We start from the raw sequence: 57,671 nt of genomic DNA, 5'->3' as shown, positions 1-57,671 counted from the left end.
TATTTCCTTAGGATCGTTTTTTAACTTGATTTTTAACAAATTATCTTTTTCATGGTCATTCGATCTTGAAGTAGTTCCTTTTATGGGCTGAGAAATTACGATAGAATCATTTTTTTGTATAAATCGCTCAGGAGAGGCAGATAGAATATATTTTGAATGATATTTAAATAGAGATCCAAATGGAACAGGAGAAATATGGGTTAAATCTAAATAAGTATTAATTGGATTTATTGAAACGTCAGTTGCGTAAAATTCTTGGCAAAAGGTTACTTCATAAATATCACCTTTTGCAATATGTTCTTTTAATGATTGAACTTTATTTAAATAGGCTTCTTTAGTGATTTTTGGTTTAATACTTATATTTTGATGGGTGTTTTCTACTGAGGGTTTGAAATTATTTATTTCACTGAACAGGTTGAATGAAGTCTCAGGATTTAAAATAATTTCAATTTGATTGTTTTTACTGGCAATTAAATATTTAGGGATAAAAAAATAACCTAATGGGAATTGTAAATGGTCGGGATTTTCAGAATGAAGATCCTCAATTTGATTTTTTAAATCGTAACTAAAAAACCCAAACATAAATGCTGGGTTTTTTAGTTGAAATTCTTCTAATTCTTTAAAAAAATTATGATCAGCTTGTATTGATTTGTCTTCACCAATAGCTAAAATCCAATCATATCGACCATACTTATCAATATATTTATGGCTATCTAAAAAGCAAAATACTTCAAATTGATTAGCCCAATTAAGGGCTTTTATTTTAAAATCTGAATTCACTTTAGATTAAAATATATTGTTTAAATATCTATTTAATCGATTCTAATTATCCTAATTGAATAGTTTGGTTTCTATCAGGTCCAACAGATAAATATTTTATAGGAACTTGAAGTTCAGTTTCTAAATATTTAACATAGTCGTTAAGTTCTGTTGGTAACTGATCTTTATCAGTAATTTTTGTTAAATCTATATTCCAGCCATTAATCTTTTTAAGTTGAGGAACAGCAGGTTCAGAAATAATGTCATAAGGCATATAATCTATTTCTTCACCTTTATGAATATAAGATGTACATGCGTAGATTTCTTTAAAAGCGTCTAAAACATCAGCTTTCATCATAATTAATTCTGTTACACCGTTAAGCATAATGGCGTATTTAAGTGCAGGTAAATCTATCCAGCCACATCTTCTAGGTCTTCCAGTTGTAGCTCCAAATTCGTGACCTACGCTTCTTAAGGTTTCTCCAGTTTCGTCATTTAATTCGGTTGGAAACGGGCCGCCACCAACTCTAGTACAGTAAGCTTTAAATATTCCGAAAACATTTCCAATTTTATTTGGGGCAATTCCTAAACCTGTACAAGCTCCAGCGGTTGTGGTATTTGATGAGGTTACAAAAGGATAAGAACCAAAATCTACATCTAATAAAGTACCTTGTGCACCTTCTGCTAAAACAGTTTTTCCTTCATTTAAATATGAATTTACAAAGTGTTCGCTATCTACATGAGGAATAGTTTTGATGAACTCTATCGCTTCAAAAAAGGCAGCTTCTTTTTCTTCTAAATTATATTCAAAATCATAGTGCGATAATATTTCTGTATGTTTTTGAACCAATTTATTGTATTTTTCTTTAAAATCGGGAGCAGTAGTATCACCTACGCGCAAACCATTTCTTCCGGTTTTATCCATATAAGTTGGACCAATACCTTTTAATGTTGAGCCAATTTTATCTTTACCCATTTTCTGTTCATTGGCAGCATCAAGTAATTGATGAGTAGGTAAAATTAAATGAGCTTTACGAGCGATAACTAATTTTCCTTTGGCAACTGGATCATGACCAGCAGCTTTAAGATTATCTAATTCTCTTTTTAAAATAATTGGATCTATAACTACTCCGTTTCCAATTAGATTCATGATTTTATCGTTAAAAATTCCTGAAGGAATTGTATTTAAAACGAATTTTAATCCATCAAATTCTAATGTATGGCCAGCATTCGGGCCACCTTGAAACCTTGCTATTAGGTCATATTGCGGGCTTAAAACATCAACAATCTTTCCTTTGCCCTCGTCTCCCCATTGGAGGCCCAGCAATACATCAACTTTAGTCATTTTTTTTATTATAGTACGTGAAGATTAATTTATTACATGTTCAGCTTGTGCTGATTTAACTTTATTTGAAATGGTGCAGTCGGCGCAAAAACCATATAAATTTAAAGAGTGGTGCCTAATGTCGAATTTTAATAAATCGCCAACCATACTTTGTATTTGATGAATTCTTGGATCACAGAATTCTACCACTTTTCCGCATTCAATACAAATAACATGATCGTGTTGATGATAACCATAAGATTTTTCAAATTGCGCCATATTTTTACCAAACTGGTGTTTGGTTACTAAATCGCAACTTACAAGAAGTTCTAAAGTATTGTAAACAGTAGCTCTACTCACACGATACTTTTGATTTTTCATGTGAATATATAATGTTTCAACATCGAAATGGTCATTTCTCGAATAAATTTCTTCGAGTATAGCGAAACGCTCAGGTGTTTTTCGAAGGTTTTTATTCTCAAGGTAAGCTTCAAAAATTTTTCTTACCAACTCATTATTTTTAATTTCCTGCATGATTTTTTACTACTCCCAAAGTTATTATTTTTTTAACAAAAAACCGTTTGTTTTATGCGTCGAATCTTGTAACAGAAGTAACACCTTTTACCTGCATTAAATTTGAAATAAGGTTGTCTAAATGATCCTTGTCGTTTACAAATACCATAATAGACCCATCAAATATTCCATCATTGGTGTCAACGGTTATAGAACGCATATTTACTTTAAAATCGTTTGATATTACCTTGGTTAGATTATTAATCAAACCTACATCATCAATTCCTACAATATGTAATCCGGTTAAGAAGGTTAATTCTTTTTGCCTATTCCATTTAGCTTTAACTATTCTATAGCCATAATTTGCCATAAGTTGTGCGGCATTCGGACAATTGGTTCTATGAATTTTTATACCTTCACTAACCGTTATAAAGCCAAAAACATCATCACCTGGTATTGGATTACAACAATTGGCTAATTTGTAGTCTATCTTTTGTAAATCTTCGCCAATTAATAAAATATCAGATTCTGGTCCTTTTACTTTATTTAATAGATTCTCAATTTGGTTTTCCTCAATTTGTTCTGAAGTACGAGATTCTATTTCTTTCTCACTAGATAGATATTCTTTTAAGTGTTTTAATTCTATCTTGCCCTGAGCCACTGCAATAAATAATTCTTGTGTTGATGGCAGTTTAAAGAAGTAAGATATCTTGTTTAAATTGTCTGTATTATAAGTGATTTTTAAAGATTTAAGTTTTCGCTCTAATAATTCTTTACCTCCTTCAGCAATTTTTCTTTTCTCTTCTTTTAGGGAAGATTTGATTTTTGACTTTGCTTTTGCAGTTACTACAATATTTAACCAATCTTCCTTTGGAGTTTGTTTGCTGGATGTGATAATTTCTACTTGATCTCCATTTTGAAGTTTGTAGGAGAGGGGTACAAGCTTATGGTTTACTTTTGCGCCAATACAGCTAACGCCGATGTCGGTATGAATATCAAAAGCAAAATCTAATGCGGTAGCACCGAGAGGCAATTGAATTAATGAACCTTTTGGTGTGAAAATAAAGATCTCATCAGAAAATAAATTCATTTTAAAATCATCAATGAAATCTAATGCATTAGACTCAGGATTGCTCAACATTTCTCTCACGTTCTGTATCCATTGGTCTAAACCATTATCCTGACTAGATTCTTTATATTTCCAGTGTGCAGCAAATCCTTTTTCTGCGATTTCATTCATCCTCTGTGTTCGGATTTGAACTTCTACCCATTGTCCCTTACTGCCCATTACGGTTGTATGTAAACTTTCGTATCCATTTCCTTTTGGTGATGAAACCCAGTCTCTTAATCGGTCTGGATTAGGGCGGTATAAATCTGTGACAACCGAATAAGCTTTCCAACAATCTGCCTTTTCTTGATCTGGAGAACTATCTAATACAATTCTAATCGCAAATAAATCGTACACTTCATCGAAAGGAATATTTTTCTTCTTCATTTTATTCCAAATCGAATGTATAGATTTCGGTCTACCGTAAATTTCAACTTTCAATCCTTCTTCTTCAAGTCTAGCTTTAATAGGTTCAATAAATTTCTTAATGAACAAATTTCGCTCTGCTTTTTTCTCATTTAAGTTGTTGGCAATAAACTTATATGTGTCTGGCTCTAAATATTTCATAGATAAATCTTCGAGCTCAGATTTCATTGCATATAACCCCAATCTATGTGCTAGTGGAGCATATAAATAGATAGTTTCAGATGCGATTTTTAATTGTTTATGCTGCGGCATAAAATCCATAGTACGCATATTATGAAGTCGATCCGCCAATTTTATAAGTATTACCCTAACATCATCTGCTAAGGTTAATAACATTTTTCTGAAATTTTCTGCTTGTAGTGAACTGTTATAATCAAAAACCCCAGAAATTTTGGTTAAACCATCAATTATTCTGGCAGTTTTTTTTCCAAATTCTCTTTCAATATCTTCTAATGTGATTTCTGTGTCTTCTACCACATCATGAAGTAAAGCGCATACAATAGAAGTGGTTCCTAATCCAATTTCTTCTGCAGCAATTTGGGCCACAGCAATCGGGTGATAAATATATGGCTCTCCAGATTTTCTGCGCATGTCTTTATGACTTTCTAGCGCCATTTCGAATGCTTTGCGAATTTCTTTCTTATCTCCACGCTGTAATGTAGGTTTACATGCACGAAGTAAAGCTCTATACCGTTTTAGTATTTCTTTCTTTTCTTCTTCTAAATCTATGACTAGAGTGTTTTTCATCGGCCTTTTTTGGCAATATATTTATTTTATGTAATAAAAGTAAGCTTTTCGGGTTTTGTTTAAAACTAATAAATAAATAAATTAGCTTTACATTTACAGAAGCTTAAATTTATGAAATTTTTCAATTGTATTTTTCTGTTAATTGTCATGATTTCTCCGTTTTCCCTATTTGGGCAGAGCGATAAGCAATCGGTTATTTTTCCAAAATTAAGCTCAAACGATACGATAAGGGTTGCAGGTTACGTTGATGATGGTATGATGATTCCTTATATCGGTATCCCACAAGTGACGTATATTGGTGTTAGAAAATGGAATTCAGATGCCGAAAGAGTTGCTTTTAATAGGTTAAAATATAATGTTTTAAAGGTGATGCCTTATGCGCTATATGCAAAGCGTAGGTATGCACAATTGGAGTATGAATTGGCATCAATTTCCTCAAATAAGGAACGTAGACAGTTGGTAAAACAATGTGATAAAGAAATTAAGGATTTATTTAATAGGGAAATAAAAGATTTGAGTATTACTCAAGGTAAAATTTTAACCAAATTAATTGATAGGGAAGTTGGTAAATCTACTTATCAAATTGTAAGAGAAACAAGAGGTGGGGTGTCTGCTTTTGTATATCAATCTATAGCAAGAGTAGTTGGACATAATTTAAAAGCCTCATATAATGCCCAAGAAGAAAGAGATATAGAGTCTATTTTATTGAATTCACCATATTATACCAATGGTGTTCAAAATTATTAAACATGAATAAAACAGTCTATCAGTTTAAAGTACGTAAAGGAAATGGGAAGGAAGTTAATCTTTCGGAATTTAATGGAAAAGTACTTATAATAGTTAATACAGCGAGTGGATGTGGATTTACACCTCAGCTTAAAGAATTACAAGCTTTAAAGGATACCATGGGCGAAGGATTTGAGGTGTTGGGTTTTCCTTCTAACGATTTTGGGAAACAGGAACCATTAAGTAATAATGAAATTGGAACATTTTGTGAAGTTAATTATGGTGTTCAATTCCCAGTTTTTGAAAAAATTATGGTAAGAGGCGCTCAGGCTCATCCCTTATTTAAGTTCTTAGCAGATAAAAAATTAAATGGAAATATTAGTGCATTACCAAGATGGAATTTCCATAAATATTTAATCAATAAAAAAGGCGAGGTGGTTGATTATTTTTATCCATTTACAAAGCCTGGATCTAGTAAAGTGAGAAAGAAAATACAAAAATTATTAAATGAAAATATATAATATGAAGCTAGATATTTTAGTTTTTGCGGTTCATCCTGATGATGCTGAATTGGGTTGTTCTGGAACAATTTTAAAACATATAGCTGAAGGTAAAAAGGTAGGGATTGTTGATTTTACAAGAGGTGAATTAGGTACAAGAGGTACTGCCGAAACTAGAGATGCTGAAGCTTTAGAATCAAGTAAAATTTTAGGCTTGTCGGTTCGTGAAAATCTAAAATTTAGAGATGGGTTTTTTAAAAACGACGAACAGCACCAACTCGAAGTAATAAGAATGATTAGACGGTATAGACCAGAAATTATATTGAGTAATGCATTGCACGACAGGCATCCAGATCATGGTAGAGCTGGAGATTTGGTGAATGATGCTGCATTTTTAAGCGGATTAATAAAAATTGAGACCAAAGATAATGGTGAAACTCAAGATGCTTGGAGGCCAAATTTAAATTTACAATATATTCAGGACAGATATATTCAACCTGATATTATTATAGATATTACTGATTTTATGGATACAAAAATTGAAACAATTAAAGCATTTAAAACTCAATTTTATGATCCTGAATTTGATGCGCCAGAAACTTATATTTCTAGTCCAGAATTTTTTGAAACTATTATTGGTAGAAGTAGAGAGTTTGGAAAGTCTATTGGAGCAACCTTTGGAGAAGGTTTTACGAGTAGAAAATTATTAGGAGTAAATTCCTTGTTCAATTTAAGATAATTGAACAAGGAATTTTAAATAAACTACAATGTAACTAGTATTTTATCCATTTTTTCGATTCCTTCATCAATATGTTGTTTTTCAATACATAACGATGGACGGAATCTGATGGTTTGGTTACCACAACCTAAGAACATTACATTCATTTCAAGGCCTTTATTTATAAAAGTATCTCTTTGTGCTTTACTAGGTAAATCAAATGCGCATAAAAGTCCTTTTCCTCTAACATTGCTAATTAAAGCATGTTTTGTAGCAAGTTTATGAAGTTGTTCTTGTAAATAAGCTCCAGTTTCTGCAGCTCTTTCACATAAATTATCTTCTTTAATGATTTTTAAAATCTGAGTAGATCTCACCATATCTACTAAATTACCACCCCAAGTAGAATTTATACGGCTAGGCACTTTAAATACGTTTCCTGGAATTTCATCTACTTTATTTCCTACTAAAATTCCACATACTTGCATTTTTTTACCGAATGCAATAATGTCTGGACGAGCAGCTTCGCTAAAGTGTTGATGACACCAAAATTTACCAGTTAATCCAACTCCAGTTTGTACTTCATCATAAATAAGCATGGCGTCGTTGGCATCTGCAATTTCTCTTAATTGAATTAAAAATTCTTCTCTCAAATGGTTATCACCACCTTCAGATTGAATTGGTTCAATTAAAATGGCACAAATATCATCTTTATTGTCTTCAAAAGCTTTTTTGATTAATTCAATAGAAATATCTTCAGTTTTTTGAGCAGTAGCTAAATTTTCTCCTTCTAATGGGAATTTTACTGTAGGTACAGGAATTCTTGGCCAGTCGAATTTTGCAAACCATTTAGTTTTATCTGGTAATGTGTTTGTTAAACTTAAAGTATAACCAGATCTTCCATGAAAACTCTTTTCGAAGTGTAAAATTTTATATCCTTTTTCTTCAGAGTATCCTTTTTCAAAGTTTTTTTGAACTTTCCAGTCCATCGCAACTTTTAAAGCATTTTCAACCGCTAATGCACCACCGGCAACAAAAAAAGCATGTGGCAAATAATCTGGAATCCCTACTTCACCAAAAGTTTTAACAAATTCTGCGTATTGTTGAGTGTAAACATCAGAATTAGAAGGATTAGATAAGGCAGCAAGTAATAAATTGTCTTTAAAAGCTTGGTCATTTACCATCTTAGGATGGTTATAGCCTAGAGGAACGGAAGCAAAACAAGTAAAGAAGTCTAAAAGTTTTCTATTGTATTTAGAGTCATAAATATATGCTCCTTTACTTTTTTCCATATCATAAGTAATATCATATCCATCAGCAAGAATATGCTTACTTAATTCATTAGTTACTTCTTTAGGTTCTACACTTAATTTATACATATTATAACGGGTTATAGTATTTCAAATTTACTAAAATCACCTTATAAATGGGTGTTTTTCAATGAAAAAAGCAATATTTTTACATAAACGGCATTTTATGCGTTTAATAAATCTAAAGTATGTTTTTGATGATAAATCTGAGTTTAAAAATCAAATTTATTCCTCATACCTAAGCTTCCTAAAGCACCGCCTGTATGAATTGCGACAAAATTTTCATCATATTTTACTTTTTGTTCTTCAATTAAATTGAACATAGCAAAGAACATTTTGCCAGTATAAATGGGATCGATGATTAACCCAGTTGTAGACGTAAATTTTTTTATGAAATTTAATAATTGAGGGGTTGTTTTTGCGTATCCTCCAAAGTGGTAGTCTTCGTGAATTATGTAGTTTTTTGCATCCGGAATTGAATTTAAAATTTGGGTTTCTAGCTTTAAATTCTTTAAAACAGGAATTATATGTAAAATGCTTTCTGGGTATTTACTTTGCAAAGTCTTTAATATTCCAATAGCTGTGGTGCCTGTTCCTGCTGCACAAAATACATTTGAAATAGGAAGGTTTATTTCATGAATTATATCTTCACAACCCTGCTGTCCCAATGCACCAGCTCCACCTTCATCAATGAAATAAGCGCTCGGGTCTTCAGAAAATAATTTTTCAAATAGATTTTCCTTGTCTTTATAGGTAGTTCTATCTACAAAGATTAAATTCATCCCAAATAAAGCACAGAAAAAAAGTATTTCGTTATCAACTTTTTCACCTCTCACTATGGCAGTTGTTTTGAATTTAAATTTTGCACCTGCTGCTGCGGTAGCTAATAAATGATTAGAAAATGCTCCGCCAAATGTTACTATATGATTCTTTTTTAACCTTGTAGCTTCTGCCAATTGATAATTTAATTTTCTCCATTTATTGCCCGATATAAACGGATCAATTAGGTCGTCTCTTTTAACTTTAAATTTATGGTTGTTAAATTGAAATTCTTCAATTGGACTTGGAATTTGCATAGTTATTTAGCGGCAATCAGCGATATTTATTAATTCTTATAAAGGTATAAAAAAAGGGAGTTTGAACATTTCAAACTCCCTTTTTTAGGTCAGAAAATTAAAAATTATTGACCAACGCCAAATGATATACCAGCATTTACAGTATTGTATTTAAATGCGGTATATGAGCTATATAATTTAAAAAATGCTAATTTTAACTGAAAGCCAACTGTGGCTCTCATTCCATTAAAATTATCATCATTTATTGAAATTGGATTTGTATAAACTGGTTTTGCAATGCCATTATCAAATTCATATGTACCTAACGCATTTAATTTTGAGGTTGAAGTTTGATATCCAAGACTCGCAAATGGGGTAAATACAGCTAATTTTTTAGATATAGTTGCATCCATGTTAAAACCAGAAAATTTAGATTCGATTTTTTGATCTTTATATTTTCCATTGTTTACATCTAATGCTAAATCAAAATTAACATGCGAATAGCCAAATCCAAATGAAACGTCAAATGGAGTAACTTTTTCCGCCGTATTACTCATCAATAATGGCAATAATTCTACCTTAGCACCTAATCCAAACATGCCAACTTTACCTTCATCATTAATTTTTATAGAAGGTACATATCTCGCCATCACATCAATATTTTTTGGTAAACCAAATGTTAATTGAATTTGTGGAGTAGGTACGATATTAAATCCTAATCCTTGCGGAAGTCTAAATTTTGTTAGGCTTATGTTATTTGCATGAACTTCAACTTCTGCACCTAATTTATCTTCACCAAATGCAGTAGGGCCAATGCTCACCGAGCTATTTACAGGTCTGATGTTTGTTAAGCCTAATTTGTTTACATCGTAGGTTTGGTCAGATGTTGGAACTAATGCTCCCGCAGCAGAAATTCTTACTTCAAACTTAAAAGTACCTTTAGATTTAGCAGTATGATACCAACCGCTATTTAATCCAGTTCCAATTCCTTTCATTAATGGATTTAAATATGCACCAATTAACTTAGTTGCATCTTGTGGATTAGCTTTAAATAATGCTTCAACATCTTGTTGTGCTACAGACTTTAATGTTAAAGCAAAAACTGCAAATAAAATAAGTGCAATTGCTTTAAATGATTTTAATCTCATGTTGTTTTGGTTTTTTGACACTAAGTTAAATCTTTTTCAATAAATTTTAATTTTTTTTAAAAATCTGATCTATTAAACATACTGCCATTCTTAACTATTGATCAGGAAAGCGTATTTTTGCAGAATGATTAATGTGCAAAATGAATTTGATAACGATGAGCAGGATTTATACGAACATTTTAATATTGTTGTAGATAAGGGTCAATCGCTGTTGCGTATCGATAAATTTTTATTGCATAGAATAGAAAATGCTTCAAGAAACAGAATCCAAAATGCAATTGAAGCAGGAAATGTTAGGGTAAATTCTAATACGGTGAAATCTAGTTATAAGGTAAAACCTTTAGATGAAATTTCAATAGTTTTTGCTCATCCTCCAAGAGATACAGAGGTTTATCCAGAAAATATCCCGCTTGATATTGTTTATGAAGACAATGATTTGTTAATCGTAAACAAAGTTGCAGGAATGGTTGTTCACCCCGGATATAATAATTATACGGGTACTTTAGTTAATGCCTTAACTTATCATATGCAAAAGAATAATAAAAATGATTCTTTGCCAGAGTTGCCCGGAAATAGCGGCAGACCTGGTTTAGTGCATAGAATTGATAAGGATACTTCTGGGTTACTGGTTATAAGTAAGAACGAAATAACCATGACTAAATTAGCAAAGCAATTTTTTGATCATACCATTAATCGTAAATATCTAGCCCTAGTTTGGGGAGACCTACAAGAATCTGGAACCGTGACGGGTTATATCGGTAGAAGCGCCAAAAATAGAATAATAATGGATGTTTACGATGATCCAGAGAAGGGGAAATGGTCGGTTACTCACTATACCGTTATAGAACGTTTGGGCTACCTAACATTGATAGAATGTGTGTTAGAAACAGGAAGAACGCATCAAATAAGAGCCCATATGAAACATATTGGACATCCACTTTTTAATGATGCGAATTATGGTGGGGATAAAATTTTAAAAGGCACTACATTTAATAAATACAAGCAGTTTGTTCAAAATTGTTTTGAAATAATGCCTCGACAAGCACTTCATGCAAAAACATTGGGATTTGAACATCCTACAACAGGAAAGTATATAGAGTTTAATGCTGAGTTGCCTGAGGATTTTGAGTCGGTGTTAAATAAGTGGAAAAATTATGTTCAACAAGCCTAATGAGTTCGATAAATTACTTAACCTATAACGATAATCTGATTTCAGTAACTCAACCAATTTTACTTTCTTCTAATAGAGGGTTGAAATTCGGTGATGGAATTTTTGAAAGTATGAAAATGCAGAATCATGAATTAATGTTTTCTGACTTACATGCTGATAGAATTCAGGCGGCAGCTAAATTTTTGAAATTTGAAAAATATCAGTTGTTAGACAGTTATTTTCTGAAACAAAAAACCACTGAATTATCAAAAAAAAATAAGTTGAATGGAAACAGCAGATTTAGGTTAACTGTTTTTAGGTCAAATGGGGGATTATATACTCCAGATACCAATAGGTATGAATACATCTTAGAGGTAATGCCATCCACTCCAACTTATGAGCTAAATACAAAGGGATTAATCATTGATGTTTATTCAGAATTAACCAAATCTATTAATAAGCTCTCACAGTTTAAGACAACAAATGCTTTGCTATTTGTTATGGCCAGCATTTTTAAAAAGGAACGAAAGCTTGATGATGTGATTCTTTTAAATGATGCTGGTTTTATTTGTGAAAGCGCCAGTTCAAATATTTTTGTTGTTTATAAAAATCAAATTTACACACCGCCATTAAGTGAAGGATGTGTGGGCGGAGTGATGAGAAGTGTTGTGCTTAAATTGGCTAAAGAAAACAATATCGATATAATTGAAGCGCAGATAAATCCTCAAATTTTACTTGAAGCAGAAGAGGTTTTCTTAACCAATGCAGCACTCGGAATTAGATGGGTTATGGGATATGGAAGAAAGAGATATTTTAATGAATATTCCAAATTATTAAGTGCAAAGCTTAATCAATTGTAATAGCTTAATTTATTTTAAATCCTCTTAATAAAGATTCTATATCCATTCTTTTCTTTCCTTCTAGCTGTACATCAATAAGTTCTAAATAGCCATCTGCTGTTTTAAATTTCAAGAAAGTTTTTCCGTCAGATTCAAAAGTTCCAGGTGCAACGTTGTTGTTTACAAGTAGCATTTTAGATGAAAATACTTTCAAATTTTTATCCTTGATGGTTGTAAAAGCTGTAGGATAAGGAGAAAGGCCTCTAATGTGATTATAAACTTCAACTGTAGGTTTATTCCAATTAATTCTACAAAATTCCTTGGTTAATTTAGGAGCGAACTTAATGATTTCATCTTCTCTTTGTGGAATAGAATTGTAGTTATTGTTTTCTATTAATTTAACTGTATTTACTAATACTTCTGCACCTAATTCCATTAATCTATCGTGAAGTTGTCCTGCATTCTCATCATCAGAAATAGATAGACTGGCAGATTGAATTATATCGCCTGTATCAATTTCATGTTGTAAAAAGAAAGTGGTTACTCCAGTTTCTTTTTCACCATTTATAATTACATGATTTATTGGGGCTGCACCTCTATATTGTGGAAGCAGTGATGCGTGTAAGTTGATGGTGCCTTTTACGGGCATATTCCAAATTATTTCTGGAAGCATTCTAAAAGCAACTACCACTTGTAAGTCTGCTTTTAAACTTTTTAATTCGTTTATAAAATCTGGATTTTTTAGTTTTTCTGGTTGAAGTATGGGCAAGTTTTTTGAAAGTGCATATTTTTTCACTTCACTTTCTTGTATTTGTTGTCCTCTTCCTGCTGGTCTATCTGGGGCAGTAACTACACCCACCACGTTAAATCCTGCATTAATTAATGCTGCTAATGAAGGAACTGCAAATCCCGGTGTACCCATGAAGACTATTCTCATATAAAAAATTAGATTTTAGATAACAAATAATTATTGAAGCCGTAAAAATACCGATTCTTAACTATTTAAATACTTAAAATTTAACCTTAATAATTTGAGCAGCAAAAAAAAACCACCTAAATTATTGTTTAGGTGGATTTTTAATTGGGTCGACAGGTTGTTCCTGATTTTCCTTTATTTTGCTAGGATTACTATAACTTGAGTTAGCATCCTTTTTTTTATAAATCTTGTCTTGTGGTTTTTTAACCACTTTATCAAATTCCCTACTGGGTTGATTAAAATTTTCTGGACTAAAATTATTTGTACGCTTCATAATTTAATTTAAAGAGAAACAAATAATAATGCCTCTTGGTTTTATGGATACAATAAGTATTTTTTTCTTATTTCTTTATATTTTGTTAATCCCGGCTCCCAAGTTGCTCTTATTTCTTTTTCACTTTTACCAGCAATAATCATTTCTCTTACTCTTGCATCACCAGTTCTGTAATCAAAATTACCAACTTCTTTGCTTAACTTATAATTGAAGAAATCTTCCTTTTTTGGATAAGCGTTATATAATTCTATTACCCATTGTAAATTAATTTGTTTTGTTTTTCTGATTATGTTTGTGTCATAATTCCTCAAATCTAATCCAAAACATTCTTGATCTTGAAAAAGTGGAGTTTCTGCCATTCCTTTAATACTTTTTGGAGTATAAGAAAAATTATATTTTCCTTTTAAAGCTGGACTTCCAATAATGGTAAAAGGAAACTGAGTACCTCTACCATGATTTAAATATATTCCTTCGAATAAACAGGTAGAAGGGTATAATAAAATAGATTGTTGTGTATTTAAATTTGGTGATGGTTTAATTGGTAAAGTATAAGGCATATCATGATTATAATTTGCCACAGGTACAATTATAATTTCACACTTTTGTTTATTTAATAACCATCCTTCGCCATTTAGCATTTGAGCATATTCTGCCAAAGTTAATCCGTGCACTATTGGGATAGGTTGAATTCCAATTCCAGATTTATATTTTGGATCTAAAATCGGTCCATCAATATAAAATGCATTTGGATTAGGTCTGTCTAAAATTAGGACAGGTTTGTTGTTTGCAGCGCAGGCTTCCATTACAAATTGTAAGGTATTCATATAGGTGTAAAACCTAACGCCAACATCTTGAATATCAAATATTACGATATCAACATCAGAAAGTTCTTCATTAGAAGGTCTATCATGTTTGCCATAAAGAGATATGGCTTTAATTCCAGTTTTTGTATCAACACCATCATCAACTGAAACACCTGCACTTGCATCTCCTCTAAAACCATGTTCTGGACCAAAAATTTTGACAATATTTATTCCTCTAGTGATTAAACTATCTACAAGGGTTTTATTTCCAATAACAGAAGTTTGATTTACAACAACTGCAACTCTCTTACCTTTAAGTAAGTTGATGTATTTTTCAGTTTGATCTGCTCCAGTAATAATGTTTGAATTTTTCTGACTATTAATTTTACTTACAGAAGTATTTCCTGATTGTAATGTTCCAACATTTGCTTGATGGTTGGTTTTACATGCATAAAAAATCACTGATGTGAGTAAAATAAGGCAAAAATTAAATCCTGATAGTTTCATTTATCTATATTTGTTTGTGAATTCGTAAAGATAATTATTTGCCTTTGAATACCTCATATTTTATAGCTAATAGGATTTCTAGAAAATCTAATCGTAGTTTTTCAAAATTGATTATAAGAATAGCGATTGCTGGAATTATGTTGAGTTTGGCAGCTATGATTTTATCCGTCGCTGTAATTAAGGGCTTCAAAACAGAGATTAAAGAAAAGGTTCGTGGATATTTAGGTGATGTTAGAGTTTATAGTCATAACATGAATAACTCTTTTGAGAGTTCGCCTTTTGTTCCAGATAATAAGACTTTAGCTTTAATTAATAACCATCCAAATGTAGAATGGTATCAGAATTTTGCAACTAAACCCGCAATTATTTCAGTAAATGGTGAGGTAGAAGGTATAAATTTTAAAGGTGTTGATTCTACTTTTCATTGGGACTTTATACAAAAGAGTTTAGTTGATGGAAATATCATTAAGCTAAATTCCCAAAATTCATCTAGAGAAATATTACTTTCTCAAAGCACAGCTAATAGATTAAAAGTTAAAGTTGGCGACGAATTTGTGATGCATTTTGTTCAAAACCCTCCTCGTCCCCGTAAATTTAAGGTTGTTGGAATTTATGATATCGGAATTGAAGCAATAGATAAGGGGTTTGCTATTGGGTCTATTGATGTAATTAGAAAGATAAATAATTGGGATGCTCAAACAATTGGTGGGGTAGAAATTAAGCTTAAGAAATTTGAAAGTTTAAATGTTACAACGGGCGAATTACATCAAGTTTTAAATGGGGATTTACAAGCGGAATCTATAGATAATTATTTCCCCAGTATATTTTCTTGGTTAGATATGCTAGATGTTAATACAGAAGTATTATTGTTTTTAATGCTTCTTGTAGGTGTAATTAATATGATAACGGCCTTATTAATTATGATTTTGGAACGCGTAAATATGATAGGGATTTTAAAATCTTTTGGAGCCACTAATTATACAATCGTTAAGATTTTTCTATATAACGCGCTTTATTTAATTTTAATCGGACTGTTTTTAGGGAACTTGTTAGGATTGGGATTAGGCTATCTGCAGTTGGAATTTAAATTATTTAACCTTCAGCAGTCTTCTTATTTTCTAAAATACGTACCTATAGAATTTCATTGGCAAGATGTGGTATTACTTAATCTAGGAACCGTAATTATTTGTATGTTGGTGTTGTTAATTCCTTCTCTATTGGTGAGTAAAATAACAGCATTAAAAGCCATTAGATTTAAATAATTATTTAATTTCTGTCCAGTTTTTTTTACAAAGCAAGGCGTTATATGCGGGCTTAATATCTAAAAAAGGATAAATTACTCTACTTAAGTATAAACCTGTAGGATGCGCAATATCTAAGTCTGCAGGTGTTTCTTTTTTTATTAATAATTGTTCAAATTTATCAATCGATAATTCACTCGTTCCTACTTTGAGGAGTTTGCCAATAATTATTCTAATCATTCTGGTTAAAAATCTATTGGATTTGATTTCAAAATTTAATCTCGTTCCTGAAGAATCTACATACAATTTGGTGTCTGAAACTTTGCAAATCGTATGTTCATATTTATTTGGTGTAGTACAAAAGGCTCTATAATCTTGATAATTTGATAATAATGCAACCGCTTTTTGCATTTTATCATAATTCAAATCTAATTCATATAAGGTGCTTAAGCTATTTAGAAATGGGTTTTTCTGCGTATGAATTAAATAATTATATTGTCGTTGTACAGCATCAAATCTTGCATGTTTATTGTCATCAACAGGAATAATATCTACAACTGTTATGCTAGTGGGTAATGCTTTATTGATTCTAAATTTTAAGTCAAAATCCCATTCCATATCTAAGTCGACATGAAAAAAAAACTGACTTGCATTCACCTTGGCATCGGTTCTTCCGCACCCGTTAATAGGGACAGAGACTTTTAAAATTTTTTCGAGTTGTTGTTCTATTGTTTCTTGAATACTTTTTGCTTTGGGGTGACGTTGCCAACCATTAAAAGAATAACCTAAATAGGCAATATGAAAAAAGTAACGCACGTCTTAAAAGTCTGAAGTAAATAGATGATAATTTGGGCCAATAATTAAAATAAACTTTTTAAGTTATTACAAGCCTGTATTATTTCTGAAAAGTTTTATGGCTATAGCCAATAAAATAATTCCAAATGCTTTACGCATAATATTTAGACCAGTTTTTCCGAAAAGTTTTTCGAGTCTTTTGGTGTTTTTTAATACGATATAAACAAAAATCATATTAACAATTATACCCACAATAATATTTTGGGTTTCGTATTCGGTTTTTAATGAAAGTAGGGTGGTCATAGTTCCTGCACCTGCAATTAGGGGGAAGGCTATTGGAACAATAGATACAGTTTCGGGTTCTTCTTCTTTAAAAATGGTTAATCCCAATACCATTTCCATCGCTATGGCAAAAATCACGAATGAACCTGCAATGGCAAAAGATTGAACATCAATTCCAATAACATGTAATAAAGATTCTCCTAGCATCAAAAATAGTAGCATCAAACCTGTAGCAACCAAACTCGCTTTCTCGGATTGAATATGACCTACTTTTTGTCTTAATGAAACAATGATCGGAATTGCACCTAAAATATCAATGATAGCAAATAAAATCATTGTTGTAGAGAGAATCTGACTAAAATTGAGTTCCATATGATAATTTTTAATCAAAGGTATTTAAAAAGATCCAAAAAAAAAGGGCATAAAAAAACCTCGGTAATTACCGAGGTTTTTTTAAAGATTAGTTTAGTTATTTTTTAAGTGATTCTGCATATTTTCTACGAACAACTGAGTGTTTTTTACCGTAGACAAAGTAAATAATTACACCTAATGCCATCCAAATCACTAAACGACCCCAGCTTTCTGCTGGTAATGAATACATTAAGTATAAACATACTAATATACCCATAATAGGAACGAAAGGAACCCAAGGTGTACGGAATGGACGAGGAGTATCTGGATCTGTTTTTCTTAATACCAAGATACCAATACATACAAGAACAAATGCTAATAAAGTACCAATAGAAACCATATGGCCTAAATCTGATACTGGAACAAAACCAGCAAATGCACTTACGAAAATCATAAAGAAAATATTAGTTTTCCATGGAGTGCTAAATTTAGCGTGGATATTGCTGAAGAATTTAGGCAATAAACCGTCTTTAGACATGGTATAGAAAACTCTTGACTGACCCATAAGCATAACTAGGATTACAGAAGTATAACCTGCTAAGATGGCAACAATTAATGCATCTTGTAAGAAACTATATCCAGTAACTGCAAAAGCTGTAGCAGCTGGTTTAGCATCACCTGCAAATTCTGTATATTTCAATAAGCCTGTCATAACATATGCAAACAATACATATAATATGGTACAAACTATTAATGATCCTAATATACCAATTGGCATACCTTTTTGAGGATTTTTAGCTTCTTGAGCTGCAGTAGAAACGGCATCAAAACCAATAAATGCGAAGAATACAACTCCAGCACCGGCAGCAATACCTGTCCAACCGAAATTCTCATATTTACCTGTATTCTCAGGAATAAAAGGAATATGATTTTCTGGGTTGATGTGTGACCATCCTAAAGCAATGAAAACTAAAACTACGACGATTTTAATTACTACTAAAACATTATTCATAGTTGCAGATTCTTTAGAACCACGAACTAATACAAATGATAGTAAACAAACGATGAATATTGCTGGTAAGTTTATTAAACCTCCATCAATAATGGTTCCATCTCCAAGTTTTACAGTTTCGAAAGGAGAAACAGCTAAGTGATGAGGTATACTTAATCCATGTTTATGGAGGAGTTCGAGTAGATACCTAGACCATGAAACAGCCACTGTAGCAGCGCCCAATGCATATTCTAATACTAAGTCCCAGCCAATAATCCATGCCATAAATTCTCCCATCGTTGCGTATGCATAGGTATATGCACTTCCTGCAACTGGAATCATTGATGCAAATTCTGCATAACATAGACCTGCAAAAGCACAACCAATTGCAGCTAGAATAAATGATAAAACAACAGCAGGTCCAGCGTTTTCTGCCGCAGCAATACCAGTTAAAGAGAATAATCCGGCACCAATAATAGCACCAATACCAAGTGCAACTAAGTTGGCACTTGATAAGGTCCGTTTCAGCGTACCTTCGCCACTTTCAGATGCTTCAGCAAGTAAAACACTGATAGGTTTGTTAAATCTCATAAATTGTTTAGTTAAATTGAGTGTTAATTTTTAATTATAATAAGGGTGTAAACGTAAAAAAAATTATGTAATTTAAAAAGGATTTTATTTCAAAAAACCCTTTTTAAATTGTTAACAGTGAATTTCTATTGATTTGTTACATTTTTTTGAGTAGCAATAGATACGTTTATTTATTTAACCTTCTCTATTTTAACTGTTTTCTGAACCTCCATTTTAATAATTTTATCTTGTTTTTGAGCCGTATTTACTGTGCTCTCAGCAATGTATGGAGCGATAACTAATGAAACAATAGACATTAATTTAATTAAAATATTCATCGATGGTCCTGATGTATCTTTAAATGGATCACCTACAGTATCACCTGTAACAGATGCTTTATGCGGCTCCGATTTTTTGAAATACATCTCTCCATTTATTTCTACACCTTTTTCAAAAGATTTTTTTGCGTTATCCCAAGCACCACCAGCGTTACTTTGAAAAATACCCATTAATACACCAGAGACAGTAACTCCCGCTAATAGTCCACCTAATACCTCTGGACCAAATACAAAACCAACAATAATTGGTGAAATTAACGCGATTGCACCAGGCATCATCATTTCTCTAATTGAAGCTTTAGTGGAAATGGCTACACATTTTTCATATTCCGGCTTCGCTTTATATTCCATAATTCCAGGAATTTCTCTAAACTGCCTTCTAACTTCTTGCACCATATCCATTGCAGCTTTACCAACCGCTTGAATACATAATGCTGAAAATACAAAAGGAATCATTCCTCCAACAAATAAACCAGCTAAAACGGGTGCTTTATAAATGTCTATCGCAGTAATGCCAGCAATACCAACAAAAGCAGCAAATAAAGCTAAAGATGTTAAAGCCGCTGATGCAATCGCAAATCCTTTACCAGTAGCTGCGGTAGTATTTCCTACTGCATCTAAATTATCTGTACGTTCACGAACTTCTGGAGGTAACTGACTCATTTCTGCAATTCCACCTGCATTATCAGCAATCGGACCAAAGGCATCAATTGCCAACTGCATTGCTGTAGTTGCCATCATTCCTGCTGCTGCAATTGCAACACCATATAATCCAGCAAAATAATATGATGCCATAATACCACCTGCTAAAACTAAAATTGGAATAACGGTTGATTTCATCCCAACAGAAAGTCCGGAAATTATATTCGTAGCATGCCCAGTAGAAGATTGTTGAATAATTGAATTAACAGGGCCTTTACCCATTGCTGTATAGTACTCAGTAACAATACTCATAATGGTTCCTACAATTAATCCTACCATAATAGCATAGAAAACATTCATACTAGTGAACTCATAGCCACGCAAAACTAAGGTGTCTGGTAACATCCATTTAACTACAAAGAATGATACAATGGCTGTAATTATTATTGATGACCAATTTCCTAAGTTTAAGGCATTTTGAACATTCGATTTCTCGTCTTTAATGGTCACAAACCAAGTCCCTATAATTGAAAATAGAATTCCTAATCCACAAATAAGCATAGGTAATAAAATAGGAGACATCCCGCCAAATTTATCGCCACTGGCATCTATTTCCTGTCCTAAAACCATGGTAGCAAGAATTGTTGCAACGTAAGAACCAAATAAATCAGCACCCATTCCTGCAACGTCACCTACGTTGTCGCCCACGTTGTCTGCAATAGTAGCAGGGTTTCTAACATCATCTTCGGGTATACCTGCTTCTACTTTACCAACTAAATCAGCACCAACATCTGCAGCTTTGGTATAAATACCTCCACCTACACGAGCAAATAATGCAATAGATTCTGCACCTAACGAAAATCCGGTTAATACTTCAATTGAAGTAGCTATGGTATGCGTACCTAAATCTGCAAAAATGGAAAGGAATACGATAAACAAGCCCCCTAATCCAAAAATAGCTAATCCAGCTACACCTAATCCCATCACGGTTCCGCCTGTAAATGATACTTTTAATGCCTGCTTTAAACTAGTTCTAGCTGCTTGTGTCGTTCTAACATTGGCTTTAGTTGCGACATTCATGCCTATATAACCTGCCAAAGCAGAAAATACAGCACCAATTACAAATGAAATACAGATTATCCAACTCGAATGAATGGCTCTTCCATTAATTTCATGAATACTTCCAGAATAGGCTAAAATTGCGCCAGCAAACAAAACGAAAATACTTAGTACTTTCCATTCTGCTTTTAGAAAGGCCATTGCCCCATCTGCAATATGACCTGCTAATTCCTGCATGTTTGCATCTCCCGCAGGTTGCTTATTAATCCATGCACTTTTTACGGCCATCACTAAGATGCCGAGTATACCAAGTAATGGTATAACGTAAATTAAATTGTTTTGTAGAAAATCCATTAGTTAGTTTAGTGTTAATTGTTTAAGTGTTAAGTTATTCCAAAAATAATTCTTTTGATGAATTAAACAACTTTATATTCATTTAACTCTCAAATTTTTATTTTAAATAAAATGTAACAGGATTAATAAATAGGTTTAGAATAGTTTTAGGTTTTTTAAATATATTTAACCCAACTAAACAAACAACAATGGAAGAAATAAAAGATGAACAACATTTTAAGCGCGAGCTTACCCTTTTCGACGGGGTAATGTTGGTTGCTGGATCTATGATTGGATCTGGAATTTTTATCGTAAGTGCAGACATTACAAGAAATGTAGGCTCTGCTGGATGGCTAACTTTAATTTGGATTATTACTGGATTAGTAACTGTAATTGCTGCTGTAAGTTATGGTGAACTAAGTGCTATGTTTCCTAAGGCTGGGGGACAATACGTATATTTAAAGGAAGCCTATAATAAGTTAATTGCTTTTTTATATGGTTGGAGTTTTTTTGCGGTTATTCAAACCGGAACTATAGCAGCCGTTGGGGTAGCCTTTAGTAGATTTACAGCTTATTTAATTCCAGCTGTTGGAGAAGATAATGTATTGTTTTCGGTAGGAACTTTTAATTTTAGCGCTGCTCAATTGGTTTCTATTTTAACCATTGTTCTCTTAACGTGGGTAAATACTAGGGGTGTAAAAAATGGAAAAACTTTACAAACGGTATTAACCATTATTAAAATTGCTTCTCTATTCGGGTTAATTATTTTTGGATTTGCTTTAGGTGCTAAACAAGAAGTTTGGGATGCAAACTGGCAAGATGCTTGGAATTCTCAACGATTTGATGCTGATAGTAATTCTTGGGTTAGTATTACAGGTTTAGCCTTATTTGCTGGAATTGCAGCAGCTATGGTTGGATCTTTATTTAGTAGTGATGCTTGGAATGGTGTTACTTTTATTGCAGGAGAAATTAAAAATCCAAAGAGAAATGTTGGATTGAGCTTGTTTTTAGGAACTTTAACTGTTAGTATTATTTATGTTTTAGCTAATTTGGTTTACTTGGCTGTAATGCCAATAAATGAAATTGCTTTCGCAAAATTAGATAGGGTGGGAGTAGATGCTGCACAATACATTTTCGGTGAAACTGGAACTATTATTATTGCGGTGATGATTATGATTTCTACGTTTGCTTGTAATAATGGTTTAATTATGGCTGGCTCACGTGTTTACTATACCATGGCAAATGATGGTCTTTTCTTTAAAAAGGCAGCAAATCTAAATAAATTTAGTGTTCCGGCTTGGGCATTATGGTTGCAGGGCGCTTGGGCTTCTGTACTTTGCTTAACAGGTAAATATGGTGATTTATTAGATTATGTAATGATTATAGTAATCATCTTCTATGTGCTTACCATTATGGGGATATTTATTTTACGTAAAAAACAACCCGATGCAGATCGACCATATAAGGCATTTGGATATCCAATAGTTCCATTGTTGTATGTAATTGTTGGAACCGCAATTTGTATTTCTTTATTAATTACTAAAACAAGTACTTGCGGTTGGGGTGTGTTAATCATGTTGGCTGGTATTCCGGTTTACTATTTAAATAAGCCTAAAGATTAATTTTAATTACATGCTTTAATAAAAAAATCCCAATACTGAATTTTCAGATTGGGATTTTTTCATTGATTATTAACGTTCTTTAGTTAATGCTTTTATTTAAGAGAATCTTTTTCATTATAACGTTTTCAAAATCACAGTTTTTTACGCTTCTGGTGTACACGGTGTCAACTATAAAACCATGTCTTTGAAAGTAATATTGTGAACTGTTATTTACATCCGCCCATAATTCATGAATTTTAGATTTTGAACAATGAGACTCTAAGTTTTTTAGAATTTTTCGTCCAACACCTTTTCTTTGAAAATCAAAATCAACATATAAAAGGTCTAAATATCCTTCTGCACTTACAGATCCAAAACCAATAATATTTCCGCCATGTTCTGCTACAATAAAATATTGGTTGGTAATTCTTTTTAACCAGGCATCGGCATCGTCTGCAGAAGCCGCCCAAACTATTCTATGCTGTGCGTTATACTCAGGTAATTCCATGGATTCAACAGTTGACTTATATAACAACCTAATCTTATCGCAGTCTAATGTATTGGCTTTTCTAATACTAATATTAAACGATTCCGCAGAATTAGAATTAGGGATAGAATTTAGCGCTATTGTCATTTGTTGAACGTTTCTTTGAATAATTTTAATTTAAAAATTTTATAAAATGATCTTTTTAATTATCGTTTGAAATTGAAAAATTGATGTTGTTATTTTTTTAAAATTTTACACGAAAAATTATAATTATAATTAAATGTATGAATTTTCAATATGATTTAAAATTTTTTTTACACAAAATACAATTTTTATTTTTCGTTTATGAGACTGGTAAATAGCGAGATGGTTTATTTATAATTGAAATATCCTTTATAAAGATGTATTTTTGCACTTAATGGGAACAGGATTAGATCAAGTTATAAAGGGGTATAATAATTACGGCTCTTTTTTAAAAGAAAAATATAGCGGGCAACGTGTATTTAAAGTAATTGTTGATGGTGGATTTACCTGCCCAAATAGAGATGGGAGTAAAGGCTATGGAGGTTGTACGTATTGTAATGTAGATTCATTTACACCTGAATTGTCGCGCACTTTACCCTCATTAAGGGAACAATTAGAGCAAGGTATTGCTAGAGGAAAGAACTTTTATAAGGCGGATAAATTTATCGTGTATTTTCAGCCTAATACCAATACTTATGCGCCAGTTCATTATTTAAAGATGATGTATGATGAGGCATTATCTATAAATTCGGAAGATATAGTAGGTTTATCTATTGGTACCAGACCAGATTGTATTGACGCAGAAAAAATTGCGCTTTTAGAAAGTTATGCAGATCGCTATCATGTTGATTTGGAAATGGGAATGGAATCTATTTATGATAGTACACTTGAAAAAATAAATAGAGGGTGTAGTCACCAAGAATTTGTTGACGCTATAGAATTGGCCGGAAAATCAAGTAAATTAGATTTATGTGTGCATACTATTTTTGGCTTCCCATGGGAAACGGAGACTGAGATGTTAGCATATATAGATGAAATTAATCGTTTTCCTCAAATCAAATTTGTGAAATTTCATCATCTTCATATTGTAGAAGGTTCAATAATGGGGGCAAAATATAAAAAGGACCCTTTTCCATTGTTTACATTAGAGTCTTATACTGATTTCCTTTGTAAGGTTATCCCAAGATTAAGACCTGATATTGTGATTCAAAGATTGTTCGGTATCTCTGATTGGGATTTGTTAATTGCACCTAATTGGGATCTTAAAAAATCGTCTATTCAGACATATATGGATAAAAAATTTGAAGAAAGGAATATTGTTCAAGGGGCTATGTATAAGGGGGGATAGAAGTTTTAGCGTCCAGAAGTCCGGAAGACAGTAAAGTCCGGAAGGCTGGAAGTTGGGAAGTCGGAGAGGTATAAAGACGGAAAAGTCCGAAAGATTGGATAGTCCGAAAGATTGTGAGTCCGGAAGTCCGAAAGTCTGGAAGATGAGGTGTTTAGAAGGCTAAAGATTAAAAAAATCAGATATGTAAAGCTTGGTAAATGTTAAGTTTACAGCTTTACTTATTTTCTAATCCGTTCAATTTTTTTAATGAACCATTCTATCTGCACAGGCAGAGCTTGCAAATGCTTCAGGTTTTGCTTTAAAAATAAAGCCCATGCTTAAAATATAGCCCATCGCATCGTTTAATGCTTGGTTAGATTTAAAAATAGGGTTGGTGTTAATATCTGCATGAACTTCTAAATCTACATCATATAAATCCAACAAATCGCAGATCGAATATGCGGTTTCTATGGATCTTTGCACTTCCAATAACATTCTTTCTTTTATCGACATTTTTTTGGTGCTTTTTTCTTGTAAAATATACATGAAGCCACCATGATGCTCCCTAATTAGTACTATAACGGTAGCTAAATTTAATGTGTGGCCCTTTACTTGTGAGTCTGTCCCAATGCAAACTTTAAGTTTATGTCCTTTTTCAGATTCTCTAATTATGGCTTGTTCTACTTCTTCAATTATGGGAAGCGTAACAGATTCTCCATTGAATTTTTTCCAAATCATAGTCATGAGTTTTTATAAAAATACAAGAGAATAATAAAAATTAATACAATTTTATGTTATTAAATTGTCAACATCTTTCTGTTTATCAACAAGATATGTTGTTTTAGTAGTTGTGTTTAGTCAGAAAATACATTTTATAAAGAATATGATTTGAATTTCTAATCGTATCTTTGACTTAAAATTTAACTATGAGTAATAACGATATTTTAAAAAAATTGCGTGTAGCACTTTCCTTAAATTCAGATCAAATTATAGAAATCTGTGCTTTAGTTGGATTTAAAATCACAAAAAGTGAATTGAGCGATATATTTAGAAAGGATGATCATCCAAACTTTAAAAAGTGTGGAGATCAAATCTTAAGAAACTTTTTAAATGGTTTAGTCATTTATAAAAGAGGTCCGAGAGAACCTCAATCTTAATTAATTGTATAATCTTTAGATTTTTTCTGAGCAATTAGCTTAGTTACTTTCGAAACAAAATTTTCCATTTCAAAAGGCTTTGAAATAAAATCATCAGGCCCAATTGTATTTTCATTAACTTTTTTCATTTCAAGTAAACCCGACATCATTAATATTGGGATGGATTTTGTAACTGGATTTTGTTTTAGTTGATTACAAATAGATCTACCATCTATATTCCCCAATACAACATCTAAAACTATTAAATCTGGTTTAAAAGTTTTTATATTTTCGTTTAAAGAATCTACTTCAAGTAAGCCCAAAATATCATACCCACCAATTTCTAAAATAAGCGATAAAGTGTCTAAAACATCTTTATCATCATCAATAATAAGTATTCGATTCATGTGTTAGTTGTACTACAATAAATATGTAACAATTAAAGTAGTTTAGGGTTTGAATTTATATAAAAAGTATATTAACCGAAAAATAATTTTCAATAAAGATATGGTTCAAATAACAAGAAACTGCAAACTTAAAACCTTGATTTTAGTTTGCTGTGTTTTCTTCTCTCAACTTGTACATGGTGTAAAAGTCAATGAAAATACACCTGTAAAGTACGTTGTTTCTATGAATAACCCTGAGAAAAAGACTTTTCAAGTTCAAATGTCATTACCTGCAAATGGTTTAATGGAGTTTATTATGTCTACATGGCATCCTGGATATTATCAAAAATTAGATTATTCTAAAAATGTTGAAAATTTTCAAGTAAAAGATAAGAATGGAAAGGCGCTTCCTTGGTCGAAGAAAGATGCCGATACTTGGATGGTAGATGCAGGGATAGAAAAGGAAATTTTTATTTCTTATGATGTAAAAACCAATAGATCTTTTGTTGCTGAGAGTTTTTTAGATAATACCAGAGCTTATATAATTGGTGGAAGTTTATTTATGTATCCAGGTGGACAAATTTCACGTCCATCTACTATTGAATTAAATGTTATTAATAACTGGAAAATTGCCACGGGATTAGATTTTGTGGATGGGAAAAAGAATGTTTTATATTCTCCTGATTATGATATTTTATTCGACAGCCCAATTTTGATTACTGATATTGAAGAGCTTACTCCTGTAGTAGTTCAAGGTGTGCCGCATAGATTTTTAGGGTATAAGTTGGGTGATTTCGATAAGGCTCAGTTTATGACGGATATCAAAAAAATTGTTGAATCTGCAGTGGCTCTAATCGGCGACATTCCGTTTAAGCATTATTCTTTTATTGCAATTGGACCTGGAGCAGGTGGTATAGAACATTTGAATAATACAACCATTAGTTTTAACGGATCTGGATTAAATTCTCACGAAGGAAAATTAAGATTGTACAATTTTATTGCGCATGAGTATTACCATCATTACAATGCAAAACGTATTAGACCTGTTGAGTTAGGGCCATTCGATTACAAAAATACCAGCAAAACAAGAATGCTTTGGGTAGCAGAAGGATTTACATCTTATTTTGAAAACTTAATCTTAAGAAGAGCAAACCTTACCACTCCTGAAGAAATGTTAGGTTTTATGAGATCTAAAATGTTGGCTTATGAAACCAAACCTGGAAGATTATACCAATCGTTGGTGCAGGCAAGTTATAATACTTGGGCAGATGGACCATTTGGTAGAACGGAAGATGAGGTGAATAAAACCATATCATTTTACGATAAAGGTCCAGTTGTTGGGATGCTGATGGATTTACATATTAGAAAGGTAACTGGGAATAAAAAATCGTTAGACGATTTAATGCGTGTTTTATATTACGATTACAACATAGCTAAAGGTCGTGGTTATTCAGAAAAAGAATTCAGAATGGAAGCTGAGAAATTGGGGGGTGATATGAGTGAGCTGTTTGATTACACCACTACAACAAAAGAATTAGACTACCAAAAATATTTGGGCTATGCAGGATTGTTAATTGATACAGAATATAAGGTATTGCCATATAGATATACGGGCTTAAATACAAGAATTTTAAACGCGAATTTATCTGTAACGAATGTTGATTATGAATCGCCAGCATGGAATGCAGGAATTAGAGCAAGAGATATTTTAGTTTCTATAAATGGAAAACCTGCCTCTCAAACCGAATTAGACAACATGGCTAAAACATTGCCAGCCGGTACTATTTTAGATGTAGTTTATAAAAGAGGAGATAAAACTGTGGATACTAAGTTAACCTTATCTGAAAAGAAAGATAGAACTTTCCAAATTACAAGAAAGGCCAATCCAACTGCTGAGGAAAATAAAATTTACAACAGCTGGTTGAGAAACAAACACCACGATTAAACTTGTGTTTGAAAAAATATGTAGGAATAATAAAAGGGAGTCTAAAATGACTCCCTTTATTTTTTATTTGAAAATCTCTCAAGCCTAAACTTTTAATCTTCTAATACGCTTGGACTTTCGGACTTTCCCAATTTCCTTCTTTACCCCAACTTTCTATATTTTATTCTCTTAGGCGCAACATCTCCTAATCTTTTTTTCTTATTTTCCTCGTAATCAGAGTAATTTCCTTCGAAGAAATATACCTCAGAATTGCCTTCAAAAGCAAGTATATGTGTACAAATTCTATCTAGGAACCATCTATCGTGACTAATAACCACAGCACAACCACCAAAATTTTCCAAAGCTTCCTCTAGCGATCTTAATGTGTTTACATCAATATCATTGGTTGGCTCATCCAGCAACAACACGTTGGCACCTTTTTTTAAGGTAATAGCTAAATGCACTCTATTTCTTTCACCACCCGAAAGTACGCCTACCTTTTTCTGTTGATCGCCACCGTTAAAATTGAACTTCGAAACATAGGCTCTACCATTCATTGTTTTATTGCCTAATAATATATTGTCTAGACCATCAGTAATATTTTCAAAAACTGTTTTTTCAGGATCTAAATCATCATGCATTTGATCTACATAACCCAGTTTAACCGTTTCACCTACTTTAAATGTTCCACTATCAGGCTGTTCTTGTCCAGTAATTAATCTAAACAAAGTAGTTTTACCAGCACCATTCGGACCAATAATACCCACAATACCAGCTGGAGGAAGAGCGAAGCTTAAATTATCAAACAATAATTTGTCGCCATAACTTTTAGAAACATTAGTTGCTTCAATAACAACATTTCCTAATCTAGGTCCTGGAGGAATAAAAAGTTCAAGTTTATCTTCTCTTTCTTTTCCTTCTTCAGAAGCCAATTTGTCGTAGTTGCTTAACCTAGCTTTAGACTTAGCATGGCGGGCTTTTGGAGCCATTTTTACCCATTCTAACTCTCTTTCAAGCGTTTTTTGGCGTTTGCTTTCAGTTTTTTCTTCCTGAGCTAATCTTTTAGCTTTTTGGTCTAGCCACGAAGAATAGTTTCCTTTCCAAGGAATACCTTCACCTCTGTCTAACTCTAAAATCCATCCTGCAACATTATCTAGGAAATACCTATCGTGAGTAACGGCAATTACTGTTCCTTTATAATTTTGTAAGAATTGTTCTAACCAATCAATACTTTCGGCATCCAAGTGGTTGGTAGGCTCATCCAACAGTAAAACATCAGGTTCTTGTAAAAGGAGTCTGCACATAGCCACCCTTCTGCGTTCGCCACCAGAGAGAACCGCAATTTTAGCATCTGGATCAGGGCAACGAAGTGCATCCATTGCTCTTTCTAGTTTATTGTCTAATTCCCATGCATTTACCGCGTCAATTTTGTCCTGAAGTTCACCTTGCTTTTGCATAAGCTTATCCATAGCATCGGCATCTTCATAATATTCGGGTAAACCAAATTTTTCATTTATCTCTTCGTATTCTTTTAAGATGGCAGTAATTTCAGAAACGCCTTCTTCTACTACTTCTCTTACCGTTTTTTCTGGGTCTAACTCTGGTTCCTGTGCTAAGTAACCTACTGTATAACCTGGAGAAAAAACCACTTCTCCTTGGATAGATTTATCTAATCCAGCTATTATTTTTAATAAGGATGATTTTCCTGAACCATTTAAACCTATAACACCAATTTTGGCACCATAGAAAAATGATAAATAAATATTTTTAAGTACTTGTTTCTGTGGAGGGTAAATCTTACTTACCCCGGCCATAGAAAAAATTATTTTTTCGTCCGACATAATTATTCCTGTTTATGCAAAGATGAGCATTTCGTAGTAAGAAGTAAAATGAAAAGGGATTTATTGAATTAAATTCAGAATTAGATAATCATTTTCGAATAAATATCCACAGGCATATTTTTATTGAATTAATTAATGTTGATTTTAATTCGAACTGTCATAATTGCTTAAAAATTAGTTTATCGAATCACAAATTGTCAGTTATTTACATAAGACAGAAATCTTACATTCAGCTAACAATCCATTAAAATGGGCTTTTTAAGTCTGTTTTTCAATTATTTATTAATGATATATGAAAATTTTAACCTTAAAAGTTGTATTCTAATCAACATCTTAGGTAAATTTTTAACTTTCATTTAAAGATGGGATATGCTTTCTATCAGAATGGCGTAATTGTTGATAAATTTGATAAAAAAAGAGTGCCTATTTCTGAAAGTAATTTATAGTTTAGAGCATTCCGTTTAAGGATACAAATATGGAAGCTAAATTTTCACCACAAGTTAAAGATGTGATCTCTTTCAGCAGGGAAGAGGCACTGCGTTTGGGACATGATTATATAGGTACTGAGCATTTATTGTTAGGGCTTATAAGAGAAGGCGATGGGATGGCTATTAAAATTTTACGTTCATTAAATGTGGATACGGTAAAATTGCGTCGTTCTATTGAAGATGCTGTAAGAGGAACTTCGAGCGTTACGGTTAATTTAGGTAATATACCATTAACAAAAGGAGCCGAAAAGGTGCTTAAAATCACCTATTTAGAGGCTAAAATGTTTAAAAGTGATCTTATAGGAACAGAACATTTATTATTGTCTATTCTTAGAGAAGAGGATCATATTGCTTCTCAAATATTATTGCAATTTAATATTACTTACGATTTATTTAAACAAGAAGTAGAGTTAAATAGAAACGGTTATAAAGACAATATTCAAGATAGCGCTTCTACAGGAGGTGATGATGATTACCGTGAAGAAGAGTCTTTTTCTGCACCGAAGAAAGTTTCAGATATTAAATCTAAAACACCTGTTTTAGACAATTTTGGTCGCGATTTAACCAAAGCTGCCGAGGAAGGTAGATTGGATCCAATTGTGGGTAGAGAAAAAGAAATTGAGCGTGTTAGTCAGATTTTATCACGTCGTAAAAAGAATAACCCAATTTTAATTGGAGAGCCTGGTGTAGGTAAATCGGCCATTGCCGAAGGACTTGCGTTAAGAATTGTACAGAGAAAAGTGAGTCGCGTTTTGTTTAATAAGCGAGTAGTAACTTTAGATCTTGCCTCATTAGTTGCAGGAACAAAATATAGAGGTCAGTTTGAGGAGCGCATGAAAGCTGTAATGAATGAGCTTGAAAAGTCTACAGATGTGATTTTATTTATCGATGAAATTCATACAATTGTTGGAGCTGGCGGTGCATCTGGATCGTTAGATGCAAGTAATATGTTTAAACCTGCTTTAGCAAGGGGCGAAGTTCAATGTATTGGTGCTACAACATTAGATGAATATCGTCAGTTTATTGAAAAAGATGGTGCATTGGATCGTAGATTCCAAAAGGTAATGATTGAGCCGGCTACGCCAGATGAAACCATTGAGATATTGAACCGAATTAAAAGTAAATATGAGGATCATCATGGTGTAATTTATTCTGATGAAGCAATTAAAGCTTGTGTGGCTTTAACATCAAGATATATTACCGATAGGTTTTTACCTGATAAAGCGATAGATGCATTAGATGAATCTGGATCTAGAGTACATTTAACTAATATTCATGTTCCAGAGAATATAATTGAAATAGAAAATAAGATTGAAGCTATTAAAGTTGAAAAAACGCAAGTAGTTAAAAGTCAGAAATACGAAGAAGCAGCAAAACTTAGAGATACCGAAAAGAATCTTTTAGAAGAATTGGAAAAAGCTAAGGCTGCTTGGGAAGCTGAAACAAAAAACAATAGATATACCGTTAGTGAAGATAATGTAGCTGAAGTTGTGGCGATGATGACGGGTATTCCGGTGCAACGTGTTGGACAAACAGATAGCATGAAATTGTTGGGGATGTATGAAACCGTTGCTAAGAAAATTATTGGTCAAGACGATGCTATTAAAAAGCTTACCAAAGCTATTCAACGTACTAGAGCGGGATTAAAAGATCCTAAAAAACCAATTGGATCATTCATTTTTCTAGGTCCAACTGGTGTGGGTAAAACAGAGTTGGCTAAAGAACTAGCTAGATTTATGTTTGATTCAGACGATGCACTTATTCAAATAGATATGAGCGAGTATATGGAGAAATTTGCCGTATCTAGATTAGTTGGTGCGCCTCCGGGATATGTTGGATATGAAGAAGGTGGTCAGTTAACCGAGAAAGTTAGAAGAAAACCTTATGCTGTAATCTTATTAGATGAGATAGAGAAAGCGCACCCAGATGTGTTCAATATCTTATTGCAAGTATTAGACGAAGGTCAGTTAACAGATTCTTTAGGACGTAAGGTTGATTTTAGAAATACAATCATCATTATGACTTCTAATATTGGAGCTCGACAATTAAAAGATTTTGGTCAAGGTGTTGGTTTTACCACCACGGCTAAAGCAAATCAAGTAGATGCACACTCAAAAGGAGTTATTGAAAATGCATTGAAAAAAGCTTTTGCGCCAGAGTTTTTGAATAGAGTAGACGATGTAGTTGTATTTAATAGCTTACAGAAATCAGATATTTTCAAAATTATTGATATCGAATTAGCTGGTTTATTCAGTAGAATTAAAGGTTTAGGTTTCCAAGTAAAACTTACAGATGAAGCAAAAGATTTTATCGCTGAAAAAGGATTTGATGCTGCTTTTGGTGCTCGTCCGTTAAAACGTGCTATCCAAAAATATTTAGAAGATCCAATTGCTGAGGAAATACTAAAAGGTGAAATTTCTGATGGCGATACTTTGGAATTGGACTTTGATAAAGAGTCAAGTCAGATTACCATTGCTCATAAAAAGGAATCGAAAAAGAAAAAGAAAGAAGAAGGCAACGTTGAGTAAGCCTTAAAATAAGATAAAGCCCGCAGAATATTTCTGCGGGCTTTTTTATTGATTATCCTCATACTAATGTTTTTGCGAGTGCAGAAATCTATATTCTCTTTTGGAAGAGATTGCTGTGTCGTTATCTTGCATCAATATTCTTACCGGGTCACAAAAATGGAGGAAAGCAGTGATTGCCGTAAAGGTGTAACTTGCAAGGCCTCTATCTTGATTTACAAAGTTTCTTTACCACGTTCGTACTGGGGTAGCCATTCTATATCTACACCCAAATCTCTAGCAAATTGTGTTGTTAAATGCGGATTTTGTAGATATGCCCTACCAATAAAAATCAAATCTGCTTTCTGCTCCTTTAAAATAGTTTCTGCTTGCTGGGCATTTTTAATTAAACCTACCGTTCCAGTAACCAAATTGGTCTCTGCCTTAATGCGCTCAGCAAATGGAACCTGATAATTTTCCTTAACATGTATGTTTTGGTGATGCACATTTCCGCCAGACGAAACATCAATCACTTCTACACCCATAGATTCAACTAACTTAGCCAACTTTACAGCTTCTTCAATATCCCAGCCTCCCTCTGCCCAATCTGTAGCAGAAATGCGTAACCATAGCGATTGCTCTTCAAGTACTGTTTTTACAGCTTCGATAATTTCAACCAAAAGTCTGCTTCTGTTTTCGAAAGAGCCGCCGTAGGCATCTGTGCGTAAATTGGTTAAGGGCGATAAAAATTGATGGATCAAATAACCATGTGCTCCATGAATTTCTATAATATCATAACCTACGGAAACAGCTCTTTTGGCAGCATTTTGGAATGCTTGCACTATGTTTTTTATATCTTCAGTAGCTATGGCTATTGGTGGATGGTCTTTCTCGTGAAATGGCATTGCCGATGGTCCTACCGTCTGCCAACCATTTTCGTGCGTTGGCGCCAGTTGTGAACGTGATATCCAAGGCTTTTCTGTGGAAGCTTTGCGACCAGCGTGAGCCAGCTGGATGCCAATAAGAGCACCCTGCTCATGTACAAAATCTACAATCTCCTTTAATGCGGGGATGTGTTCATCTTTCCAAAGGCCCAAATCTCCATAAGAAATTCTTCCTTCAGGTAATACTGCGGTTGCTTCTTGAATTATGGTGGATGCTTTCCCAATAGCAAATTGCCCCAAATGAACCAAGTGCCAGTTAGTTGCGTGGCCTTCTACAGCGCTATATTGACACATAGGAGAGACAACCAATCGCGTTTGTAAGACCTGCTTTTTTAATGGTAGTTTTGAAAATAGTATGCTCATTCTTTTTTTTAGTCAAATAAATGAAAACTTCTATTAATAAGATGTGGAATTATGTCACATTGTTTTGCGATAAGAAATATTATATATTATCGTGACATTCGACCGCGAAAAGGCATTTAAGGGCGGAAATAGGGATCTGATAGAATTTTATTCCATATCCGATCAGCAATTCCCTGCATCCCTTTGTCCGAAGGATGCGTAGCTACTCCAAAGTTGGAGAATAACCCCCAGGCTGTATTGGCGATTTCGTATGAAAGTGATTTTAACGAGGATGTCGGGATGTTTTTATCGTTTGCTACTTGAATGATCAATTCTTCAACTTGTGGTTGATCCCAGAAGGATGGCACACAGAGTATTTTAATTTTGGGATTCCTGTCTTGAAAATTTTCAATCAGTTTTCTGTATGCAATTTTAAAATCGTGTTTAGCTAGCGAATCTATTGGAACATTTTCTCAAATTCTGAGAATTAGTAAATCGTATTTTTCAGCTGTAAAAGTATCTAGATTTTCTAGTTTGTACTTCCAATAGTTATTTTCAAAATCGGAAATATTTTTAAAATCTAAAGTTGATGTGAGATGAGATGCTTTAAATTTTTGTGCTAATAAGTGCACAAAATCTTTGTCTCTTGCACTCGCGGCCATCCCCCAGTCGCCTAGCCAGCCAATATTAGGGTCAGGTTTAGAATGGGTGATGCTGTTCCCTAGTATCAATATTTTATCAAAATTAGGCGTGGTTTGAATGATGGGATCCTTTTTACATCCTGTTATTGTGATAGGAATTAGTAGAAACAAAAGGTATTTTTTCTCCAAGGGGAGCAAAAAGGGAATTGTTTTTACAATATTTGCACATCTCTTCAATAGAATTAAAGGTATTGATACCGATAATATTTTCACAAAACGTGATAGAATAGAATATAAAGAAAACAGGTTTCCCATTTGTTTTTTTGTAATTAGAATGTTTGAGGCAAGTTCCCCAATAATTTATCATCGCATCTAGTTCTTGGATACGAACAGACAGGCAAATAAAAAGTTCCTATACCATGATTTGGTGTTAATGATTCAATTTTGGCTATCTAGGAAAATTTAATTTCTAATATGAATATACAAATAAATTAGATTGCAACAATCTAGAAATTAATACATTGTTTAATGATGTATTTTAAATCTTGACAATTATTACTTTCCGAAAGGTCTCTCTATATCATTAAGGTAAAGTACTTTGTTATCCTTCCATCTTTTCTTTTAAAGCTTTGTAGTAATTCTCATATCCTTCAACATCCGTAAAAAGGAACATATAAGGTTCAATTAATTCTAATTCCATTAAGGTAAAAGTTTCGTCAATCATTACCCCATCAACCCTTGCATATAAACTACTTTTGGCAAACTGATCTACATATTGCTTTGCAGATTTAAGCATAGCTTCACTAGGCTGCTGTGGATGTATGGTTCCACCTAAGAAATGTTGTACCCTAAAATCACCCGATTTTGCCTTCTTTAATAAACAATGACTAAATTTTCCATTGAAAAATAATAACGACCATTCGCCTTCAATTTGAACCTCAGGAATAAATGGCTGTACCATAAAGTCCATCGTTTTTAGCAACAATTGCACTTTATTTTGTATTTCTTCTAAGTTTTCTTTTGTTACTTTAAAAGTGTGAAAGGAACCACCACTAACGCAAGGCTTTATAATTATCTGGTCTGTTTTAAAACGCTCGAAAAAAGTTTCAAGTTCTAGTCTTGTCCCTTTATTAATATATGCTGTTGGAATAACAGGTAATCCTGCATCAGCAATTTCTGCTAAATAATGCTTGTCTGCATTCCATTTTACTAGATCAGTCGGATTTAGCAATGGTAATTTAATTTCATCAAGATGTGTTAACCAGCTATAAAAAGTATCAATTACTTCAAAATAATCCCATGGCGATTTTAGAAGCGCTAAATCAAAAGATTTCCAATCTACACGATCATCATTCCAAATCACTTTGGTTAATTGTAGGCCTTTATCTCTTAGGAAGTTAAATAATACCGATTCTTCATCTTCAACAGGCGAATCAAAAGTTCCTACATCTTTATAACATACATAGGCAATCTTTAGCTGTTCTAATTTCATATCAATGTGCTTAATTTGGGGCTGAAATTAAGAAGAAAAGAACGATTTTCACGTAAACTCTTGGATATACAAATTCTGAATCTTTAAAATTTTGATTTACAATTGTTGAGTCTTACTTTAGGAAAAAAAAGATTAAATATGAAATACTTATGGCTTGTTGCGCTCTGGCTATTTTTAGGCGCTCAAGGTACCTCTGCACAAAACTACACTCAAAAAATTGAAGGCACCAAAGTGGCGTTTCATATGATAGCGGTTCCAGAAGGTAGTTTTAAAATGGGAAGTAGCCAAGGTACTCCTGATCAACAACCTAAACATGAAGTTAAGTTAGATGCTTTTTGGATGAGTAGCCACGAGATTACATGGGATTTATACGAACTTTTTGTTTACAAGGATTATGAACTAAGTAGTAATAATGGCGCATTACCTGAAGGGGTTGATGCTGTAACCAGACCTACTAAACCTTATTTAGATATGACCTTCGGAATGGGGAAGGAAAATTTTCCAGCCTTAGCGATGACACATTATAATGCCATTCAGTTTTGCAAATGGTTATACACAAGAACAGGTGTGTTTTATAGATTACCAACAGAAGCAGAGTGGGAGTATGCAAGTAAAGCAGGAAAAGATTCAGATTATTTTTTTGATGCTCCAGCAACGCTGGCAGATTATGCATGGTTTAAAGAAAATAGTGAGGGTAAAACTCAAGAAGTGGGTAAAAAGAAACCTAATGCATGGGGATTTTTTGATATGTATGGAAATGTAGCTGAGTGGACTTACGACCAATATCTTGCTGATGCCTACCAACAACGAAAAGCAAAAGGGGAAGTAAAAAATCCTGTTTCTGTTCCTACTAAATTGTATCCTCATGTAATTAGAGGAGGATCTTATGAAGATAAAGCAGCAGATATTAATTCAACCATTAGAATGCAATCGCAATCTAGCTGGAAACAAATCGACCCGCAAATTCCTAAAAGTAATTGGTGGTTTCCAGAAGCACCATTTGTAGGGATACGCTTGGTTAGACCAGTAAAAACACCTACAAAAGCAGAAATAGAAGCTTATTATAATAAACCTCCCATTGCAGATTATTAATCTAGAACCAAACTAAACAACCATATGACTAAACCAAACGAAACTAAGAACCGAAGAGAATTTATAAAAACATCAGCTATGCTGGCGGGTGGTGTTGTACTAAATCAATTTGCATTTGCAGGATTTCATAATTCTGTAAACGATACCATCAAGATTGCCCTAATTGGTTGCGGCGATAGGGGTACAGGCGCTGCTTTTCAGGCATTTAACACCAATGCTAATATTAAGTTAGTGGCTATGGCCGATGCCTTTTCCGACAGATTAGAAAGTAGCTATACGAAATTAAAAGAGCGTTATGGCGATAAAGTAGATGTGCCAAAAGATAGGCAATTCGTAGGATTTGATGCCTTTAAAAAGGCTATTCCTTTAGCAGATGTAGTCTTATTGGTTACTCCTCCCGGATTTAGACCAATGCATTTTGCTGAGGCTATAAATCAAGGAAAGCATGTGTTTATGGAAAAGCCAGTTGCAGTAGATGCACCTGGAATTAGGGAAGTACTGCGCGCTGCAGAAATTGGGAAACAGAAAAAATTAAATGTGGTAGTGGGTTTACAAAGACACTATCAAGAAAACTATAGAGAGATTATAAAACGTGTGCACGATGGTGCGATTGGTGATATTGTTGGTGGACAAGTTTATTGGAATAGTGGTGGTGTTTGGGTAAACAAGCGACAACCAGGACAAACGGAAATGCAATACCAAATGCGTAACTGGTATTATTTTAATTGGTTATGTGGCGATCATATTGTAGAGCAACATGTACATAATATTGATGTAGCGAACTGGATTAAAAATGCTTACCCAGTTTCTATTCAAGGTACAGGAAGTAGAGCTTGGAGAACAGGGCCAGATTATGGCGAAATTTATGACAATCATGCTGTAGAGTTAACTTATGCTGATGGAGCGGTTATTTACAGTCAATGTCGCCATTTCGAAGGCACTTCTAATAGAGTTGATGAAACATTTCAAGGAACGAAAGGTAGAACTTATTTAGCAGCAGGTGGAAATAAAGGTACCCTATGGGATAGTAAAGGAAATGTATTATTTGAACACGATGGAAAGAATAATCCAAATCCTTACCAGACTGAGCATGATGAACTTTTTGCTGCTATCAGTAAAGGCGAATATAAGTTTGAAGATGCAACACGTTCTGCGTATAGTTGTTTAACGGCTATTATTGGAAGATACGCAACCTATTCAGGAAAAGTAATTAAATGGGACGACGCATTGCAAGCCAACAATAGTTTGATGCCGCCAACTTTAAGCTGGGAGGCCAATCCATTGGTTTTGCCTGATCAAAATGGACTATATCCAATAGCCATACCAGGGAAAACTAAAGTGATGTAATGTTTAATTCTTTAATTTTATGGTTTTTTGGTGTTCTTGGGCTAATCAAAGCCCAAGAACAATTGTTTGTTTTAAATGGGTCGGCCCAAGGCACGAGTTATTTAATAAGATATTATGCGACAGACCAAAAAATTAAAAAAGAAGAAATAGAGTCTATTTTTGCGGAAGTGGACAATTCTATGTCACTTTACAAACCTAATTCTCTGATACAACAATTTAATAAAAATCAACAAGTAAAAGTTGATCAACATTTTAAAACAGTATTTGGCGCAGCGCAATATTACCACATGGTAACTGGTGGGTATTTTGATGCAACCCTTGCACCATTAATGCGTTTATGGAGTAAAGCAGTGGTAGTTCCAAATGCTCAACAAATTCAACAAACGCGGTTAAAAACAGGTATGCAACATATAACCTTGGTTAATGGTTTATTAAAAAAGCATGCGCCCAACATAGAGCTAGATTTAAATGGTATTGCACAAGGGTACACGGTAGATTTGCTTGCAAGGTACCTTAGAAGCAAAGGCCTAAAGTCATTTTTGGTAGAGTTGGGAGGGGAAATTTATGTACAAGGATCCAAGCCAAATGGTGAAGCCTTTACGATTGCACTAGATTCGCCAGACGAGGATTGTGGAGATTTTGTTCCAAAAAGGGTGCAAATAGCATCTGGAGCCATTACATCTTCAGGAATTTACAGAAAGTTGCGTTATATCGAGGGTTACAAAGTGCATCATATAATTGATCCATTTAAAGGATATCCAGTACAAAATGATGTTTTAAGCGTTACAACTTATGCTCCAACCGCTATGGTGGCAGATGCTTTCGACAATAGTCTGCTGGCAATGGGACTTGAAAAAGCATTGGCTTTTGTAGCAAAGCAAAGAAATTTGGAAGCTTATTTTATATACAGAGATGCTTCAGGAAATATGAAAGACACAGCAAGTACTGGGTTTTATAAAATTATGGTAAGGAATTAATTAATTAACTAAATACTATGTTAAGAAAAGACTTTATAAAGAATGGATTGCTCACGGCTGCTGGTATAAAGTTAGGAGCACCAATAATTGGACAAAATGTTCAGGCTGCTGAACAAATTAAAAATACAAATGCATCAAAACCATTTAAAATGGATTTTGCTCCGCATCAGGGAATGTTTAAAAATCATGCTGGCGATTCTTTTTTGGATGAAATACAATTTATGTATGATCAAGGATTTAGGTCGATAGAAGATAATGGATTTTTAAATCGTTCTATAGCCGAGCAGGAGAAGATTGGTAATTTGTTATCCAAATTGAATATGCGCATGGGCGTATTTGTGATTGATGCGGGTGATAACTGGAAAACTTCTTTAACTACGGGAAAGAAAGAATTTAAGGATAGATTTATAGAGGCCTGTAAAAAGTCTGTTGATGCAGCTAAGCGATGTAATGCTAAGTGGCTTACTGTGGTTCCAGGTTTTTATGAGCGAAGATTACCTTATGGAAATCAATTTGCGAATGTGGTAGATGCTATGCGTGCTGGCGCAGAAATTTTAGAGCCACATGGTTTAATAATGGTTTTGGAAACTTTGAGCGATACGCCAGAATTATTTTTGCAACAAACCCATGAAACCTATGCAGTTTGTAAAGCGGTGCAAAGTCCTTCCTGTAAAATTTTATATGATATTTATCATATGCAAAAAACTGAAGGGCAATTAATGGTTAATATAGACCGATGCTGGGACGAGATTGCATACATTCAAATTGGTGATAATCCAGGTAGAAAAGAACCTACTACAGGAGAAATTAATTATAAAAACTTGTTTGCCCATATTGCCAAAAAAGGATATACGGGAGTAATGGGGATGGAACATGGCAATTCTATGCCAGGCAAAGAAGGCGAGTTGAAAGTTATACAAGCCTACAGAACTGTAGATTTAGATTAAAATAAGCTGGTTTGTGCTGAAGGTATTTTAAATAAACCTGAATTTAATGTGTTCTGCTTTAAATTCAGGTTGTTTATTTTACAGTGAAGCTTAAAATTATCCGCAATAAGCTGGGCAATTGTTCCATCACCGCGCATGCGTTGACCAAATCTACTGTCGTTCACATTTCCATCATGGCAACTTTCTATCATGTGCCAAACTTTTTCAAATCTATCTGGGAAATTTTTTTGAAGCCAGTCTTTAAAAATATCATGTATAGCTCCATTAAGTCGCACAACTGTATAGCCTGCTTTCTCAGCGCCAGCCTGTGCAGCTAATTTAAGAATACTCGGAATTTCATGGTCAGATAATCCTGGTACCATTGGTGCAACCATAACCCCAGTGGGGATGCCTGCTTCAGTTAGTTTTTCTATAGTTATAAGTCGTTGAGTTGCTGTAGCTGTTCTAGGTTCCATTACAGCTCTTAATTTTTCGTTTACAGTGGTTATAGAAATATAGACTGAGCACAATTTATTTTGTGCCATATCTTTAAGTATATCAATATCACGGGTAACCAATGCATTCTTGGTTATGATACCAATAGGCTGATTAAAATCTCTAGCAATTTTTAGAATCGAGCGAGTGAGTTGGGTTTTACGTTCAATTGGCTGGTAACAGTCAGTATTTCCTGAAAGAGAAATCGTTTCTGCTTGCCATCCTTTCTTGCTTAAAAATTGTTTAAAAAGCTTTGGAGCATCGTATTTCACGATGATTTTACGTTCAAAGTCTAACCCTGCGCTAAAACCCCAATACTCATGCGAATTTCTAGCATAGCAATAAATACAACCATGTTCGCAACCTTGATAAGGGTTGGCAGAATAGGCCATTCCCACATCTGGACTACTTACTTTGTTGACAATAGATTTAGACACACCTTTTATAAAGGTAGTTTTTGAATTTTCTTCTTCCCAATCATCAATCCCTTCTTCAAAATCTTGCACGTAAGCGTTCTTAATGTACTTATTGTGAACGTTAATTTGGGCACCTCTTCCTTTAAAATATGTTTCCTCAACTGAATTCATTAGCTAAAAATACTAAAAATATTAGCAAAAATATAATTTTAATTTATTAATACACAGGTATATATTTGTCTCTGTTAAAAAATGGATGTAAAACTATGAGACTTTTAATATTAAGTATTTTTGCCTGGGTAATTCTAAGTGCACCTACCAATATTTATAAGTTACCAACTCTAGAACCAACCATTGCAACATGTAAAGGTGAAAATCCATGTAGAGCATGTTCTAACTGTAAATATTGTAAACTATGTAATTCTGGAGGTAAATGTGGTGTTTGTTCAAATAGTAGAAATCCGCTGACAGAAAAGTCTACTTCAACTAAAGAAAATAATTCGTCCAAAGTACAACAAACTAGTCAATGCACTGGAACCACTCAAAAAGGATTAAGATGTAAAAGAATGGTGAGTGGTGGAGGTAGATGTTGGCAACATAAATAGATAAATGAATTATTTTAAGCTATTTATATTCATTTAATTTTTTTATCATTTTTTAATTGGAAGTTCGTACTCTATGGGCAATAAATCTGCAAATTTTTCCCACGCAAAATAACCCATAAAAAGTGTTGCTGTGGGATCTAAGGAAATGCCACTATCATAAAAATGAACAGGAAGTTTTAACGGAATTATCCTTGAAACCTGGTAGTTTTTGATTTCTGGTGTTCGATTCATTTTAAATCCTGTCCATTGAAAATTTTCAGGTTCTTTTTCTTTAGTATAAACTACATAGAGGTCATCTTTATAACTAAGTTTATAAATATTAACTTCAACATGTTTTACCAAAGTATCTAGCAAAACAGGCTGTGTAGATAACCGATCCATATTTAATCCAACTGAAATGCCTTGATTTTTATTAGCGGATAGTGGGTTATTATCACTAGAAATTTTGTAAATAAGAAAGCCTTCCTGGTAGCTAGATTTTTTTGCTAATGTTTGGAAAAAATGAGTAGATGAGCCTAGGTATGCAATTTCTCTTGCTTTAGCCCATTTTTTATGAGCCGATTCTTTTCCAGCCATTTCTTCAAATGCTGGATAACCTTCGTAAAAAACCACATTAGTATTAAAATTGTATTCGAAATTAGAAATCAAATAATTTATTTTATAGCCTAAAGCATGATTTTCAATTTTTAGAAGTTGATCTGAAGAAATTTTTAAAATTTTATCTGCTTTATTGAAATCAATATTTAAAACTTCAGCATTTAATATTTTACTTTTTAATGCATTGGGTGTTCTTCCTAGAAAATAATCTTTGAAAATATTAATATATCTGGTTCTTTCTGGATCTGGTCTAACTTCAACTTCTGCGATTTTATAGACACTTTCAAATAATTTAATATGAACTTGAGTAGGTTCATTATTTATAGTTACCTGCGTATTTGTAGCAGCATAACCCATCATCTGTGTTAAAATATCGTAATTTCCTCTTTCTAGCTCAATTTGAAAGCGACCTTCATTATTTGAAACGGAAGAAATTTTAGTACCTGAAACATATAATGTAGCACCAGCTAAGGGTAAATTATCAAATGATTTTACAGTTCCACTCAGTGTAAACTTTTGCCCAAATGCAGGTATGGTAAATAACAATAAAAGATTTAATAGAATGCTTCTCATGGGTATCATGTAATCTTTAATTACGCCTATACTTTTCTACGAAATTTATCGTAGTTTTAAAGTTAAGGTTAATTTGATAATATGCAAAATATTACTTTGTTCTATGTGAAAAATCGAGATTGCCATTAGGCAATCTCGATTTAAAAACTATTTTTTTGGGTTGGTGTAAAACACTAAATGAGCCGGTAAGTCTCCCGTACTTACTTCAAATACTTTAACACCAGATTTATTAAAACGATATAATGCACCAGGGCTTACATAATCTTTCGCATCCGTAATGTATATATCTTCATTTAGTGGATCTACAGCTATGCCATAAGGTGACTTAATTTTTTTATCCGTCCCATCAGTAATAAAATTACCCTCTAATTTGGTTTCGTCTTTGATGTTTATTTTACCATATGAGGCTATACTGTTCCAATTTTCGTCATAAGTTATACCAAAATAATAAGCCATGTCGTTGTGAATTGTCAGGTTACTAATTCTTATATCAAATGCTTTAACAACTTCGTCTTTTTTCGTATCAATCAAAAATAGATTTGATTGAATCTTTCCATAATCCCCTCTAGATGTCACATACAGGTCGCCATATTTATCTGCTTTCAGTCTATTTAGATTAACAGCAACATCAATTTTTTTAATTTCTAAGTTTGTTTTTAAATCGATTACCGAAACCGTTTTTTCATAATTAGATGGTGTATAGCCTCCAGAATTAGCGACGTACAGTTTATCACCGACAACTGCCATCTCTTCAGGTTCTCTTCCAACTTTAATTCTTGCTTTTTCAGTGATTGTAGCTGTGTCGATTACAGAAACGTATCCTTCATAGGAAGTAACATAGGCATTGTCTTTGTAAAATGTGATATATTTGCTATTTGGAATATCAACTTTTCCAATTCTTTTGGCGGTTTTAACATCTAAAACTTCTACCTTGTTTGATGAGTTAACTACTATATAAAGTCTGGATCCATAGATTTGGATATCGTTACCCACATCTCCAAGACCCAAAGTTACTCCAGGGTTGGCTTCGTTAAAGATGTTTTTTCTATAGGTGCCTGAGGCGTAATCGTAATAATCTAAAGATGCTTTATTTGAACCCCAGTTTCCTTCGTTAAGCACATACAAGCCATTTATACTACTAATTTGTCCAGGAACTTTCGTTTGTTCTTCTGGAATTATTCCATATTCTTTTTTACAAGATGCAAATGTTAGGGCAAGTAGACCAAATACTGCCAGATTTGATAGCGATTTTTTCATTTTATTAATTTTTAAAAGTTTGTGTATAGTGTGAATCGATAATTTCTACCAGGCATAGGATAATTTAGAACTATGTCGTAGTATTGATTTAGGAGGTTGTTTATCTCGGCACTAATTCTCAAAGGGGTTGGTAGTATATTTAGTGCCTTATGAATTGCCAAATCGTGGGTATACCAAGCGGGAATGTAATTAACTGGGATGTTCGCTTTTTGACTGTAACGTTCTCCTGTATAAATAAAACTATAGTTTAAGCTTACCGTTTTGAAATCTAACGCTGCTGTTAAAGATCCGCTATGCACGGGTATATACGGTATTTGATGGCCGTAACTATAGGCTGATTCTGTTTTCTCTACAGCCTTTTCGTACGTATAATTCCCCTTAATTAATGCGTTTAATTTGTTGAATTGCCAATGCGTTTGAAATTGAATTTCTGCCCCACTTATCTGCACACGATCTAAATTAACCATAGTCCATCTGAATAGATTGAGTGTAGGGATGGCAACTATTTTGTCTTTGATTTGGTTGTCATACACATCGCCACGTACAATTAAGGTTTTTAAAGAAGTATTGTTAGAAAACAGGGAATAGGTGAATCCTAAATCTATTTGTTTGCCAATTTCTGGGTCAAGGGAAGTATTGCCAACAGAGGTGTAATACAGGTCGTTAAATGTTGGTAACCTAAATATGGACTTATAGAATCCCCTAATTTTTAAATTCTTAAATTGAAAAGGTTGCCACGAAGCCAATAATGTTGGTGAGAAATTTTCTTTATCTCCACCGCTTTTACCCAGCATTACTGCATCCTTTACAGATGTTCTAAGGAGAGTGGCTTGTAAACTTAATGCGTCTTTTTCAAATTTGGTGTTGACTGCACTGAGCCAACTGTATCTGGTTGGATAGGCAAAGTTATACAAATTTGCATTTAGGTCCTGCTTGCTTAAATCGTTACTGAAGCTAAAATTCCAATGTTTATTTAGAGCAAAGGAGTTAGATAGAGACACATACACTTCGTGCTGATAGTATCTATTGTCAAGTATTCCAAACAAGGTTTTGTAATCAGGATCTACATACCTCAAAAAATCATTACTGTACTTAAGTTGAGCCAACCATTTAAACTTCTTGCTTCCATCAGAAGTATAGCTTGATTGATAGAAGAAGTTTCTATCCCATTGCCTTTGACTGAAGTTAAATTTGTTAGAAACAATGGCCCCCGGTAAGCCACGTTCACTGTTGTAATAGTAAACTTGGTTGTTTATTTGGGAACTATCAGCAAACTTTACAAACAACTCACTTTCTATTCTTTTGGAAAGTATATCGCCATTTTGTCTAACCATTGTTGTATCGTATACGCCATTCGTATATCTATACTTGTATTTCCCGTCGGAGTTAAGGAGTTCTGAATTTACAACCCAACTTATTTTGTCTGACAATTTTCTCGCAAACAGTACTTGTGGATTCAACAAGTTAAAGGAGCCTGTTTTAAGATTTAGTTTGAAGTGTTGATTTTTGTTCGGAAAAAAAACGGGAGATTGGGATTTTAAAAATAGTGCGCTTGAACTAGCAAATGCCCTTGCCGACTGCAATAGTTCTGGATTTTGTCCGCTGTAAAGACTTATTTCCTTTAAGTTTTCTAAACTGTATTTGCTTAAGTCTACCTGTCCATTTTGAGCATTAGAAAGCTGAGATCCGTTGTAGAAAACAGACGTATGGTTGCTGCCCATGCTGCGCACATTAATGGTCTTTAATCCTCCAACACCACCATAATCTTTTAACTGTACACCAGAAAAAAAGCGCAAAGCATCGGCTATGGACACACCTTTTAGGCGTTGTATGTCTTTGCTGTTTAAAAGTTGCACGGGTGTTGCCGAATTTAAATAAGGCGACAAGTCCAGTGCCGTAATTTTCACCTCTGTTATGTGCTGAGTTTTTATGGTATCTGTTTGGGCATTCAGCATTTTGGGTGACGCTGATAGGCACAGTAGGACCATATGAAAACAAACAAGCAAATAACGTTTGGTTATTTTCTTTGTTACCATTTTTTGTGTGAGTTTACACCCACAGCAAGCAGAAATTAAGGAGCAAGTAAAATTACTAGCACAAACTCCTAGCTTCAATCCCCGAAAGCTATGAATACTATATTGCTAAAGGCAGGTCTTCTGACTTACTCCCTGTTTTCTGCCTTCCCATATAAATACAGTGGCTAAGAATAGAAAACTCTAATGGAGCTTACAGCTGCGGGACAGTTACGGAATTACACCGTATTCCCATTTTAATCTCTATGCGTTACCATAGAAAACCTAAAGCAGTTCAAAGATAGCTATTTTGGGAAGATTAATCATACAAAAGCATCAATCAAATTTTAAGTGTTTGAATGTTAAAGGTTTAATTATTCTAATTTTATTAAACTTTTTATAACAATAGATTTAGAATATAAATCGTTGTTTAGTGAAAATTTACTTATTTAGATGCTGATTTTTTTAAGTATTAAGCTTGAGTCTTAAAATGAAAAATTGTAATGAGTTAACTAAGATGAGCTGTAACCTTTTCAATGTCCTCGTCCAACCAGACTATTAAACAATTTTGAGACAATGATTCTTTCAAAATTTTATTCATATTAGTTATCTTGCTTTCGCTTAAGTTTGCTCTGCTAATTAAGAAGATTAACAAACAAACTAAACTCTGAATTGAAATGAAAAAGCATTTATCACTCGAGGGTATAAAAGTGGGCTTTGAGCGTTATGGCGATATGTTTTTTATGATCTTATAAATACCTAGTTTACATTTCACAATATACCTTTTATCTACAATTGAAGATTTGGTTGGGTTTATGAAGAGGAATTTGGACTAGGAAAGGTTTGGAAATGGTCTCCTGATACTAAATACATCGCCTTTTGGCAAACTGATGAAAGTATGGTGCCTATTTTTAAAATGACAGATTATTCGGGCAATCATGTACAGTACACAGAAATTCCTAGTCCAAAGGTTGGTGACTCAATTCCTGAAGTTAAGATTGGAGTAATCAATATTAATGATATGAGATTAAAAAATGAAAAGTCTTTAAGGGATAATTTTATGGTAGAAAATAATTATTGCTTAGTGGTTGATAAAAGGTTGTTTAGAAATTAAAAGAGTAATCTCTATCTGCCACACATAGCCCAAAAACAAAAAAGGGTATAGGGAAATAATCCCTTTACCCTTTTTATATTTTTATGGACATCCGATCTTCTCAACGCCCAGTCTCCCGGTCTCCCCGTCTTTCGGACTTTCCCGACTTCCCCCTTAATCTTCCAATCCCATTTTTTGCATCACAACATCGCTCACTCCTGTTGAAGAATAACCTCCATCATGGAATAAATTCTGCATAGTTACCATTCTGGTTAAGTCTGAGAATAAGGTAATACAATAATCTGCACAAGACTCAGCATCGGCATTGCCTAATGGTGCAATAGCATCTGCATAATCATAAAAATCACCAAAACCTTTAATACCAGTTCCAGCAGTTGTTTTAGTTGGCGATTGAGAAACCGTATTAATTCTCACCTTTTTCTCAACACCATAATGATATCCAAAACTTCTAGCGATAGACTCTAACATCGCTTTAATATCTGCCATATCAGTATAGAATGGATAAGTTCTTTGTGCGGCCATATAAGTTAAAGCTACAACACTACCACCTTCTGCAATAGCATCTAATTTTTTAGCTACAGCTAACATTTTATGAAGCGACATTGCAGAAACATCAATTCCTTTCATAAAATAATCATAGTTACTCTCTGTATAAGGAATTTTTTTACGGATATTAACACTCATACCAATAGAGTGTAAAACGAAATCAATTTTACCTCCTAAAATTTCTTGAGCTTGTGTATAAAGATTAGTTAAATCTTCTACACTAGTAGCATCAGCAGGGATAATTTGAGATCCAGTTTTCTCTGCTAAAACATTAATTTCGCCCATTCTCATGGCTATAGGAGCATTTGTAAGTACAAAAGTAGCACCTTCTTCATGTGCTTTTTCTGCTACTTTCCATGCAATAGAATTCTGATCTAGCGCCCCGGTTATAATACCGCGTTTTCCTTTTAATAAATTATACATAATTATGTTTTTTTAATCTAGCTATTAAATCAATTATAAACTTTTAAAAATATAATAATTGCAAATAGATACTAGCGAAGGTACAATTTTTTATTTATCCAAAAGTTCCCTAGCGTTATCTCTTGCTGTTTTACTTGCATCATGTCCGCTTAACATTTCTGCGATTTTTGTTATTCTTTCTTCTTGCGAAAGCTTTTGTATATGTGTTTGCGTAATACCTTTACTTTCGTCTTTGTAAACGTGGAAATGAGCTATGCCTTTTGAGGCAATTTGTGGTAAATGCGTAATCGTAATAATTTGCATCTGGTTGGCTAATTCTTCCATCACTAAGCCAACTTTTTTAGCCGTATCACCCGAAATTCCAGTATCAATCTCATCAAAAATTAAGGTTGGTAAAGCAGTATTTTTTGAAATCAGAGATTTTACGGCCAGCATAAATCTAGACAACTCTCCACCTGACGCAATCTTATGAATAGGGGCAGGCATTTGTCCGGCATTAGCCGAAAAATGAAACGTTATTTTATCAATACCATTGCTATCGAAATCATTATTTTCTTTTAGAACATGATTTATCTCCAATTTTGAATTCGGCATTCCAACCTTATTTAAAACGGTTAAAATCTCCGATTTTACCTTATCAAAAACCGCAACTCTTTGTTTTGAGATTAATACCGCTTCTTCTTGTAACGTCTGATTATCAGCATTAACTTTTTTCTGAAGCGTTTCAATTTCTTCATCAGCGATATTAAAATTATCCAATGATTGAGCTAATTCAGCTTGAATTTTTAACAACTCTGCATTAGAATTTACTCTATGTTTTTGTTGTAATACGTAAATTAAATTTAAGCGTTCATTAATGGCTTCGGCCCTCAACGGGTGATGAATAATCTTTTGTTCTAAAAAACTCAACTCGCCTGCAATATCTTTTAACTCTATAACAGTGCTTTGGAGCCTCAAATTTAATTCATCAATTTCTTCGTGGTACTGCGAAATCTGATTTAAACGATTAACAGATAACTTCATTGCATTTAATGCTGAAGATTCATCTTCCGAAAGCAATTGACTAGCATCATTTAAATTAGATTTTATCAATTCAGCATGATTTATTTGCTCTAATTCCTGTTCTAAATTTTGCTGTTCAAATTCGTCTAATTTTGCATCCTCTAATTCATCAAACAAAAAACGATTAAGGTCTAATTCCTTTAATGCAATATTTTTAGCTTCTATCTTTTCGTTAAGCGATTTTTTATCAGCTAGATACTGCTTGTATTTTAATTTATAGGCAGAAAGAAATTTTTGGTGACCAGCTACACTATCTACAATAGATAATTGAAATTTTTCGTCACTTAATTCTAGAACTGCGTGTTGAGAATGAACATCTATTAATTGCTCTCCAAAAGTTTTGAGTTGAGTTAAATTAACTGGTGTATCATTTATAAAAGCTCTAGACCTACCATCAGAAGTAATTTCCCTTCTAACAATGGTTTCCTCTAGAGCATCTACTTCAAGTAATTCGAATAGTGTATTTAACCTATCTGAACTAATTATAAAAACACCTTCGATTATGCACTTTTTATCTTGATTGAAGAAATATTTATTTTCGGCACGCTGACCTAAAATTAATGATAAGGCGCCCAGAATGATCGATTTCCCAGCCCCAGTTTCTCCTGTGATAATATTTAATCCTTTATCAAACTCTATGTCAATAGAATCTATAAGCGCATAATTCTTTATCGATAATTTTTGAAGCATATACCTGCTAAAATACAAAATTCTAATGGTAAGAATACAAAAAAAGGCATCATGGTTTTTTAACCAGATGCCTAAGTATTATAAATGAAAAATTTTTAATTATTTAATAGGGGATACCCTCTCACGGTTACAGTAGATATTTTATCCACTGGTGAGTTTTCTAACGATGCATCAACTCCTTGAATTTTATTAATTCCTGTAACCAATACATCAAATTTTTTCACTTCACCATTTTTTAAAACAAACTCAATCTGTTTTTCTTTCGAGTTTATTTTAATATTTGAAATCTCTTCTGGTTTTATTGAATTAACGTTTTCATTGTTTAAAGGCTTTACCTGAGCTAAATGAGATATGGCATGGAAATTTACACTATCTGCCTTAATTGTGACGTTTTTTGTACTATCTAATAATCGAATATTAATACTTATTGGCTTGCCCGGAATTGTCTTTTTTGCGGTTAAGAATAGTTTTTTTGGTTGTGAAGCCTCATTGTTGCCATCTTCATTTTGCTGATGGTTATTAAATGTATGAACTTTTCCAACTCTTATACGATCACTATTTTCTAAATTATCTGTAAACTCATTTATAAGTAACCTGTAGTTTGTTTTTTCCTCTTCATTAATATTAATACGATCTAATAAATCGTGAATATTCTTTTTTAGATTTTGGGTTTTTGAAGCTGATGTTTTAAAAAATACTTTTCCCTCCAAACGAGTAGGATTGTAATCTATAGAGTCGACTTTTTTGAAAATAAAACTTGAATTTTTAAAATCTAAATCACCGATATTATTAATGGCAGGAGCCAATTTAATGAAATCTATTCTTGAAGGTCTTTTTACTTTTAATTCCTCTACTTCTTTATTTATTTCTAATAATCCGATTGGCGAATTTAAAGCAACAACAATAGGAGGATTATTTTTATTTAAACCTTTAGAAACAGGAACATCTGCCGATTTTGGTGCAATAAATGTTATTTCTGCTAGATTAACAGAAAGCTCTTTAGCTTTTTCTTTTATTGTGGGATGCGTCCAGGCTACCGACAATAATCCACCCAATGCTAAAGTTAAGGCAGCTAATTGTTGCTTAACATTTAGATAATTGGTTTTCATATTGGTAATTCTTTTAATTCTCTGATACAAATGATAATTAGAACCAGTTGCTGCCAAACTAAAAGTTGGATTAGATTCTTCCTGTTGTAAAAGCTCTAACTTTAATAGGGCATGTGCATAAGAAAGTGGTTTTCCAGAAAATTTAACCACCAAATCATCACAAGCATGCTCTCTTTCTATTTGTATAAATCTGCTCGTTAACCATACAAATGGATTGAAAAAAAGTACAGTTTCAACACAAGTTTTAATAATATTTAATAGATAATCATTTCTTCGGATATGCGATAATTCATGAATTAAAATAGCCTCTACTTGCTCTTCCTCTAAATGATTTACTAAGGCGATAGGAAATAAAACAATAGGTTTAAGGTAACCAATAACAATAGGAACCGTTATTAATCCAGATAAATGGAACTGAATTTTTTTATTCAATTTCAATGATTTTTTAATTTCATTAAATTGATTTAACCAGTTTTGAGGTACTGCTGATAGCTCATTTTTCTTGATTTTTTCTAGAAAAAAGTAACTTTTTACAACAATGAATAATTGAAAAATAATACCTAAAATATAAATGGGAACAATAATAGGGAAATATGATTCAGCTTTTTCAGTAAAAGTTTCAGGTAAATTTTGAGCAAAACTTCCTAACTCATACATACTTAAATCTACACCCGATTTTACGCTTTTATTTACCTCAGTTAATCGAGAAATAAAAGTATAAACAAACCAAGAAAACATTAAGATCAATGAAGCATAAGATAAATTATGTCGGTAAACCGCTTTAAATTTCGGAAATGAAACCATGAATATTAAAAGCAAGACATAAATAATCCCACTTTGCCAAATAGAGTTTAAAATACTCCAACCAAAGGCCTGAATGATATCTTGAAATAATGTGTTCATTTTATTTAGATTCTAGTTGTTCCAAGTATTTTTTAATTTGCTCTAATTCTTGACTAGTTGCTTTATGATTACCTAAAGCTTGCATCACTAAACGTGCAGCAGAACCATTGTAGGCATTATCAATTAATTTATTTAATAAATGCTTTTGCGTGTCTTGCTGATTGATGGCTGCGATGTATATATGTGTTTTAGATTCCGTATTCCTAGAAACTAATCCCTTTTCATGCATAATTTGCATTAATTTTAAGGTAGATGTATAACCCACATCTTTGGATTTAATTAGTTCCTCGTGCACAGTTCGTACCGTACATTCGCCACGACTCCATAAAATTTGAAGAATCTCTAATTCACTTTCCGTTGGTTTTATTGAAATTGTCATCTTTGTACGAATTTGTTCGTAATCTAATGTACGAAGTTGCTCGTAAACCACAAAATATTTAACAAAACTTTAACAGAGTGATTGGATACTAAGTTGTTAGAATAGGGTAGAAGAGTAGAATAGAAGACTTAATACAAGCTAGAATTAGTGTGAGCACTAAAGAATTAATCCTTGGTACTTATTCTGATTAGCTGGATCAATTTCAATTAAAAGATTAAAAGCTTTAATCCTTTCATTAATATCACTTAATTTAAAAATATTGACAAACTCATCCGCCTTAGCGGCTAAAAATATATTAGGGAAAAGCGCACCCATTTTTTGTTTGTCTAACTGTTGTAGAAGGCCTATTGAATTTAGAATATGATTTATAGATTGTGTTTTATTCTCCTGCATTTTATCGAGACCATTTCTATGATAATCGTATATAAAAACTCTTAAAACATTAAAACTGTTATCCAGCATATTCTGATTTAGCCAAAACCTATTTCTAAGTCCTTCGCCTGCTCTCCAACCAGCTGCACCCGAATTTTGTGAGAAATTCACCACATTTTGCGCTTTATTAAAATAAGGATTTCCGCCCAAATTAGAGAAACTATCTTTGTCGATACCAATTATCGTATAAGCATAATAAGTAAGTAAAGCGCTAATATTTGAACTGAAATTCTGGTCTGAAAAAATAATAGGCTGACCTTCTATAAAAGAAAAATCGAACGCTTTATCATTATAATTAAACATCAAACTATTGTATCCAGAACCATAAACAGGGCGTGTTGATTGAATTTGAGCCTCTGCTTTAAAATTAGAATTGCCATCCCATGAGGTAATCGTAATAATCAAATTGCAATTTATTCTTTCTTGGGGTAAATAAACCTCATTTGTCCATTTATTATTATTTATGAAATCGCGAATTGCATTCTGAAGAACATCAATATTTCTTTTATTGAGATTTGGGATTTGAGGTGCCATAACCTGCACATTGGCCATAATTTCTTGTGCAGATAGGGAATAGGAAACTAAGGAAAAAAATAATATCAGAATGATTTTTTTCATTTGGAAGGGATAAGCTTACAAATTTGGTTACAAATATCTACAGCAACATCTGATTTAGATTTTGCTTCATAAACTGTTTTTTCTTTCAGTTTATTAAATATAGTAATTTTATTAGTGTCTTTTTTAAATCCAGCTTCCGGATCTTGGGTAGAATTAAGTACAATTAAATCAAGATTCTTCTTCTCTAACTTTTCCAGTGCAAAATTCTCTTCATTATAGGTTTCTAACGCGAATCCAACCAAAATTTGGTTTTTGGGTTTATTTTTACCTAAAGTGGCTAAAATATCAGTTGTCTTTTTTAGATGTAGAACAAGCTCTGCATCGTTCTTTTTAATTTTTTCTTTAGCCGGATCAGCTGGTGTATAATCAGCAACTGCAGCACTCATTATAAAAATATCTGCTTGGGCATGTGCTAAACAAGCTTTTAACATTTGTTGCGCGCTTACCACATCAATCCTATTTATTGAGTTCGATTTTTCTGCTGTAGGGCCAGTAATTAAGGTAACATTTGCCCCTAATTTTTTAAGCGTTTTGGCAATTTCGAATCCCATCTTGCCAGAAGAATGATTCCCAATAAACCTTACCGGATCTATAGCTTCATACGTTGGTCCTGCCGTTACAACAGCATTTAAATTATACAAAGGCTGTGCAGCACGTAAATGGTTATCAATAAATTTCACAATTTCTTCAGGCTCTTCCATTCTGCCTTCACCAAATAAACCACTGGCTAATTCACCAATGCCTGGTGTAATCACAATATTTCCATAGGATTTTAGCTTTTGGATGTTTTCTACCGTTGAAGTATGCTTCCACATATCTAGATCCATAGCTGGAGCAATATAAACGGGGCATTTTGCCGATAAGTAAGTAGCAGTTAATAGATTATCGCAAAACCCGTTTGCAAACTTAGAAATGGTATTGGCACTTGCTGGGGCGATGATCATTAAATCTGCCCAAAGACCTAACTCTACATGATTGGCCCAAACGCCTGTTTCTTCATCAAAATAATTAATTTCGACTGGATTTTTAGAAAGCGTTGCTAGAGTTAAAGGGGTAATAAAATGTGCTGCATCGTGTGTAAGCACAATTTTGACGTTTGCGCCAGCTTTTACCAGCAATCGTACAAGAGTTGCAGATTTATAAGCCGCAATACTGCCGCAAACGCCTAGAATGATATTCTTGTTATTTAATTGCATATAATGCAAAATTAACTACAAGAAACTATTGTTCTTTTGAAGGATTTCTGTGGTAAACTTTACCGTTTAAGAACTCATCAATAGCAATTAATGTAGGTTTTGGTAAACGCTCATAATGCTTACTGATTTCAATTTGTTCACGATTTTCGAAAATCTCCTCTAAATTATCGTTGTTTGAAGCAAACTCGGCTAACTTTCCATGAAGCTCTTCTTTCATGTTGTTTGAAATTTGATTAGCTCTTTTTGAGATTACCACTAAAGATTCGTACAAATTCCCTGTTGCTGCATCTAAATCATGTACATTGCGGGTAACGGTTGTATTAGGAACCGCTGCTTTAGTATTTTTATCCATTTTTTGATTTTTTAATCGTTTTACTATTAATTACACTATCCTGCTCTGCAGCTTTCCTTTGTAATTCTTTATATTTTGCTTCTTCTAAAGCTATAACTGCTAATTCTTTCTTAGCATTTTCTATACCTTTTTCAGTGTCAGCTTTTAATTGATCTGCTTCCTTTTTAAATGTACTTGTCGGAAACTTCTCTATAAACTCATTATAATAAGTTAATGCTTCTTCAAACCTTTCTTGTTGACGAATCAATAAACTATTTTTAGCATACAAATATTGAGATTTAAATATTAAGAAATCAATTTCTTCTGCATATTTAATATCTGGAAAATCTATTTGCGTATTTTTTAATGCAATAACCGCCGATTTATAATTATATACTTGGAAACCTCCAATTTCATAATACATCTTAGCGTTTTCAAAAGCTTTACGTTCTAATTTACCTCTTAAATCTGAGATATAATCTGCCGCCTGCTTAGCTCTATCACTTTCAGGGTATAAGTTAATAAATAATTGCAACGCATCTAATGCCTTATAAGTATTTTCCTGGTCTAATGGGTAATCAGGAGAATCTAAGTAGTAACAATATGCACTCATATACCTACATTCTTCGGCGTATTGACTAGTAGGATAGTTGTCTGCAAAATATTTAAACTGGAATCTGGCAGTTGTATAATCTCTTAAACGGTATAACGTATAAGCGTAATAATAGTTTAAATCTTCTGCCTGTTGTTGTCCGCGATATTTTTGAGATAAATCTTCAAATAAAATTAAAGCTTTAGAATAGTTCTTCTTGTTGTATAAATTTATCGCTTCTTGATACTTTTTAGTAACATCGTTACTTAGCCTTATCTTTTCGAATTGACTTTTACAACCCCCGATAACTAAAACTGTAAGGGCACAACAAATAATAAATAGGTGTTTAAATTTAAACATTTTGCAAAGATAAGGATATTTACGATAAGGTCAATAAAATATCGTGCTAAGCTAGATATTGGAAAGCGTTTAGCGTTATCCGTTAACAATATTTAACAATTTTTAATGTAAATACTTCTTTTGTTGGCCATCAGCAAGGCATTTCTGTCCTTATTTTTATTATTATTATTTATAGTAATGGCGATTGAAAAATAAATTTTCTGGTATCAACTAGTCTTATGTCCTGTCCTCCTGTAGCGCGATACTTCCCTGACCCGTCCTCCTGGAGCGAAATGCAATGCAGCGATAGGATCTCATAGATTAATTCATCAGATCTAAACCTCAAGGATCACCAGTCTGTTATAATCCTAAACTGGAATTTAATTCCTCAAGTCTTAATAATTAATAAGCATACCTTATATATATGTATCGCCTACTATATATATAAAAGAAATCCCTATGAGCTACTTATACAATATATAATAGTAAAGTTAATCAACCTTAGATATATTATGATTTAATGTTGTTTACTATATATAATGTAATAACAACACGAACCTTTATAGGTGTTCTAATAGTATTTCACTGGGATTATTCGACCCATCCTTATTTACTTGCAAATTTTTCTCCTTGTTAACCATACACTTAAGGATAGTTTAGGATAAAAAACCTTCGTTTTATTTGCTAGAAGCGATATTTTTTCTACTTTTGCACTCCCCAATCGGATGAAAGGGATTACAAATTGAAGAGCAAAAAGAAGTAGAGAGTAGGGGTTAAAAAGCAACAAAGTTCATTTTGAATGAGTTACGAAAAACTTCAAAAAATACTCCATTTTAATTTGCTAAATGAAATAAGTTTTCTACCTTTGCACTCCGCTTCGGAGGAAGAGGGGGTAAGAGATTGAGCGTTTGGTTGAATTATGGGTTAAGTAGGGGGTTAGAATAAAGATGTAGCTAGCTAATAGCGAGTTATAAAAAACTTCGAAAAAACTTCAAAAATAATTTGCCAGAAGGAATTAATT

At 33.1% G+C, this 57,671-nt stretch carries 49 protein-coding genes, 1 pseudogene and 1 riboswitch (1 of these 51 running past the window's edge); of the genes and pseudogenes, 17 read left to right on the top strand and 33 right to left on the bottom strand.

The window, feature by feature from the left end:
- The 4 genes in view from VRU49_RS00250 to VRU49_RS00235 are tightly spaced (at most 52 nt apart) and all read right to left on the bottom strand, a layout consistent with a single transcriptional unit that may run on beyond the window.
- Nucleotides 1-780, bottom strand: the 5' portion of a protein-coding gene (locus tag VRU49_RS00250; RefSeq protein WP_330144759.1) for an anthranilate synthase component I family protein. It extends 468 nt beyond the left edge of the window; the window shows 780 of its 1,248 coding nt (coding positions 1-780); the start codon lies at nucleotides 778-780; its stop codon lies off the left edge, out of view.
- A 46-nt stretch (nucleotides 781-826) separates the two neighbouring features.
- Nucleotides 827-2,104, bottom strand: a complete 1,278-nt coding sequence (locus tag VRU49_RS00245; protein ID WP_330144758.1) for an adenylosuccinate synthase — start codon at nucleotides 2,102-2,104, stop codon at nucleotides 827-829.
- A 24-nt stretch (nucleotides 2,105-2,128) separates the two neighbouring features.
- Nucleotides 2,129-2,617: a Fur family transcriptional regulator gene (locus tag VRU49_RS00240; RefSeq protein WP_330144757.1), complete on the bottom strand. Its 489-nt coding sequence runs from the start codon at nucleotides 2,615-2,617 to the stop codon at nucleotides 2,129-2,131.
- Nucleotides 2,618-2,669: 52 nt separating this feature from the next.
- Entirely contained in the window at nucleotides 2,670-4,877 is a 2,208-nt protein-coding gene (locus tag VRU49_RS00235) for a RelA/SpoT family protein (protein WP_330144756.1), read from the bottom strand.
- A gap of 111 nt (nucleotides 4,878-4,988) precedes the next feature.
- Between VRU49_RS00235 and VRU49_RS00230 the strand changes: the two genes are divergently transcribed.
- Genes VRU49_RS00230 through bshB1 form a run of 3 tightly spaced genes read left to right on the top strand, consistent with a single transcriptional unit; the run spans nucleotide 4,989 to nucleotide 6,842 of the window.
- Nucleotides 4,989-5,624 carry a DUF4294 domain-containing protein gene (locus VRU49_RS00230; RefSeq protein ID WP_330144755.1) on the top strand — a complete coding sequence of 212 codons (636 nt, stop codon included), beginning with the start codon at nucleotides 4,989-4,991 and terminating at the stop codon, nucleotides 5,622-5,624.
- Nucleotides 5,625-5,626: 2 nt separating this feature from the next.
- Complete coding sequence (locus VRU49_RS00225; RefSeq protein WP_330144754.1) at nucleotides 5,627-6,124, top strand: glutathione peroxidase; 498 nt, start codon at nucleotides 5,627-5,629, stop codon at nucleotides 6,122-6,124.
- A gap of 1 nt (nucleotide 6,125) precedes the next feature.
- Complete coding sequence (gene bshB1 / locus VRU49_RS00220; RefSeq protein WP_330145864.1) at nucleotides 6,126-6,842, top strand: bacillithiol biosynthesis deacetylase BshB1; 717 nt, start codon at nucleotides 6,126-6,128, stop codon at nucleotides 6,840-6,842.
- A 23-nt stretch (nucleotides 6,843-6,865) separates the two neighbouring features.
- Here bshB1 and lat read toward each other — a convergent pair whose 3' ends face one another.
- From lat to VRU49_RS00205, 3 genes are all read right to left on the bottom strand, one after another.
- Nucleotides 6,866-8,197 carry an L-lysine 6-transaminase gene (lat, locus tag VRU49_RS00215; RefSeq protein ID WP_330144753.1) on the bottom strand — a complete coding sequence of 444 codons (1,332 nt, stop codon included), beginning with the start codon at nucleotides 8,195-8,197 and terminating at the stop codon, nucleotides 6,866-6,868.
- A gap of 143 nt (nucleotides 8,198-8,340) precedes the next feature.
- The gene (locus VRU49_RS00210; RefSeq protein ID WP_330144752.1) at nucleotides 8,341-9,204 is read right to left on the bottom strand and encodes a 1-aminocyclopropane-1-carboxylate deaminase/D-cysteine desulfhydrase; all 864 of its coding nucleotides are present in this window, start codon (nucleotides 9,202-9,204) and stop codon (nucleotides 8,341-8,343) included.
- Nucleotides 9,205-9,308: 104 nt separating this feature from the next.
- Nucleotides 9,309-10,331 carry a DUF6588 family protein gene (locus VRU49_RS00205; RefSeq protein ID WP_330144751.1) on the bottom strand — a complete coding sequence of 341 codons (1,023 nt, stop codon included), beginning with the start codon at nucleotides 10,329-10,331 and terminating at the stop codon, nucleotides 9,309-9,311.
- 124 nt (nucleotides 10,332-10,455) lie between these two features.
- Between VRU49_RS00205 and VRU49_RS00200 the strand changes: the two genes are divergently transcribed.
- Both VRU49_RS00200 and VRU49_RS00195 read left to right on the top strand, forming a co-directional pair.
- A complete protein-coding gene (locus VRU49_RS00200) occupies nucleotides 10,456-11,502 on the top strand; it encodes an RluA family pseudouridine synthase (RefSeq protein ID WP_330144750.1) in 1,047 nt (348 codons plus the stop codon).
- The gene (locus tag VRU49_RS00195) at nucleotides 11,502-12,341 is read left to right on the top strand and encodes an aminotransferase class IV (RefSeq protein WP_330144749.1); all 840 of its coding nucleotides are present in this window, start codon (nucleotides 11,502-11,504) and stop codon (nucleotides 12,339-12,341) included. The genes VRU49_RS00200 and VRU49_RS00195 overlap by 1 nt, the downstream gene beginning before the upstream one ends.
- 4 nt (nucleotides 12,342-12,345) lie before the next feature.
- Here the strand turns inward: VRU49_RS00195 and fmt are convergent, their stop codons facing one another.
- From fmt to VRU49_RS00180, 3 genes are all read right to left on the bottom strand, one after another.
- Entirely contained in the window at nucleotides 12,346-13,257 is a 912-nt protein-coding gene (fmt, locus tag VRU49_RS00190) for a methionyl-tRNA formyltransferase (RefSeq protein ID WP_330144748.1), read from the bottom strand.
- A gap of 121 nt (nucleotides 13,258-13,378) precedes the next feature.
- A complete protein-coding gene (locus VRU49_RS00185; protein WP_330144747.1) occupies nucleotides 13,379-13,570 on the bottom strand; it encodes a hypothetical protein in 192 nt (63 codons plus the stop codon).
- Nucleotides 13,571-13,611: 41 nt separating this feature from the next.
- Entirely contained in the window at nucleotides 13,612-14,880 is a 1,269-nt protein-coding gene (locus tag VRU49_RS00180) for an exo-beta-N-acetylmuramidase NamZ family protein (protein WP_330144746.1), read from the bottom strand.
- 107 nt (nucleotides 14,881-14,987) lie between these two features.
- Between VRU49_RS00180 and VRU49_RS00175 the strand changes: the two genes are divergently transcribed.
- Entirely contained in the window at nucleotides 14,988-16,142 is a 1,155-nt protein-coding gene (locus VRU49_RS00175; protein ID WP_330144745.1) for an ABC transporter permease, read from the top strand.
- Here the strand turns inward: VRU49_RS00175 and truA are convergent, their stop codons facing one another.
- The 4 genes from truA to VRU49_RS00155 form a co-directional block, all read right to left on the bottom strand.
- Nucleotides 16,143-16,937, bottom strand: coding sequence for a tRNA pseudouridine(38-40) synthase TruA (gene truA, locus VRU49_RS00170; RefSeq protein WP_330144744.1), 795 nt, complete (start codon nucleotides 16,935-16,937; stop codon nucleotides 16,143-16,145).
- A 66-nt stretch (nucleotides 16,938-17,003) separates the two neighbouring features.
- Nucleotides 17,004-17,570: a MarC family protein gene (locus VRU49_RS00165; protein ID WP_330144743.1), complete on the bottom strand. Its 567-nt coding sequence runs from the start codon at nucleotides 17,568-17,570 to the stop codon at nucleotides 17,004-17,006.
- 97 nt (nucleotides 17,571-17,667) lie between these two features.
- Nucleotides 17,668-19,131 (bottom strand): amino acid permease, encoded by a 1,464-nt coding sequence (locus tag VRU49_RS00160; protein ID WP_330144742.1) that lies wholly within the window; start codon nucleotides 19,129-19,131, stop codon nucleotides 17,668-17,670.
- A 170-nt stretch (nucleotides 19,132-19,301) separates the two neighbouring features.
- A complete protein-coding gene (locus VRU49_RS00155; RefSeq protein WP_330144741.1) occupies nucleotides 19,302-21,503 on the bottom strand; it encodes a sodium-translocating pyrophosphatase in 2,202 nt (733 codons plus the stop codon).
- 188 nt (nucleotides 21,504-21,691) lie between these two features.
- Here VRU49_RS00155 and VRU49_RS00150 point away from each other — a divergent pair, with 188 nt between their 5' ends.
- Nucleotides 21,692-23,104 (top strand): APC family permease, encoded by a 1,413-nt coding sequence (locus tag VRU49_RS00150; RefSeq protein ID WP_330144740.1) that lies wholly within the window; start codon nucleotides 21,692-21,694, stop codon nucleotides 23,102-23,104.
- Nucleotides 23,105-23,183: 79 nt separating this feature from the next.
- Here VRU49_RS00150 and VRU49_RS00145 read toward each other — a convergent pair whose 3' ends face one another.
- Entirely contained in the window at nucleotides 23,184-23,717 is a 534-nt protein-coding gene (locus VRU49_RS00145; protein ID WP_330144739.1) for a GNAT family N-acetyltransferase, read from the bottom strand.
- A 271-nt stretch (nucleotides 23,718-23,988) separates the two neighbouring features.
- Here VRU49_RS00145 and mnmL point away from each other — a divergent pair, with 271 nt between their 5' ends.
- Nucleotides 23,989-24,942, top strand: coding sequence for a tRNA modification radical SAM protein MnmL/YtqA (gene mnmL, locus VRU49_RS00140; RefSeq protein ID WP_330144738.1), 954 nt, complete (start codon nucleotides 23,989-23,991; stop codon nucleotides 24,940-24,942).
- Nucleotides 24,943-25,185: 243 nt separating this feature from the next.
- On the opposite strand, the gene VRU49_RS00135 is transcribed toward mnmL, so the two are convergent.
- Nucleotides 25,186-25,659 (bottom strand): ribonuclease H-like YkuK family protein, encoded by a 474-nt coding sequence (locus VRU49_RS00135; RefSeq protein ID WP_330144737.1) that lies wholly within the window; start codon nucleotides 25,657-25,659, stop codon nucleotides 25,186-25,188.
- A gap of 188 nt (nucleotides 25,660-25,847) precedes the next feature.
- Here VRU49_RS00135 and VRU49_RS00130 point away from each other — a divergent pair, with 188 nt between their 5' ends.
- Nucleotides 25,848-26,078 (top strand): DUF1456 family protein, encoded by a 231-nt coding sequence (locus VRU49_RS00130; RefSeq protein WP_330144736.1) that lies wholly within the window; start codon nucleotides 25,848-25,850, stop codon nucleotides 26,076-26,078.
- Here the strand turns inward: VRU49_RS00130 and VRU49_RS00125 are convergent.
- A complete protein-coding gene (locus VRU49_RS00125; protein WP_330144735.1) occupies nucleotides 26,075-26,464 on the bottom strand; it encodes a response regulator in 390 nt (129 codons plus the stop codon). The genes VRU49_RS00130 and VRU49_RS00125 overlap by 4 nt on opposite strands.
- A gap of 100 nt (nucleotides 26,465-26,564) precedes the next feature.
- On the opposite strand from VRU49_RS00125, the gene VRU49_RS00120 reads away from it, so the two are divergent.
- Nucleotides 26,565-28,388, top strand: coding sequence for a M61 family metallopeptidase (locus tag VRU49_RS00120; RefSeq protein ID WP_330144734.1), 1,824 nt, complete (start codon nucleotides 26,565-26,567; stop codon nucleotides 28,386-28,388).
- Between the two features lie 140 nt (nucleotides 28,389-28,528).
- On the opposite strand, the gene ettA is transcribed toward VRU49_RS00120, so the two are convergent.
- Nucleotides 28,529-30,208: an energy-dependent translational throttle protein EttA gene (gene ettA, locus VRU49_RS00115; protein ID WP_330144733.1), complete on the bottom strand. Its 1,680-nt coding sequence runs from the start codon at nucleotides 30,206-30,208 to the stop codon at nucleotides 28,529-28,531.
- 475 nt (nucleotides 30,209-30,683) lie between these two features.
- On the opposite strand from ettA, the gene VRU49_RS00110 reads away from it, so the two are divergent.
- Complete coding sequence (locus tag VRU49_RS00110) at nucleotides 30,684-33,224, top strand: ATP-dependent Clp protease ATP-binding subunit (protein WP_330144732.1); 2,541 nt, start codon at nucleotides 30,684-30,686, stop codon at nucleotides 33,222-33,224.
- A 212-nt stretch (nucleotides 33,225-33,436) separates the two neighbouring features.
- Here the strand turns inward: VRU49_RS00110 and VRU49_RS00105 are convergent, their stop codons facing one another.
- From VRU49_RS00105 to VRU49_RS00095, 3 genes are all read right to left on the bottom strand, one after another.
- A complete protein-coding gene (locus VRU49_RS00105; RefSeq protein WP_330144731.1) occupies nucleotides 33,437-34,507 on the bottom strand; it encodes an NADH:flavin oxidoreductase/NADH oxidase in 1,071 nt (356 codons plus the stop codon).
- A 452-nt stretch (nucleotides 34,508-34,959) separates the two neighbouring features.
- The gene (locus VRU49_RS00100) at nucleotides 34,960-35,442 is read right to left on the bottom strand and encodes a hypothetical protein (protein ID WP_330144730.1); all 483 of its coding nucleotides are present in this window, start codon (nucleotides 35,440-35,442) and stop codon (nucleotides 34,960-34,962) included.
- A gap of 286 nt (nucleotides 35,443-35,728) precedes the next feature.
- Nucleotides 35,729-36,619, bottom strand: coding sequence for an ATP-grasp domain-containing protein (locus tag VRU49_RS00095; RefSeq protein ID WP_330144729.1), 891 nt, complete (start codon nucleotides 36,617-36,619; stop codon nucleotides 35,729-35,731).
- Nucleotides 36,620-36,757: 138 nt separating this feature from the next.
- On the opposite strand from VRU49_RS00095, the gene VRU49_RS00090 reads away from it, so the two are divergent.
- The 4 genes from VRU49_RS00090 to VRU49_RS00075 are packed head-to-tail and all read left to right on the top strand — an operon-like array spanning nucleotide 36,758 to nucleotide 40,982.
- A complete protein-coding gene (locus VRU49_RS00090; protein WP_330144728.1) occupies nucleotides 36,758-37,711 on the top strand; it encodes a formylglycine-generating enzyme family protein in 954 nt (317 codons plus the stop codon).
- A gap of 24 nt (nucleotides 37,712-37,735) precedes the next feature.
- The gene (locus tag VRU49_RS00085; protein WP_330144727.1) at nucleotides 37,736-39,058 is read left to right on the top strand and encodes a Gfo/Idh/MocA family protein; all 1,323 of its coding nucleotides are present in this window, start codon (nucleotides 37,736-37,738) and stop codon (nucleotides 39,056-39,058) included.
- A complete protein-coding gene (locus tag VRU49_RS00080; RefSeq protein WP_330144726.1) occupies nucleotides 39,058-40,035 on the top strand; it encodes an FAD:protein FMN transferase in 978 nt (325 codons plus the stop codon). Before VRU49_RS00085 ends, VRU49_RS00080 begins: the two co-directional genes overlap by 1 nt.
- A 17-nt stretch (nucleotides 40,036-40,052) precedes the next feature.
- A complete protein-coding gene (locus VRU49_RS00075; RefSeq protein WP_330144725.1) occupies nucleotides 40,053-40,982 on the top strand; it encodes a hydroxypyruvate isomerase family protein in 930 nt (309 codons plus the stop codon).
- Here VRU49_RS00075 and VRU49_RS00070 read toward each other — a convergent pair.
- On the bottom strand, nucleotides 40,979-42,043 hold the full coding sequence (locus tag VRU49_RS00070) for a PA0069 family radical SAM protein (protein WP_330144724.1): 1,065 nt from the start codon (nucleotides 42,041-42,043) through the stop codon (nucleotides 40,979-40,981). The two genes, VRU49_RS00075 and VRU49_RS00070, sit on opposite strands and share 4 nt — an antisense overlap.
- Nucleotides 42,044-42,138: 95 nt before the next feature.
- Here VRU49_RS00070 and VRU49_RS00065 point away from each other — a divergent pair, with 95 nt between their 5' ends.
- Nucleotides 42,139-42,477, top strand: a complete 339-nt coding sequence (locus tag VRU49_RS00065; RefSeq protein WP_330144723.1) for a hypothetical protein — start codon at nucleotides 42,139-42,141, stop codon at nucleotides 42,475-42,477.
- A gap of 45 nt (nucleotides 42,478-42,522) precedes the next feature.
- Here VRU49_RS00065 and VRU49_RS00060 read toward each other — a convergent pair whose 3' ends face one another.
- The 3 genes from VRU49_RS00060 to VRU49_RS00050 all read right to left on the bottom strand — a co-directional run bounded on the left by VRU49_RS00060 (nucleotide 42,523) and on the right by VRU49_RS00050 (nucleotide 46,859).
- Nucleotides 42,523-43,647 (bottom strand): carboxypeptidase-like regulatory domain-containing protein, encoded by a 1,125-nt coding sequence (locus VRU49_RS00060; protein ID WP_330144722.1) that lies wholly within the window; start codon nucleotides 43,645-43,647, stop codon nucleotides 42,523-42,525.
- Between the two features lie 147 nt (nucleotides 43,648-43,794).
- On the bottom strand, nucleotides 43,795-44,904 hold the full coding sequence (locus VRU49_RS00055) for a YncE family protein (RefSeq protein WP_330144721.1): 1,110 nt from the start codon (nucleotides 44,902-44,904) through the stop codon (nucleotides 43,795-43,797).
- Nucleotides 44,905-44,915: 11 nt separating this feature from the next.
- Nucleotides 44,916-46,859 carry a TonB-dependent receptor plug domain-containing protein gene (locus VRU49_RS00050; RefSeq protein WP_330144720.1) on the bottom strand — a complete coding sequence of 648 codons (1,944 nt, stop codon included), beginning with the start codon at nucleotides 46,857-46,859 and terminating at the stop codon, nucleotides 44,916-44,918.
- A 174-nt stretch (nucleotides 46,860-47,033) separates the two neighbouring features.
- Nucleotides 47,034-47,220, bottom strand: a riboswitch (cobalamin riboswitch).
- Nucleotides 47,221-47,733: 513 nt separating this feature from the next.
- Between VRU49_RS00050 and VRU49_RS00045 the strand changes: the two are divergent.
- Nucleotides 47,734-48,030: pseudogene (locus tag VRU49_RS00045) on the top strand (DPP IV N-terminal domain-containing protein); the annotation flags it as partial.
- Between the two features lie 153 nt (nucleotides 48,031-48,183).
- Here the strand turns inward: VRU49_RS00045 and VRU49_RS00040 are convergent.
- From VRU49_RS00040 to VRU49_RS00005, 8 genes are all read right to left on the bottom strand, one after another.
- Complete coding sequence (locus VRU49_RS00040; RefSeq protein WP_330145863.1) at nucleotides 48,184-49,002, bottom strand: enoyl-ACP reductase FabI; 819 nt, start codon at nucleotides 49,000-49,002, stop codon at nucleotides 48,184-48,186.
- Between the two features lie 87 nt (nucleotides 49,003-49,089).
- Nucleotides 49,090-50,751, bottom strand: coding sequence for a DNA repair protein RecN (gene recN, locus VRU49_RS00035; RefSeq protein WP_330144719.1), 1,662 nt, complete (start codon nucleotides 50,749-50,751; stop codon nucleotides 49,090-49,092).
- A gap of 95 nt (nucleotides 50,752-50,846) precedes the next feature.
- Nucleotides 50,847-52,763: a M56 family metallopeptidase gene (locus VRU49_RS00030; protein WP_330144718.1), complete on the bottom strand. Its 1,917-nt coding sequence runs from the start codon at nucleotides 52,761-52,763 to the stop codon at nucleotides 50,847-50,849.
- Between the two features lies 1 nt (nucleotide 52,764).
- Nucleotides 52,765-53,193, bottom strand: coding sequence for a BlaI/MecI/CopY family transcriptional regulator (locus VRU49_RS00025; RefSeq protein ID WP_330144717.1), 429 nt, complete (start codon nucleotides 53,191-53,193; stop codon nucleotides 52,765-52,767).
- Nucleotides 53,194-53,298: 105 nt separating this feature from the next.
- Nucleotides 53,299-54,192, bottom strand: coding sequence for a type IX secretion system protein PorD (gene porD, locus VRU49_RS00020; protein WP_330144716.1), 894 nt, complete (start codon nucleotides 54,190-54,192; stop codon nucleotides 53,299-53,301).
- Entirely contained in the window at nucleotides 54,189-55,388 is a 1,200-nt protein-coding gene (coaBC, locus tag VRU49_RS00015) for a bifunctional phosphopantothenoylcysteine decarboxylase/phosphopantothenate--cysteine ligase CoaBC (RefSeq protein WP_330144715.1), read from the bottom strand. Before coaBC ends, porD begins: the two co-directional genes overlap by 4 nt.
- Nucleotides 55,389-55,413: 25 nt before the next feature.
- Nucleotides 55,414-55,740: a DNA-directed RNA polymerase subunit omega gene (locus VRU49_RS00010; RefSeq protein WP_330144714.1), complete on the bottom strand. Its 327-nt coding sequence runs from the start codon at nucleotides 55,738-55,740 to the stop codon at nucleotides 55,414-55,416.
- The gene (locus tag VRU49_RS00005; RefSeq protein WP_330144713.1) at nucleotides 55,733-56,671 is read right to left on the bottom strand and encodes an outer membrane protein assembly factor BamD; all 939 of its coding nucleotides are present in this window, start codon (nucleotides 56,669-56,671) and stop codon (nucleotides 55,733-55,735) included. The genes VRU49_RS00010 and VRU49_RS00005 overlap by 8 nt, the downstream gene beginning before the upstream one ends.
- Nucleotides 56,672-57,671 lie beyond the last annotated feature (1,000 nt).

This window comes from Pedobacter flavus, assembly GCF_036324285.1.
Classification (GTDB): Bacteria; Bacteroidota; Bacteroidia; order Sphingobacteriales; family Sphingobacteriaceae; genus Pedobacter; species Pedobacter flavus.
Note: the sequence above shows the minus strand (reverse complement) of the source record. Positions and strands in the feature narration are given on the sequence as shown.

Bases quoted from the DNA above. Each gene is read 5' to 3' on its own strand.
- VRU49_RS00195 (WP_330144749.1), top strand. From the start codon at position 11,502: ATGAGTTCGATAAATTACTTAACCTATAACGATAATCTGATTTCAGTA.
- VRU49_RS00010 (WP_330144714.1), bottom strand. From the start codon at position 55,740: ATGGATAAAAATACTAAAGCAGCGGTTCCTAATACAACCGTTACCCGC.
- VRU49_RS00240 (WP_330144757.1), bottom strand. From the start codon at position 2,617: ATGCAGGAAATTAAAAATAATGAGTTGGTAAGAAAAATTTTTGAAGCT.
- VRU49_RS00205 (WP_330144751.1), bottom strand. From the start codon at position 10,331: ATGAGATTAAAATCATTTAAAGCAATTGCACTTATTTTATTTGCAGTT.
- VRU49_RS00110 (WP_330144732.1), top strand. From the start codon at position 30,684: ATGGAAGCTAAATTTTCACCACAAGTTAAAGATGTGATCTCTTTCAGC.
- VRU49_RS00225 (WP_330144754.1), top strand. From the start codon at position 5,627: ATGAATAAAACAGTCTATCAGTTTAAAGTACGTAAAGGAAATGGGAAG.
- VRU49_RS00185 (WP_330144747.1), bottom strand. From the start codon at position 13,570: ATGAAGCGTACAAATAATTTTAGTCCAGAAAATTTTAATCAACCCAGT.
- VRU49_RS00105 (WP_330144731.1), bottom strand. From the start codon at position 34,507: ATGAGCATACTATTTTCAAAACTACCATTAAAAAAGCAGGTCTTACAA.
- porD (WP_330144716.1), bottom strand. From the start codon at position 54,192: ATGAAAAAAATCATTCTGATATTATTTTTTTCCTTAGTTTCCTATTCC.
- VRU49_RS00245 (WP_330144758.1), bottom strand. From the start codon at position 2,104: ATGACTAAAGTTGATGTATTGCTGGGCCTCCAATGGGGAGACGAGGGC.
- VRU49_RS00070 (WP_330144724.1), bottom strand. From the start codon at position 42,043: ATGAATTCAGTTGAGGAAACATATTTTAAAGGAAGAGGTGCCCAAATT.
- VRU49_RS00090 (WP_330144728.1), top strand. From the start codon at position 36,758: ATGAAATACTTATGGCTTGTTGCGCTCTGGCTATTTTTAGGCGCTCAA.
- VRU49_RS00065 (WP_330144723.1), top strand. From the start codon at position 42,139: ATGAGACTTTTAATATTAAGTATTTTTGCCTGGGTAATTCTAAGTGCA.
- mnmL (WP_330144738.1), top strand. From the start codon at position 23,989: ATGGGAACAGGATTAGATCAAGTTATAAAGGGGTATAATAATTACGGC.
- VRU49_RS00055 (WP_330144721.1), bottom strand. From the start codon at position 44,904: ATGAAAAAATCGCTATCAAATCTGGCAGTATTTGGTCTACTTGCCCTA.
- VRU49_RS00120 (WP_330144734.1), top strand. From the start codon at position 26,565: ATGGTTCAAATAACAAGAAACTGCAAACTTAAAACCTTGATTTTAGTT.
- VRU49_RS00200 (WP_330144750.1), top strand. From the start codon at position 10,456: ATGATTAATGTGCAAAATGAATTTGATAACGATGAGCAGGATTTATAC.
- VRU49_RS00080 (WP_330144726.1), top strand. From the start codon at position 39,058: ATGTTTAATTCTTTAATTTTATGGTTTTTTGGTGTTCTTGGGCTAATC.
- VRU49_RS00095 (WP_330144729.1), bottom strand. From the start codon at position 36,619: ATGAAATTAGAACAGCTAAAGATTGCCTATGTATGTTATAAAGATGTA.
- VRU49_RS00060 (WP_330144722.1), bottom strand. From the start codon at position 43,647: ATGAGAAGCATTCTATTAAATCTTTTATTGTTATTTACCATACCTGCA.
- ettA (WP_330144733.1), bottom strand. From the start codon at position 30,208: ATGTCGGACGAAAAAATAATTTTTTCTATGGCCGGGGTAAGTAAGATT.
- VRU49_RS00230 (WP_330144755.1), top strand. From the start codon at position 4,989: ATGAAATTTTTCAATTGTATTTTTCTGTTAATTGTCATGATTTCTCCG.
- bshB1 (WP_330145864.1), top strand. From the start codon at position 6,126: ATGAAGCTAGATATTTTAGTTTTTGCGGTTCATCCTGATGATGCTGAA.
- coaBC (WP_330144715.1), bottom strand. From the start codon at position 55,388: ATGCAATTAAATAACAAGAATATCATTCTAGGCGTTTGCGGCAGTATT.
- VRU49_RS00125 (WP_330144735.1), bottom strand. From the start codon at position 26,464: ATGAATCGAATACTTATTATTGATGATGATAAAGATGTTTTAGACACT.
- VRU49_RS00210 (WP_330144752.1), bottom strand. From the start codon at position 9,204: ATGCAAATTCCAAGTCCAATTGAAGAATTTCAATTTAACAACCATAAA.
- VRU49_RS00235 (WP_330144756.1), bottom strand. From the start codon at position 4,877: ATGAAAAACACTCTAGTCATAGATTTAGAAGAAGAAAAGAAAGAAATA.
- VRU49_RS00075 (WP_330144725.1), top strand. From the start codon at position 40,053: ATGTTAAGAAAAGACTTTATAAAGAATGGATTGCTCACGGCTGCTGGT.
- VRU49_RS00135 (WP_330144737.1), bottom strand. From the start codon at position 25,659: ATGATTTGGAAAAAATTCAATGGAGAATCTGTTACGCTTCCCATAATT.
- lat (WP_330144753.1), bottom strand. From the start codon at position 8,197: ATGTATAAATTAAGTGTAGAACCTAAAGAAGTAACTAATGAATTAAGT.
- VRU49_RS00180 (WP_330144746.1), bottom strand. From the start codon at position 14,880: ATGAAACTATCAGGATTTAATTTTTGCCTTATTTTACTCACATCAGTG.
- fmt (WP_330144748.1), bottom strand. From the start codon at position 13,257: ATGAGAATAGTCTTCATGGGTACACCGGGATTTGCAGTTCCTTCATTA.
- VRU49_RS00165 (WP_330144743.1), bottom strand. From the start codon at position 17,570: ATGGAACTCAATTTTAGTCAGATTCTCTCTACAACAATGATTTTATTT.
- VRU49_RS00005 (WP_330144713.1), bottom strand. From the start codon at position 56,671: ATGTTTAAATTTAAACACCTATTTATTATTTGTTGTGCCCTTACAGTT.
- VRU49_RS00030 (WP_330144718.1), bottom strand. From the start codon at position 52,763: ATGAACACATTATTTCAAGATATCATTCAGGCCTTTGGTTGGAGTATT.
- VRU49_RS00100 (WP_330144730.1), bottom strand. From the start codon at position 35,442: ATGGGAAACCTGTTTTCTTTATATTCTATTCTATCACGTTTTGTGAAA.
- VRU49_RS00150 (WP_330144740.1), top strand. From the start codon at position 21,692: ATGGAAGAAATAAAAGATGAACAACATTTTAAGCGCGAGCTTACCCTT.
- VRU49_RS00160 (WP_330144742.1), bottom strand. From the start codon at position 19,131: ATGAGATTTAACAAACCTATCAGTGTTTTACTTGCTGAAGCATCTGAA.
- recN (WP_330144719.1), bottom strand. From the start codon at position 50,751: ATGCTTCAAAAATTATCGATAAAGAATTATGCGCTTATAGATTCTATT.
- VRU49_RS00145 (WP_330144739.1), bottom strand. From the start codon at position 23,717: ATGACAATAGCGCTAAATTCTATCCCTAATTCTAATTCTGCGGAATCG.
- VRU49_RS00155 (WP_330144741.1), bottom strand. From the start codon at position 21,503: ATGGATTTTCTACAAAACAATTTAATTTACGTTATACCATTACTTGGT.
- VRU49_RS00050 (WP_330144720.1), bottom strand. From the start codon at position 46,859: ATGCTGAATGCCCAAACAGATACCATAAAAACTCAGCACATAACAGAG.
- VRU49_RS00085 (WP_330144727.1), top strand. From the start codon at position 37,736: ATGACTAAACCAAACGAAACTAAGAACCGAAGAGAATTTATAAAAACA.
- VRU49_RS00130 (WP_330144736.1), top strand. From the start codon at position 25,848: ATGAGTAATAACGATATTTTAAAAAAATTGCGTGTAGCACTTTCCTTA.